General features: G+C 57.6%; 55 protein-coding genes and 1 riboswitch (2 of these 56 only partly in view). Of the genes, 26 read left to right on the top strand and 29 right to left on the bottom strand.

The window, feature by feature from the left end:
- The 4 genes from galT to modE form a co-directional block, all read right to left on the bottom strand.
- On the bottom strand, positions 1–922 hold the 5' portion of the coding sequence (gene galT, locus O1722_RS16105; protein WP_017384954.1) for a galactose-1-phosphate uridylyltransferase. 125 nt of this gene lie to the left of the window's left edge; 922 of the gene's 1,047 nt are visible here — the first part of the coding sequence; the start codon lies at positions 920–922; its stop codon lies beyond the left edge, outside the window.
- 9 nt (positions 923–931) lie between these two features.
- The gene (gene galE / locus O1722_RS16100; protein WP_003858554.1) at positions 932–1,948 is read right to left on the bottom strand and encodes a UDP-glucose 4-epimerase GalE; all 1,017 of its coding nucleotides are present in this window, start codon (positions 1,946–1,948) and stop codon (positions 932–934) included.
- Positions 1,949–2,149: 201 nt separating this feature from the next.
- Positions 2,150–3,622, bottom strand: coding sequence for a molybdate ABC transporter ATP-binding protein ModF (gene modF / locus O1722_RS16095; RefSeq protein WP_033486385.1), 1,473 nt, complete (start codon positions 3,620–3,622; stop codon positions 2,150–2,152).
- Positions 3,623–3,689: 67 nt separating this feature from the next.
- Positions 3,690–4,478, bottom strand: coding sequence for a molybdenum-dependent transcriptional regulator (modE, locus tag O1722_RS16090; protein WP_033486384.1), 789 nt, complete (start codon positions 4,476–4,478; stop codon positions 3,690–3,692).
- 127 nt (positions 4,479–4,605) lie between these two features.
- Here modE and O1722_RS16085 point away from each other — a divergent pair, with 127 nt between their 5' ends.
- From O1722_RS16085 to modC, 4 genes are all read left to right on the top strand, one after another.
- Entirely contained in the window at positions 4,606–4,758 is a 153-nt protein-coding gene (locus O1722_RS16085) for an AcrZ family multidrug efflux pump-associated protein (RefSeq protein ID WP_003858549.1), read from the top strand.
- 178 nt (positions 4,759–4,936) lie between these two features.
- Positions 4,937–5,713, top strand: coding sequence for a molybdate ABC transporter substrate-binding protein (gene modA, locus O1722_RS16080; protein ID WP_017384951.1), 777 nt, complete (start codon positions 4,937–4,939; stop codon positions 5,711–5,713).
- Positions 5,710–6,402, top strand: coding sequence for a molybdate ABC transporter permease subunit (gene modB / locus O1722_RS16075; RefSeq protein ID WP_003858545.1), 693 nt, complete (start codon positions 5,710–5,712; stop codon positions 6,400–6,402). The genes modA and modB overlap by 4 nt, the downstream gene beginning before the upstream one ends.
- A complete protein-coding gene (gene modC / locus O1722_RS16070) occupies positions 6,402–7,460 on the top strand; it encodes a molybdenum ABC transporter ATP-binding protein ModC (protein WP_017694124.1) in 1,059 nt (352 codons plus the stop codon). The genes modB and modC overlap by 1 nt, the downstream gene beginning before the upstream one ends.
- Here modC and O1722_RS16065 read toward each other — a convergent pair whose 3' ends face one another.
- On the bottom strand, positions 7,461–8,279 hold the full coding sequence (locus O1722_RS16065) for a pyridoxal phosphatase (protein ID WP_017384949.1): 819 nt from the start codon (positions 8,277–8,279) through the stop codon (positions 7,461–7,463). It abuts the gene before it with no gap.
- A gap of 119 nt (positions 8,280–8,398) precedes the next feature.
- On the opposite strand from O1722_RS16065, the gene pgl reads away from it, so the two are divergent.
- On the top strand, positions 8,399–9,394 hold the full coding sequence (pgl, locus tag O1722_RS16060; protein WP_033486383.1) for a 6-phosphogluconolactonase: 996 nt from the start codon (positions 8,399–8,401) through the stop codon (positions 9,392–9,394).
- A gap of 102 nt (positions 9,395–9,496) precedes the next feature.
- On the opposite strand, the gene O1722_RS16055 is transcribed toward pgl, so the two are convergent.
- Positions 9,497–10,780: a putative acyl-CoA thioester hydrolase gene (locus O1722_RS16055; protein ID WP_017384948.1), complete on the bottom strand. Its 1,284-nt coding sequence runs from the start codon at positions 10,778–10,780 to the stop codon at positions 9,497–9,499.
- Positions 10,781–11,003: 223 nt separating this feature from the next.
- Here O1722_RS16055 and hutI point away from each other — a divergent pair, with 223 nt between their 5' ends.
- The 5 genes from hutI (at position 11,004) to hutH (ending at position 17,249) form a co-directional block, all read left to right on the top strand.
- A complete protein-coding gene (gene hutI / locus O1722_RS16050; protein WP_033486381.1) occupies positions 11,004–12,227 on the top strand; it encodes an imidazolonepropionase in 1,224 nt (407 codons plus the stop codon).
- Complete coding sequence (gene hutG, locus O1722_RS16045) at positions 12,224–13,162, top strand: formimidoylglutamase (protein WP_015571092.1); 939 nt, start codon at positions 12,224–12,226, stop codon at positions 13,160–13,162. The genes hutI and hutG overlap by 4 nt, the downstream gene beginning before the upstream one ends.
- Before the next feature lie 19 nt (positions 13,163–13,181).
- Positions 13,182–13,916 carry a histidine utilization repressor gene (locus O1722_RS16040; RefSeq protein WP_017384945.1) on the top strand — a complete coding sequence of 245 codons (735 nt, stop codon included), beginning with the start codon at positions 13,182–13,184 and terminating at the stop codon, positions 13,914–13,916.
- Between the two features lie 127 nt (positions 13,917–14,043).
- On the top strand, positions 14,044–15,732 hold the full coding sequence (gene hutU, locus O1722_RS16035) for a urocanate hydratase (protein ID WP_003858533.1): 1,689 nt from the start codon (positions 14,044–14,046) through the stop codon (positions 15,730–15,732).
- Complete coding sequence (hutH, locus tag O1722_RS16030; protein ID WP_015571090.1) at positions 15,729–17,249, top strand: histidine ammonia-lyase; 1,521 nt, start codon at positions 15,729–15,731, stop codon at positions 17,247–17,249. Before hutU ends, hutH begins: the two co-directional genes overlap by 4 nt.
- Before the next feature lie 103 nt (positions 17,250–17,352).
- On the opposite strand, the gene O1722_RS16025 is transcribed toward hutH, so the two are convergent.
- Positions 17,353–17,829: a kinase inhibitor gene (locus O1722_RS16025; protein ID WP_003858531.1), complete on the bottom strand. Its 477-nt coding sequence runs from the start codon at positions 17,827–17,829 to the stop codon at positions 17,353–17,355.
- 47 nt (positions 17,830–17,876) lie between these two features.
- The gene (bioA, locus tag O1722_RS16020; protein WP_032670306.1) at positions 17,877–19,166 is read right to left on the bottom strand and encodes an adenosylmethionine--8-amino-7-oxononanoate transaminase; all 1,290 of its coding nucleotides are present in this window, start codon (positions 19,164–19,166) and stop codon (positions 17,877–17,879) included.
- Positions 19,167–19,252: 86 nt separating this feature from the next.
- On the opposite strand from bioA, the gene bioB reads away from it, so the two are divergent.
- From bioB to bioD, 4 genes are read left to right on the top strand one after another with little or no spacing between them, the layout of a single operon-like run.
- Positions 19,253–20,293, top strand: a complete 1,041-nt coding sequence (gene bioB, locus O1722_RS16015; protein WP_033486379.1) for a biotin synthase BioB — start codon at positions 19,253–19,255, stop codon at positions 20,291–20,293.
- Positions 20,290–21,447: an 8-amino-7-oxononanoate synthase gene (bioF, locus tag O1722_RS16010; RefSeq protein ID WP_033486378.1), complete on the top strand. Its 1,158-nt coding sequence runs from the start codon at positions 20,290–20,292 to the stop codon at positions 21,445–21,447. Before bioB ends, bioF begins: the two co-directional genes overlap by 4 nt.
- A complete protein-coding gene (gene bioC, locus O1722_RS16005; protein WP_032102638.1) occupies positions 21,431–22,186 on the top strand; it encodes a malonyl-ACP O-methyltransferase BioC in 756 nt (251 codons plus the stop codon). Before bioF ends, bioC begins: the two co-directional genes overlap by 17 nt.
- Complete coding sequence (gene bioD, locus O1722_RS16000) at positions 22,179–22,880, top strand: dethiobiotin synthase (RefSeq protein WP_033486439.1); 702 nt, start codon at positions 22,179–22,181, stop codon at positions 22,878–22,880. Before bioC ends, bioD begins: the two co-directional genes overlap by 8 nt.
- Here the strand turns inward: bioD and O1722_RS15995 are convergent.
- Positions 22,843–23,565, bottom strand: a complete 723-nt coding sequence (locus O1722_RS15995; RefSeq protein WP_015571086.1) for an ABC transporter ATP-binding protein — start codon at positions 23,563–23,565, stop codon at positions 22,843–22,845. The two genes, bioD and O1722_RS15995, sit on opposite strands and share 38 nt — an antisense overlap.
- A 748-nt stretch (positions 23,566–24,313) precedes the next feature.
- Between O1722_RS15995 and uvrB the strand changes: the two genes are divergently transcribed.
- A complete protein-coding gene (gene uvrB / locus O1722_RS15990; protein ID WP_023303330.1) occupies positions 24,314–26,329 on the top strand; it encodes an excinuclease ABC subunit UvrB in 2,016 nt (671 codons plus the stop codon).
- 78 nt (positions 26,330–26,407) lie between these two features.
- Here uvrB and yvcK read toward each other — a convergent pair whose 3' ends face one another.
- Complete coding sequence (gene yvcK, locus O1722_RS15985) at positions 26,408–27,316, bottom strand: uridine diphosphate-N-acetylglucosamine-binding protein YvcK (protein WP_017384936.1); 909 nt, start codon at positions 27,314–27,316, stop codon at positions 26,408–26,410.
- Positions 27,317–27,542: 226 nt separating this feature from the next.
- A riboswitch (molybdenum cofactor riboswitch) is annotated at positions 27,543–27,676 on the top strand.
- On the opposite strand from yvcK, the gene moaA reads away from it, so the two are divergent.
- From moaA to O1722_RS15955, 6 genes are all read left to right on the top strand, one after another.
- Complete coding sequence (gene moaA, locus O1722_RS15980; RefSeq protein ID WP_017384935.1) at positions 27,664–28,653, top strand: GTP 3',8-cyclase MoaA; 990 nt, start codon at positions 27,664–27,666, stop codon at positions 28,651–28,653. Its footprint overlaps the riboswitch before it by 13 nt.
- 24 nt (positions 28,654–28,677) lie before the next feature.
- The gene (moaB, locus tag O1722_RS15975; protein WP_033486376.1) at positions 28,678–29,190 is read left to right on the top strand and encodes a molybdenum cofactor biosynthesis protein B; all 513 of its coding nucleotides are present in this window, start codon (positions 28,678–28,680) and stop codon (positions 29,188–29,190) included.
- A 3-nt stretch (positions 29,191–29,193) separates the two neighbouring features.
- The gene (gene moaC / locus O1722_RS15970) at positions 29,194–29,679 is read left to right on the top strand and encodes a cyclic pyranopterin monophosphate synthase MoaC (RefSeq protein ID WP_006809528.1); all 486 of its coding nucleotides are present in this window, start codon (positions 29,194–29,196) and stop codon (positions 29,677–29,679) included.
- Complete coding sequence (gene moaD, locus O1722_RS15965; protein WP_033486375.1) at positions 29,672–29,917, top strand: molybdopterin synthase sulfur carrier subunit; 246 nt, start codon at positions 29,672–29,674, stop codon at positions 29,915–29,917. Before moaC ends, moaD begins: the two co-directional genes overlap by 8 nt.
- A 1-nt stretch (position 29,918) precedes the next feature.
- The gene (gene moaE, locus O1722_RS15960) at positions 29,919–30,371 is read left to right on the top strand and encodes a molybdopterin synthase catalytic subunit MoaE (protein ID WP_015571082.1); all 453 of its coding nucleotides are present in this window, start codon (positions 29,919–29,921) and stop codon (positions 30,369–30,371) included.
- Between the two features lie 58 nt (positions 30,372–30,429).
- Entirely contained in the window at positions 30,430–31,137 is a 708-nt protein-coding gene (locus O1722_RS15955) for a Bax inhibitor-1/YccA family protein (protein ID WP_015571081.1), read from the top strand.
- 126 nt (positions 31,138–31,263) lie between these two features.
- Here O1722_RS15955 and O1722_RS15950 read toward each other — a convergent pair whose 3' ends face one another.
- Genes O1722_RS15950 through O1722_RS15940 form a run of 3 tightly spaced genes read right to left on the bottom strand, consistent with a single transcriptional unit; the run spans position 31,264 to position 34,222 of the window.
- Entirely contained in the window at positions 31,264–32,226 is a 963-nt protein-coding gene (locus tag O1722_RS15950) for a lysylphosphatidylglycerol synthase domain-containing protein (RefSeq protein ID WP_015571080.1), read from the bottom strand.
- Entirely contained in the window at positions 32,226–33,464 is a 1,239-nt protein-coding gene (clsB, locus tag O1722_RS15945; protein WP_058686642.1) for a cardiolipin synthase ClsB, read from the bottom strand. The genes O1722_RS15950 and clsB overlap by 1 nt, the downstream gene beginning before the upstream one ends.
- Positions 33,461–34,222 carry an endonuclease/exonuclease/phosphatase family protein gene (locus O1722_RS15940; protein ID WP_017384933.1) on the bottom strand — a complete coding sequence of 254 codons (762 nt, stop codon included), beginning with the start codon at positions 34,220–34,222 and terminating at the stop codon, positions 33,461–33,463. The genes clsB and O1722_RS15940 overlap by 4 nt, the downstream gene beginning before the upstream one ends.
- A gap of 133 nt (positions 34,223–34,355) precedes the next feature.
- Between O1722_RS15940 and O1722_RS15935 the strand changes: the two genes are divergently transcribed.
- Entirely contained in the window at positions 34,356–34,766 is a 411-nt protein-coding gene (locus O1722_RS15935; protein ID WP_003858499.1) for a YbhQ family protein, read from the top strand.
- Here the strand turns inward: O1722_RS15935 and O1722_RS15930 are convergent.
- The 5 genes from O1722_RS15930 to cecR are packed head-to-tail and all read right to left on the bottom strand — an operon-like array spanning position 34,728 to position 40,416.
- On the bottom strand, positions 34,728–35,834 hold the full coding sequence (locus O1722_RS15930; RefSeq protein ID WP_017384932.1) for an ABC transporter permease: 1,107 nt from the start codon (positions 35,832–35,834) through the stop codon (positions 34,728–34,730). The genes O1722_RS15935 and O1722_RS15930 overlap by 39 nt on opposite strands.
- Before the next feature lie 57 nt (positions 35,835–35,891).
- A complete protein-coding gene (locus O1722_RS15925) occupies positions 35,892–37,025 on the bottom strand; it encodes an ABC transporter permease (RefSeq protein ID WP_033486372.1) in 1,134 nt (377 codons plus the stop codon).
- Complete coding sequence (locus tag O1722_RS15920; protein ID WP_032102648.1) at positions 37,015–38,754, bottom strand: ATP-binding cassette domain-containing protein; 1,740 nt, start codon at positions 38,752–38,754, stop codon at positions 37,015–37,017. Before O1722_RS15920 ends, O1722_RS15925 begins: the two co-directional genes overlap by 11 nt.
- Positions 38,747–39,742: a secretion protein HlyD gene (hlyD, locus tag O1722_RS15915; protein WP_023296152.1), complete on the bottom strand. Its 996-nt coding sequence runs from the start codon at positions 39,740–39,742 to the stop codon at positions 38,747–38,749. The genes O1722_RS15920 and hlyD overlap by 8 nt, the downstream gene beginning before the upstream one ends.
- The gene (cecR, locus tag O1722_RS15910) at positions 39,739–40,416 is read right to left on the bottom strand and encodes a transcriptional regulator CecR (protein ID WP_033486371.1); all 678 of its coding nucleotides are present in this window, start codon (positions 40,414–40,416) and stop codon (positions 39,739–39,741) included. Before cecR ends, hlyD begins: the two co-directional genes overlap by 4 nt.
- A gap of 204 nt (positions 40,417–40,620) precedes the next feature.
- Here cecR and rhlE point away from each other — a divergent pair, with 204 nt between their 5' ends.
- Both rhlE and dinG read left to right on the top strand, forming a co-directional pair.
- Entirely contained in the window at positions 40,621–41,982 is a 1,362-nt protein-coding gene (gene rhlE, locus O1722_RS15905; RefSeq protein WP_033486370.1) for an ATP-dependent RNA helicase RhlE, read from the top strand.
- A gap of 97 nt (positions 41,983–42,079) precedes the next feature.
- On the top strand, positions 42,080–44,257 hold the full coding sequence (gene dinG, locus O1722_RS15900; protein ID WP_015571073.1) for an ATP-dependent DNA helicase DinG: 2,178 nt from the start codon (positions 42,080–42,082) through the stop codon (positions 44,255–44,257).
- Here the strand turns inward: dinG and O1722_RS15895 are convergent.
- From O1722_RS15895 to O1722_RS15875, 5 genes are all read right to left on the bottom strand, one after another.
- Positions 44,244–44,747, bottom strand: a complete 504-nt coding sequence (locus O1722_RS15895; RefSeq protein WP_033486369.1) for a fimbrial protein — start codon at positions 44,745–44,747, stop codon at positions 44,244–44,246. The two genes, dinG and O1722_RS15895, sit on opposite strands and share 14 nt — an antisense overlap.
- A gap of 7 nt (positions 44,748–44,754) precedes the next feature.
- Complete coding sequence (locus O1722_RS15890; protein ID WP_033486368.1) at positions 44,755–45,741, bottom strand: fimbrial protein; 987 nt, start codon at positions 45,739–45,741, stop codon at positions 44,755–44,757.
- 21 nt (positions 45,742–45,762) lie between these two features.
- Positions 45,763–48,306 carry a fimbria/pilus outer membrane usher protein gene (locus O1722_RS15885; protein WP_137744942.1) on the bottom strand — a complete coding sequence of 848 codons (2,544 nt, stop codon included), beginning with the start codon at positions 48,304–48,306 and terminating at the stop codon, positions 45,763–45,765.
- A gap of 26 nt (positions 48,307–48,332) precedes the next feature.
- Positions 48,333–49,007, bottom strand: a complete 675-nt coding sequence (locus tag O1722_RS15880) for a fimbrial biogenesis chaperone (RefSeq protein ID WP_033486366.1) — start codon at positions 49,005–49,007, stop codon at positions 48,333–48,335.
- 69 nt (positions 49,008–49,076) lie between these two features.
- Positions 49,077–49,613 carry a fimbrial protein gene (locus tag O1722_RS15875; protein WP_033486364.1) on the bottom strand — a complete coding sequence of 179 codons (537 nt, stop codon included), beginning with the start codon at positions 49,611–49,613 and terminating at the stop codon, positions 49,077–49,079.
- 255 nt (positions 49,614–49,868) lie between these two features.
- Between O1722_RS15875 and ybiB the strand changes: the two genes are divergently transcribed.
- The gene (gene ybiB / locus O1722_RS15870) at positions 49,869–50,831 is read left to right on the top strand and encodes a DNA-binding protein YbiB (protein WP_017384921.1); all 963 of its coding nucleotides are present in this window, start codon (positions 49,869–49,871) and stop codon (positions 50,829–50,831) included.
- Positions 50,832–50,948: 117 nt separating this feature from the next.
- On the opposite strand, the gene ybiJ is transcribed toward ybiB, so the two are convergent.
- The 3 genes from ybiJ to mcbA all read right to left on the bottom strand — a co-directional run bounded on the left by ybiJ (position 50,949) and on the right by mcbA (position 52,148).
- Positions 50,949–51,209 carry a DUF1471 family protein YbiJ gene (gene ybiJ, locus O1722_RS15865; RefSeq protein WP_032670284.1) on the bottom strand — a complete coding sequence of 87 codons (261 nt, stop codon included), beginning with the start codon at positions 51,207–51,209 and terminating at the stop codon, positions 50,949–50,951.
- Between the two features lie 285 nt (positions 51,210–51,494).
- Complete coding sequence (locus tag O1722_RS15860; RefSeq protein ID WP_017693765.1) at positions 51,495–51,761, bottom strand: DksA/TraR family C4-type zinc finger protein; 267 nt, start codon at positions 51,759–51,761, stop codon at positions 51,495–51,497.
- 123 nt (positions 51,762–51,884) lie between these two features.
- Complete coding sequence (mcbA, locus tag O1722_RS15855) at positions 51,885–52,148, bottom strand: DUF1471 family periplasmic protein McbA (protein WP_003858470.1); 264 nt, start codon at positions 52,146–52,148, stop codon at positions 51,885–51,887.
- A gap of 242 nt (positions 52,149–52,390) precedes the next feature.
- Between mcbA and rlmF the strand changes: the two genes are divergently transcribed.
- Entirely contained in the window at positions 52,391–53,302 is a 912-nt protein-coding gene (rlmF, locus tag O1722_RS15850) for a 23S rRNA (adenine(1618)-N(6))-methyltransferase RlmF (RefSeq protein WP_033486363.1), read from the top strand.
- 45 nt (positions 53,303–53,347) lie between these two features.
- Here the strand turns inward: rlmF and ybiO are convergent, their stop codons facing one another.
- From ybiO to glnP, 3 genes are all read right to left on the bottom strand, one after another.
- Positions 53,348–55,558, bottom strand: a complete 2,211-nt coding sequence (ybiO, locus tag O1722_RS15845) for a mechanosensitive channel protein (RefSeq protein WP_033486361.1) — start codon at positions 55,556–55,558, stop codon at positions 53,348–53,350.
- 120 nt (positions 55,559–55,678) lie between these two features.
- Positions 55,679–56,401, bottom strand: a complete 723-nt coding sequence (gene glnQ / locus O1722_RS15840) for a glutamine ABC transporter ATP-binding protein GlnQ (protein WP_006809503.1) — start codon at positions 56,399–56,401, stop codon at positions 55,679–55,681.
- Positions 56,398–56,478 carry the 3' portion of a glutamine ABC transporter permease GlnP gene (gene glnP, locus O1722_RS15835; RefSeq protein ID WP_003858462.1) on the bottom strand. Its footprint extends 579 nt past the window's final position, so 81 of the gene's 660 nt are visible here — the last part of the coding sequence; its start codon lies off the right edge, out of view; it ends in the stop codon at positions 56,398–56,400. Before glnP ends, glnQ begins: the two co-directional genes overlap by 4 nt.

Here is a 56,478-nt window from a genome sequence, read left to right as displayed (position 1 = left end):
TCGCAGAACGCAGCAGCGGCGGGTAGAAGTGTGCATGTAACTGCCAGTGTTGATTCTCTTCGCCGTTAAACGGCGCGCCGTGCCAGCCCATGGAGTAGGGGAAGGAGCACTGGAAGAGGTTGTCGTAGCGGCTGGTCAGTTTTTTCAGCGCCAGCGCCAGGTCGTCACGCTGGGCGTCGCTGAGTTCGGTAATGCGCTGAACATGGGCTTTCGGCAGCAGCAGCGTCTCAAACGGCCACGCCGCCCAGTAAGGGACCACCGCAAGCCAGTGCTCGGTTTCCACTACGGTACGGCTGCCATCTGCCAGCTCACGCTGGGTGTAATCCACCAGCATCGGCGAACCGTTCTGGGCGAAATACGCTTTTTGCAGTCGGTCCTCACGCTCGGCTTCATTCGGCAGGAAGCTGTTCGCCCAGATCTGACCGTGCGGATGCGGGTTGGAGCAGCCCATCGCCGCGCCTTTGTTTTCGAACACCTGCACCCAGGGATAGCTCTGCCCCAGCTCTGCGGTTTGCGCCTGCCAGGTGCTGACCACCTCTTTCAGCGCCTCCACGCTCAGCTCCGGCAGCGTTTTGCTGTGATCGGGCGAGAAGCAGATCACGCGGCTGGTGCCGCGGGCGCTTTCGCAGCGCATCAGCGGGTCATGGCTTTCCGGCGCGTCCGGCGTATCGGTCATCAGCGCGGCAAAGTCGTTAGTAAACACGAAGGTGCCTTGGTAGTCCGGGTTTTTATCGCCCGTCACGCGCGTATTGCCCGGGCAGAGGAAACAGTCCGGATCATGCTGCGGCAGCGTCTGTTTAGCCGGCGTCTCTTGCGCCCCCTGCCAGGGGCGCTTGGCGCGATGCGGTGAAACTAATATCCATTGCCCGCTGAGCGGGTTAAAACGACGATGCGGGTGATCGACGGGATTGAATTGCGTCATGACAAATCCTTAATCTGGATAGCCTTGCGGATGGCGCGACTGCCAGTGCCAGGTATCCTGTGCCATTTCATCAAGCGTGCGGGTGACACGCCAGTTAAGCTCTTTATCCGCTTTGGTGGCATCGGCCCAGTAAGCCGGGAGGTCGCCATCCCGGCGGGGAGCGAAGTGATACTTCACCGGCTTGCCGCAGGCTTTACTGAAGGCATTCACCACGTCCAGCACGCTGCTGCCGATCCCGGCGCCGAGGTTGTAAATATGCACGCCCGGTTTATCCGCCAGCTGCTGCATCGCCGCCACGTGGCCGTCGGCCAGATCCATGACGTGAATGTAATCGCGCACGCCGGTGCCATCTTCGGTGGGATAATCGTTACCAAAAATCGCCAGGGAATCGCGGCGCCCTACGGCAACCTGCGCGATATACGGCATCAGGTTATTAGGAATGCCCTGCGGATCTTCGCCCATATCCCCTGACGGATGCGCGCCAACCGGGTTGAAGTAGCGCAGCAATGCGATGCTCCATTCAGGCTGGGCTTTTTGCAGGTCGGTCAGGATCTGCTCTACCATCAGCTTGCTTTTGCCATACGGGCTTTGCGGCGTACCGGTCGGGAAGCTTTCAACGTAAGGAATTTTTGGCTGATCGCCGTAGACGGTCGCGGAGGAGCTGAAGATAAAGTTTTTAACGTTGGCCGCACGCATGGCGGAGATCAGACGCAGGGTACCGTTGACGTTGTTGTCATAGTACTCAAGCGGTTTTGCCACCGATTCGCCAACCGCTTTCAGGCCAGCGAAGTGGATAACGGTTTCAATCGCGTGATCGTGAAGGATTTCAGTCATCAACGCTTCATTGCGGATGTCGCCTTCCACGAAAGTCGGCTGTTTGCCCGAAAGACGTTCAATGACCGGCAGCACGCTGCGCTTACTGTTGCACAGGTTATCAAGAATGACGACATCGTGGCCGCTTTGCAGCAGTTGCACACAGGTATGACTTCCTATGTAACCGCTACCACCTGTTACCAGAACTCGCATATTTCGCTCCATTAGGCTTATGGTATGAATTAACCATAGCATATCAGAGACGCGAAAAGTGTGACATGGGATAAAATAGTGGTATCGTTTACACTGGTTTTCACACGCGCTTTTTCACAGACTGAGTGCATTGTAGATCAAAGAGATAGAGATGTATTGTTGCAGGTTGTCTGAAAAGCGGAGGGCAGCGCCCTCCACGCGTTAATCGATTTTGCTCAGCAGGTAGCGGTATTGCTCGCGGTCAGGGACAAATTCCAGCCGATGGGTGATGCAGGACGGGGCATCTTCAGCATGGTGGGACACAAACAGCAGCTGGGTTTCACCTTCGCTAATCAGGACATCCACAAAGCGGCGGATCAGCTGACGGTTGAGCGGATCCAGCCCCTGCAACGGTTCGTCAAGAATCAGCAGCGTAGGGTGCTTGACCAGCGCGCGGACGATCAATGCCAGCCGCTGCTGCCCCCACGACAGGCTGTGGAATGGCGCATCGGCGACCCGGTTATCCATACCCAGAATATCCAGCCACTGCTGCGCCAGCTTGTGCTGCTTGTCGGATACCGCCTGATAAATACCAATGGAGTCGAAGAAGCCAGAGAGGATCACATTTCGCACCGTGGTGCTCACCCGGTAGTCCAGGTGCAGGCTGCTGCTGACATAGCCGATGTGCTTTTTGATATCCCAGATGGTTTCCCCGCTGCCGCGGCGACGGCCGAACAGGGTGAGATCGTTGCTGTATCCCTGCGGGTGATCCCCGGTGATCAGGCTCAGCAGCGTGGATTTACCCGCTCCGTTGGGGCCGACGATCTGCCAGTGCTCACCAGGATTAACCGTCCAGCTGAGGTGATTAAGAATAGGGCGATCGTCGTAAGCAACCACCCCATCGCGCAGCACAATGCGCGGCTGGTCAGGCTCCAGCCCGTGGCGTGCCGAAGGCGCATCCGGCTCCGGCAGGGCAATACCGTCCAGTTTCTCGCTGTGCGCCAGCTGCGCAATCAGCGCCTGCCGAAGCAGTACGGCTTTCTCGCCGGTTTCGGTCAGGCTACAGTCCGCCAGCACGCCCGCATACTGTACGAAATCCGGGATCTCATCAAAGCGGTTAAGAACCAGCACAAGCGTGTATCCCTGCTGGTTAAGCGACGCCAGCAACGCTGCCAGCTGCGCGCGGGACTGCACATCCAGTCCGTCAAACGGTTCATCCAGGATCAGGAGTTCCGGCTCGCTCATCAGCGCCTGACACAGCAGCGTTTTGCGCGTTTCACCGGTTGAAAGGTATTTAAAGCGGCGATTAAGCAGGGCGGTAATGCCAAATTGCTCCGCCAGCTGCTGACAGCGGGCAGGATCTTTTATCTCATCCTGGATAATTTCCGCCGTCGTGCGGCCGGTATCTTCTTCGCCGGGGCTGAGCAAATCGGTATTGTTACGCTGCCACTCATCGCTGACCAGCTTTTGCAGCTGTTCGAAGGAAAGGCGCGTCAGCCCGGTAAAGGTGCACCGACGTTCACCCTTCAGTTGGGTTAATTCGCCTGCCAGAGCGCGGGCCAGCGCGGATTTTCCGCTGCCATTCGTGCCCACAAACGCCCAGCTTTCTCCGGCGCGAAGGGTTAACTCTGGCAGCGATAAGGTACGGGTATCGCTAAGACGAAACGTGCCTTGCGAAATATGCAATGATGACATGTGTTATCCCATTTTTTGCAGCAAGAGATGTCAGGGATACTCAGTGTTAGCGGGGTTGTCAATGCGATTAGCACAATGTGGCGATAATTACCCGGTCTGCATTGAAATATGCGGTCACCACAGCACCTTCGTCTAATTCGGTCGCGTCGTTCACCGGAACGGTGGCGCAGAGCGACTGTCCATCCGGCAGAGTCATCAGCACTTCACACTGTTCTGCGCCGCGCTCGATGTGGCTGATACGCCCGCGTAGCTGGTTGTCGGCCTCTGCGGCCTGCTCAGGGTTGAGTGCGATGCTGATCCAGGGCGCTTTGAGTAATACCAGCACCTCCTGACCTTCGTTCAGCCCAAGGCGTTGACCACTTTGCGCGGTGATGGCGGCTTTCAGACGCGTCGTACCGTCCGCGAGCAGGATCTCTATATGCTCCTGCACCTGCGAATGATCGCGCCCCGTCACCGTACCAAACCACTGGTTGCGGGCGCTGGTCTGCAAAGAGAAACGGGAGATGGCGCCCAGCAGGCTGTCCAGCGGCAGGTTGTCGTCATCGCTCAGCACATCAAATGCTTTTTGCTGGATCTGCGCCAGTAAATCGTAGAGCTGGATCAGACGTTGCCCGTAACGCGTCAACACGGCGCCGCCGCCGCCTTTCCCGCCGGTGGCGCGCTCAACCAGCGTGTGTTCGCTCAGGGTGTTCATGTCGTTAATCGCATCCCAGGCGCTTTTATAGCTGATGCCGGCGTTTTTGGCTCCCTGGCTAATCGAGCCAGTTTGTTCTATTTGTTTTAACAGGGCGATGCGTCGCGGATCGGCGAAAAGCTTCTGCTGAAGTCGTAGGGTGAGGAGAATTTCGGCCTGCATAACAGTGTCCCGGTAAAAAGGCTATTGTGACCCAAATGCCCGGGGGCGGAAAGCGCACCGCACAAAAGGGGATGTTTTTCTTACTTTTCAGGGTAGAATAAGCCGTTCACAAGATCTGGAGAAAACCATGTTAGAGTTGTTGAAAAGTCTGGTATTCGCGGTAATCATGGTGCCAGTAGTGATGGCTATCATCCTCGGTGCCATCTACGGCCTGGGTGAAGTGTTCAACGTCTTTTCGAACATTGGTCATCGTCGTGACCAGCCTAAAAAGCAGCAATGATTTCCTCCAAAACGCCCGGCCAGCCCGGGCGTTTTGCTCTCAAGTTTATTCCTCTCCCGCCGATATCTTTTACAACGTTCCTTGAGTTTACGCATTAATGGGTACGATTTAGCGCTAGGAACGCCTGCGATATGTCGTTATATTTATTTGTATATAACGATACGCACAGGAGCTTCAAATGGCACGTTCATGGGTACGCCTTTTCGCAGGGGCAACGCTGACTCTCTCACTCACCGCCCACGCACTGGCGGATGAAGGAAAAATCACGGTCTTTGCGGCGGCGTCGCTGACTAACGCGATGCAGGATATTGCTGCGGTATACAAAAAAGAGAAAAACGTCGAGGTGGTCTCGTCGTTTGCCTCCTCGTCCACGCTGGCCCGCCAGATTGAAGCGGGGGCACCCGCGGATCTGTTCATCTCTGCCGATCAGAAATGGATGGATTACGCGGTGGAGAAAAAATCTGTTGATACGGCTACCCGCGAAACGCTGCTGGGAAATAGCCTGGTGGTGGTCGCGCCCACAAACAGCAAGCAGGACGACATCGCCATCAACAAACAGACGGACTGGACCCGTCTGCTCAACGGTGGCCGTCTGGCGGTAGGCGATCCGGAGCATGTTCCTGCCGGGATTTATGCGAAAGAAGCGCTACAAAAACTGGGTGCATGGGAGACCTTATCGCCGAAGCTGGCTCCCGCAGAAGATGTGCGTGGCGCGCTGGCGCTGGTGGAGCGTAACGAAGCACCACTCGGGATCGTTTACGGCTCCGATGCCGTCGCCAGTAAAGGTGTGAAGGTGGTGGGCACCTTCCCGGAAGACTCGCATAAGAAAGTAGAATATCCTGTTGCGATAGTTGATGGACATAAAAATGCGACCGTGACGGCCTTTGTTGACTACCTGAAGGGGCCGGAAGCGTCCGCGATCTTTAAACGTTACGGATTTACGACTCACGAATGATATTGACCGAACCTGAATGGCAGGCCGTGCTGCTGAGCCTGAAAGTCTCTTCCCTGGCGGTTGCGCTGAGTTTGCCCTTTGGGGTGTTCTTTGCCTGGTTACTGGTTCGCGTGAAGTTTCCAGGCAAAGCCCTGCTCGACAGTGTTCTCCATCTTCCGCTTGTCTTACCGCCTGTGGTGGTCGGATATCTGCTGCTGATCTCCATGGGGCGGCGCGGTTTTATTGGCGAATGGCTGTACGACTGGTTCGGACTGACCTTTGCTTTCAGCTGGCGCGGCGCGGTTCTGGCCGCGGCAGTAATGTCCTTCCCGCTGATGGTGCGCGCTATCCGCCTGGCGCTGGAAGGGGTAGATATCCGGTTAGAACAGGCCGCCCGCACGCTGGGCGCAGGCCGCTGGCGGGTATTCCTGACCATTACGCTTCCGCTCACGTTACCGGGCATTATCGTCGGTACGGTGTTAGCCTTCGCCCGCTCGTTGGGTGAGTTTGGCGCGACCATCACCTTTGTGTCGAACATTCCCGGCGAGACGCGGACCATCCCGTCGGCCATGTATACCCTGATTCAGACCCCGGGCGGCGAAGGTGCGGCGGCCCGGCTGTGTATTATTTCGATTGTGCTCGCTCTGGTCTCGCTGCTGGTGTCTGAGTGGCTGGCGCGCCTCAGCCGTGAACGGATGGGGAAATCGTGATGCTGGAACTCAACTTTACGCAAACCCTGGGCAGCCACACCCTGACGCTGAACGAAACGCTGCCTGCCAGCGGTATCACCGCCATTTTTGGCGTGTCCGGGGCGGGGAAAACGTCGCTGATTAATGCGATTAGCGGCCTGACGCGTCCCCAGTCTGGCCGTATTGTGCTAAATAACCGCGTCTTAAATGACGCGGAGAAGAAGGTCTGCCTGTCACCGGACAAACGCCGTATCGGCTATGTGTTTCAGGATGCGCGCCTGTTTCCGCACTACAGCGTTCGCGGGAACCTGCGTTACGGCATGGCAAAAAACATGGCCGGACAGTTCGATAAGCTAGTGGCGCTGCTGGGCATCGAACCGCTGCTGGATCGTCTGCCGTCGTCGCTGTCGGGTGGTGAAAAACAGCGCGTGGCGATTGGCCGCGCCCTGTTAACCGCGCCGGAACTGTTACTGCTGGATGAGCCGCTGGCCTCGCTGGATATTCCGCGCAAGCGCGAGCTGCTGCCGTATCTGCAACGTCTGGCGCGGGAAATCAATGTGCCAATGCTCTACGTCAGCCATTCGCTGGATGAGATTTTACATCTGGCCGATAAAGTGCTGGTGCTGGAAGCGGGCAGGGTGAAGGCATTCGGCAATCTGGAGGAGGTGTGGGGCAGCAGTGTTATGCATCCATGGCTGCCAAAGGAGCAGCAGAGCAGCATTCTGAAGGTGAGCGTGCTGGAGCACCATCCGCACTACGCGATGACCGCGCTGGCGCTGGGCGATCAGCATTTGTGGGTGAATAAAATCGATACGCCGATTCAGTCCACGTTACGGATCCGCATTCAGGCGTCGGATGTCTCCCTGGTCCTGCAACCGCCGCTGCAAACCAGTATCCGCAATATTTTGCGCGCAAAAGTGGCGCAGTGTTTTGATGATAACGGCCAGGTGGAAGTGCAGCTGGAAGTAGGCAACAGAACGCTGTGGGCGCGCATCAGCCCGTGGGCCAGGGATGAGCTGGGCATCAAGCCTGGCCTGTGGCTTTACGCGCAAATCAAGAGCGTTTCCATAACCGCCTGATTACAGCAGGTGGGTATAAATATATTGCGCGATGCTGTCGGTGGTGTTATCGCCAATCACCACGTCAGCGCGCGCTTTCACCGCGTCATCGGCATTACCCATCGCCACGCCCGTTCCGGACGCTTCCAGCATGCTGATGTCGTTATAGTTATCGCCGAAGGCAATTACGTCCTGCATTGATCCGCCCTGCGATTCGACGAACTGGGTCAGACGCTTTCCTTTGCTGTTGCCTTTGCGGGCGATATCCACCTGATCGTGCCAGGACCATTCACATTCCAGACCCAGCGTATGCTCGACATGTTTTGCGAAGGTATTCAGTTTGGCGGTGTCTTCATCGGTCAGGGCAAATTTCCAGATTGCGTCGACGTCTTCCGCCGCCTGGCGCAGGGAGGAAACCTGAGTGAACACCGGACGCTGCGCTTCCGGCAGAGACAGAGCCCAGTTGCTGGTGCGGATCACATGGCCGGTAGGGCGTTCATACACCATGGCGTTATCCACATACATCAGGCCGTGAATGGCGTGCTCATCCAGTAAATCAATCAATTGCAGCGCCTGCGTAACGGGAAGCGGATCGGAGGCTAAAACCTTTTTTGCCTGATAATCATACAAATAGGTGCCATTACAACAAATTGCAGGTGTATCTAAGCCCAGTGCCTGATAAAAAGGATGAATGGCTACGTGATGTCGACCCGTTACGATGAGAAGTTGATACCCCGCTTCCTGGGCTCGTTTGAGGGCCTCAAGAGAAGAGGGGAGCAGGGTTTTCTGAGGGGTAAGCAGTGTTCCGTCTAAATCCAGGGCAATCACTCGCGAGGTCATTTTTTCTTCCGGGTTAATGTTGAATTTAAGGTCTGTCGGGATGGTACACCGAGAGCGGAACCCTGCAAAATCCCGGACTACAATTCAGCATTCACCGTTAAAAATAATCAGGAGTATTCATGAAACAAACCGTTTATACCGCCAGTCCTGAAAGTCAGCAGATCCATGTCTGGCGTTTGAATACAGAAGGTTCGCTTACGCTGGTTCAGGTTGTTGATGTGCCAGGCCAGGTGCAGCCGATGGTCGTCAGCCCGGATAAACGTTTTCTTTATGTCGGCGTACGCCCGGAATTCCGCGTACTGGCATACCGTATCTCCCCGGATGACGGCGCGCTGACCTATACCGCAGAAGCCCCGCTGCCGGGCAGCCCGACCCATATTTCCACTGACCATAAAGGCAACTTTATCTTCAGCGGCTCCTACAATGCAGGCTGCGTGAGCGTCACCCGCCTGGAAGACGGTATTCCCGTTGAAACCGTCGACGTGGTAGAAGGGCTCGAAGGTTGCCACTCCGCTAACATTTCGCCGGATAACCGCACGCTGTGGGTGCCAGCGCTTAAGCAGGACCGCATCTGCCTGTTCACCCTGAGCGATGACGGCCATCTGGTCGCGCAGAGCCCGGCGGAAGTCACCACCGTGGAAGGCGCAGGCCCGCGCCACATGGTCTTCCATCCGAATCAGCAGTATGCCTATGTCGTTAACGAGCTGAACAGCTCGGTAGACGTGTGGGAACTGAATGATCCTAACGGGCAGATCGAGTGCGTACAGACGCTGGACATGATGCCATCTGATTTCTCCGACATACGCTGGGCGGCAGACATTCACATTACGCCGGATGGCCGTCACCTGTATGCCTGTGACCGTACCTCCAGTCTGATCACCATCTTCAGCGTCTCTGAAGACGGCAGCGTTCTGGCAGTTGAAGGCTTCCAGCCGACAGAAACCCAGCCGCGCGGCTTTAATGTCGATCACAGCGGCAAATACCTGATTGCGGCGGGGCAGAAATCCCACCACATTGCGCTCTATGAAATCCGGGGCGTGCAGGGTCTACTGGAAGAGAAAGGACGCTATGCGGTCGGACAAGGGCCGATGTGGGTTGTGATTAACGCTCATTGATCCGTAGACGAAAAAAACCTCGCAAATGCGAGGTTTTTTTATGCGCGGTTAATGCATGAGGTAGGCCGGGTAAGGCGCAGCCGCCACCCGGCAGCAGGCATTTTACTGCTTCGGCTCAGCAACCACTTTGCTACCCAGACCGCGGTTGTTGTATTCCCACATGCGGTTAAAGTTAGCGTCGTTCAGGTTACGCTGCACGTTGTCTTTATCATCCACCGTGCCGGTGTTGCCGGAGAAAGGACGTTTCGAGATCGCCGCATCCGCCCACGGTTTCGCCATGTTAAAGCCTTCGTTAATCACGCTGTCGCGGATCACGACCTGGCCGTTAGTGGCGGAGTCCACGTCCAGAGAGCGACCAAGCTGCGCCACGCCATCGCCAGCAGCAGTAAAGCGGCTATTCACGGCCAGGAAGCCATAGAACAGGTTAGACTGCGTGGCCGGGGCAAAGACGTAACCTTCCTGCTGCGTACGTGAATTCACCACGCGGAAGTCGGTGTTATCAAATACCACCGCGCCGCGGCCAGAGACCATATCCACGTCGCCTTCAATGTAGCTGTTGGTGACCAGAGTACGCGTCAGACGGTTGTTCTGAAGGGTATTCTGCACGCCGCTGTTGGTCACGAAGAAGGTGTTCTGGCGGCCCAGGATATTGACGTTGTTAATCTGTACCTTGTCGCCATCGCTACGCAGCGCCACGGCCTGATGATTACCTGCGTCAACGCTGTCGCCCAGGGTGTTCTGAATGGTCAGGTTCTGCAATTGCAGGCCATTGTTCTGTGACCAGAATACCGCCGAACACATCACGCCAATGGTGGCGGCACGCTTGCGCTGGCAGTTATCAAACATATACCACGCCGGTTTACCTGGCATGTATTTACCGGCCGGGTTCACCAGATGGCGCCAGGTGGTGCTGTCGATCTCTGAATCAATCGCCAGGCCAATTTTTACGTCGACCGCTTTTTCGCCCAGGCCGTAAAGCGTAATGCTTCCCGGTGCCGCCGGAACATAAACGGTTCCTTCGTATTCACCCGGCAGGATGGCAATGTACTGACGAGATGCGCTGTGTTTGGTGATTGCGGCATCAACGGCTGCCTGAATAGAGGTGTGTGTAACGCCCTCTGCCCCGGCCGGGCCGACAACGAAGTCTGGCTGTTTCGGCAGGTTAATAGAAGAAGGCGTCCACGGGGCTGCATTGGGATCCATCGCCGAGAAATAGTGCGCACGGGTGAAGTTCTTCGCTTCAGCCGCTGACAGGATCGGACGGGAAGCGGTGCCCGGAGCAACCTGCTCAGAAGGTTGCTGATCCGGTGGTGTTGAACTGCAAGCGGATAAAGTCACGCCAAAGGCGAGTGCCAACGCCAGACGGGAAATCCTGGAAATATTCAAGGTAATGCTCCTGGGTATGCAAGTCTTATCTGGATAGACGAAATAGCCTGCTTTTTTATACTAAGTTGAGCGAAACGGGAAGATAAAAACCGGAAAAGTTGCATTTTTGCCCGCAGGCGACGGGAAAGTCATCACAAATAAATAACATTTTCCCCCAATGCGGTTGACAGCAGGCGGCAGATGAAAATAAATGTCTATACAACCCATGACAAGTGGAAGGCACATGCAGCAGCTTCATCCCGATGATGTGATATGGCGAAATGCGCGACTGGCAACCCTGGCGACATGTGAGGCGGAGCCCTACGGCCTGAGAGAACAACATGCCCTCGTTGTGCGCGGCCAGACGATTCTGGCCATTATTCCTGAATCCGAGATCCCCTCCGGGCATCGTCAGTGTGTCGATCTCGACGGGCGTCTGGTTACCCCCGGCCTGATCGATTGCCACACCCATCTGGTGTTCGGCGGCGATCGCGCAGCGGAATGGGAGCAACGGCTTAACGGCGTGTCATATCAGACCATTAGCGCGCAGGGCGGCGGAATTAACGCCACGGTCACGGCCACCCGCAACAGTTCGCCGGAAACGCTCCTGACGGTGGCGCAGCAGCGACTCCAGCGGCTGATGAATGAAGGCGTAACGACCGTTGAAATCAAATCGGGATACGGACTGAATGCCGAAGCCGAAGAGAAAATGCTGCTGGTTGCCCGCCAGCTCAGCCTGAATAATCTGGTCGATATCAGCCCGACGCTGCTGGCCGCGCACGCCGTTCCTGCCGAGTACCGACAGGATCCGGATGCCTATCTGGCGCTGGTCTGTGAGCAGATCATGCCCACGCTGTGGCAAAAAGAGTTATTTGAAGCGGTGGACGTGTTTTGTGAAAACGTCGGCTTTACCCCGGCGCAAACCGAGCGCCTGTTCCGGGCCGCCGCCGCGCTCGGGATCCCGGTAAAAGGGCATGTAGAACAACTGTCGAATCTCGGCGGCGCGGCGCTGGTCAGCCAGTATAAAGGGCTGTCGGCCGATCATATTGAGTATCTCGATGATTCAGGTATTCAGGCGATGGCGCAAAGCGGCACGGTGGCGGTATTGCTCCCCGGCGCGTTCTATTTTCTTCAGGAGCGCCAGCGTCCACCGGTGGCGCAGTTGAGAGAGCAGGGCGTGCCGATGGCGGTGGCTACCGACTACAATCCGGGCACCAGCCCGTTTGCCAGCCTGCATCTGGCAATGAACATGGCCTGCGTCCAGTTTGGCCTCACGCCGGAAGAGGCCTGGGCTGGCGTGACGCGGCATGCGGCGCAGGCGCTAGGACGTGGTGCGACGCACGGGCAGTTAAAGCCAGGTTATGTGGCTGATTTCGTCGTCTGGGAGGCGAATCATCCGGTTGAGATGGTTTACGAGCCGGGGCGGAATCCTATGTATCAACGCGTGTTTCGGGGGCAGGTAGCATGAAACTGTGGCATCCCGTCTCTCCGCAGGTCTGGCAGGGTCGTGACGACAGCGCCGAGTCCAGCACCGCGAAACGTCTCTTCCAGACCATACAGCAGCGCGAACACTTTTCTCCCGCGCCGTCAGGCATCGCCCTGCTGGGCTTTGAATGTGATGAAGGGGTTAAGCGTAACCAGGGCAGGCCCGGTGCTGCACAGGCACCCGATGTGTTGCGTGGCGCGCTGGCGAATATGGCGAGCCATCAGGGGCATGCGCGCCTCGTGGATATGGGCGCTATTTATGTTGAAGGCCACGCGCTGGAGGCGGCACAGCAGGCGCTGAGCGAGGCCATAACCGCGTGCCAGCAATCCGGGATGCGTACTCTGGTTTTCGGTGGTGGACATGAAACCGCCTGGGCGCACGGGCGCGGCGTGCTGGACGCCTTTCCGAACGATCGCCTTGCGGTGATCAACCTGGATGCGCACCTCGATTTACGCAAGGCCGAACGGGCAACGTCCGGCACGCCGTTCCGCCAGCTGGCGCACTACTGCGCGTCTCAGTCGCGGGTGTTTCACTACGCCTGCCTGGGGGTAAGCCGTGCGGCGAATACTCAGGCGCTGTGGGAGGAAGCTGAGCGGTTGAACGTGACGCTGGTTGAAGATCTCGATTTTCGCCGGGATGCGCTATCCGCGCTGGATAGCGTGCTTGCGCAGGCAGACCGGGTTTATCTCACCGTTGACCTTGATGTGTTGCCTGCCGCAGAAATGCCCGCCGTGTCCGCCCCTGCGGCGTTGGGGATCCCGGCGCTGGATCTGTTCCCGGTGATTGAGCGTATCTGCCGAAGCGGTAAACTACAGGCGGCGGATCTGGTGGAATTCAATCCGCACTACGATCGGGACGGACAGGGCGCTAAGCTCGCCGCCCGACTGGCCTGGCAAATTGCTCACTGGTGGGCATAACAACATTCAAGGAGTCAAGATGTTTTCACGCTCGCCCCTGCCGCAGCCGAGCCCTCCCGCGCCTTTTTACGAAAAGGTGAAGCAGGCGATCAGCGAAAAAATCGCCGCCGGCGTCTGGCGCCCGCACGACCGCATTCCGTCCGAGGCCGAGCTGGTGGCGCAGTTTGGCTTTAGCCGAATGACCATCAACCGCGCACTGCGTGAACTGACCGATGAAGGGTTGCTGGTGCGTTTGCAGGGTGTCGGAACCTTTGTCGCCGAGCCAAAAGGACAGTCGGCGCTGTTTGAAATCCGCAGCATTGCCGATGAAATTGCCGCCCGCAACCATCAGCACCACTGCGAGGTGCTGGTGCTTGAAGAGACGCAGGCCAGCGCCGAACAGGCCATCGAGCTGAACGTTACCGAGGGCACCCGGATTTTCCATTCGGTGATGGTGCATTATGAGAACGACATTCCGGTCCAGATTGAAGACCGCTGCGTCAACGCGGAGCGGATACCGGACTACCTGAGCCAGGATTACACCCAAACCACACCGCATGCGTATCTCTCGCTCGTCGCCCCGCTGACGGAAGGGGAGCATATCGTGGAAGCCGTGCGCGCCACGCCGCAGGAGTGCGAGCTGTTGCGTATTAAAGAGCACGATCCCTGTCTGCTGATCCGCCGTCGTACCTGGTCGTCCTCGCAAATTGTGTCGCATGCGAAGCTGCTATTCCCGGGGAATCGCTACCGGTTGCAGGGCCACTTTATGTCATAAGTTTTATAAGCGTGATCGCTAACGCAATATAGCAAAATTGTATCTTTTTTGTTAAATCCGATCTTGTGTGTGCTTGTCTATACAAGTATATCTAAATGCATCACCTGTCCCTTATGAGGAACACACAATGTCGTCAGATAAATACCGCAAGCAGGATGTCCGCGCCGCGCGCGGCACCACGCTCACCGCAAAAAGCTGGCTCACCGAAGCACCGCTGCGCATGTTGATGAACAACCTTGATCCTGAGGTAGCAGAAAATCCCCACGAGCTGGTGGTCTACGGCGGCATTGGCCGCGCCGCGCGCAACTGGGCGTGCTATGACGCGATTGTTGAGTCTTTGACGAATCTCGAAAACGACGAAACGCTGCTGGTGCAATCCGGCAAACCGGTTGGCGTATTCAAAACCCATAAAAATGCGCCCCGCGTGCTGATTGCCAACTCCAACCTGGTGCCGCACTGGGCGACGTGGGAACACTTCAACGAGCTGGACGCAAAAGGGCTGGCCATGTACGGCCAGATGACCGCGGGTAGCTGGATCTACATCGGCAGCCAGGGGATTGTGCAGGGCACGTATGAAACCTTCGTGGAAGCGGGCCGTCAGCACTATAACGGATCACTGAAAGGCCGCTGGGTGCTCACCGCCGGACTGGGCGGCATGGGCGGCGCGCAGCCGCTGGCCGCGACGCTGGCGGGCGCGTGCTCCCTGAACATTGAGTGCCAGCAGAGCCGCATCGATTTCCGTCTGCGTACCCGCTATGTCGATGAACAGGCCGACAACCTCGATGACGCGCTGGCGCGCATCAAAAAGTACACCGCTGAAGGCAAAGCCGTGTCGGTTGCCCTGTGCGGCAACGCGGCGGATATTCTGCCGGAACTGGTGGCGCGCGGCGTGCGTCCGGATCTGGTCACCGACCAGACCAGCGCTCACGATCCGCTCCACGGCTATCTGCCAAAAGGCTGGACGTGGGAAGACTACCAGCAAAAAGCGGAAACCGATCCTGAGGGCACGGTACTGGCGGCCAAACGCGCCATGGCGGAACACGTCTCCGCGATGCTGGCCTTCAGTAAGATGGGTATTCCGACCTTTGATTACGGGAATAACATCCGCCAGATGGCGAAAGAAATGGGGGTGAATAACGCCTTTGACTTCCCCGGCTTCGTGCCCGCCTATATCCGTCCTCTGTTCTGCCGCGGCATCGGGCCGTTCCGCTGGGTTGCCCTGTCCGGCGACCCGGAGGATATCTACAAAACCGACGCCAGAGTGAAAGAGATTGTCGCCGATGACGAACACCTGCATCGCTGGCTGGATATGGCGCGCGAGCGCATTAACTTCCAGGGCCTGCCGGCGCGTATCTGCTGGGTCGGGCTGGAGTGGCGGCAAAAACTCGGCCTCGCCTTTAACGAAATGGTGCGCAGCGGCGAAGTCTCCGCGCCGATCGTCATTGGCCGCGACCACCTGGACTCCGGCTCTGTCGCCAGTCCGAACCGTGAAACCGAAGCCATGCGCGACGGCTCGGATGCGGTCTCCGACTGGCCGCTGCTGAATGCCCTGCTGAACACCGCCAGCGGCGCGACCTGGGTATCGCTGCACCACGGCGGCGGCGTCGGGATGGGCTTCTCCCAGCACTCCGGGATGGTCATCGTCTGTGACGGAACTGATGAAGCGGCCGCGCGTATCGCTCGCGTGCTGCACAACGACCCGGCAACCGGCGTGATGCGTCACGCGGATGCGGGTTACGAGATTGCCATTGATTGTGCCAAAGAGCAGGGCCTGAACCTGCCGATGATCCCCGCCACACAAGGAAAGCCTGCATGAACGCGTTAACACTTACTCCCGGCTCGCTGACGCTCAAACAGCTGCGTCACGTCTGGCGTCAGCCGGTGACACTCTCCCTTGATGAAAGCGCCCACCGTGCCATTAACGACAGCGTGGCCTGCGTGGAGGCGATTGTGGCGGAGGGGCGCACCGCCTACGGCATCAATACCGGGTTTGGCCTGCTGGCGCAGACCCGCATCGCCACGCACGATCTGGAGAATTTACAGCGTTCGCTGGTGCTGTCGCACGCGGCGGGGGTTGGCCAGCCGCTGGACGATGAGATCGTCCGCCTGATGATGGTGTTGAAAATCAACAGCCTGGCGCGTGGGTTTTCCGGCATTCGTCTGAGCGTGATCCAGGCGCTGATGGCGCTGGTCAATGCGGAAGTTTATCCGTGGATCCCGGCGAAGGGCTCCGTCGGCGCCTCCGGCGATCTGGCGCCGCTGGCGCATATGTCGCTGCTCCTGCTGGGTGAAGGCCAGGCGCGCTGGCAAGGGGAGTGGCTGCCTGCGAAAGAGGCGCTGAAAAAAGCTGGCTTAACGCCGATCACCCTCGCGGCAAAAGAGGGGCTGGCGCTGCTCAACGGCACGCAGGCGTCGACCGCTTTCGCGCTGCGCGGTCTGTTTGAAGCGGAAGATCTGTTCGCCTCGGCGGTGGTGTGCGGTGCACTGACCACTGAGGCGGTGCTCGGCTCGCGTCGTCCGTTCGATGCCCGCATCCACGAGGTGCGCGGCCAGCGCGGGCAGATTGATGCCGCTGCCATGTACCGCCACGTACTTACCGATACCAGCGACATTGCCGATTCGCATCACAACTGTGAGAAGGTGCAGGATCCGTATTCCCTGCGCTGCCAGCCGCAGGTGATGGGCGCATGCCTGACGCAGCTGCGCCAGGCGGCAGAAGTGCTGCTGGTCGAAGCCAATGCGGTGTCCGATAACCCACTGGTATTTGCTCAGGAAAACGAGGTGGTTTCTGGCGGTAACTTCCACGCCGAGCCGGTGGCGATGGCCGCAGATAATATCGCCCTGGCGATTGCCGAAATCGGGGCGCTGTCTGAGCGTCGAATCGCGCTGATGATGGATAAGCACATGTCCCAGCTGCCGCCATTCCTGGTGCGCAACGGCGGCGTGAACTCGGGCTTCATGATAGCCCAGGTCACCGCCGCGGCACTGGCAAGCGAGAACAAAGCCCTGTCGCATCCGCACAGCGTGGACAGCCTGCCAACCTCAGCCAACCAGGAAGATCACGTTTCGATGGCCCCGGCTGCCGGGCGTCGTCTGTGGGAGATGGCCTCTAACACCCGCGGCGTGCTGGCGGTGGAGTGGCTGGCGGCGTGTCAGGGTATTGATTTGCGCGAAGGGCTAAAATCCAGCCCGCTGCTGGAGCAGGCGCGCCAGGAACTGCGCGAGCACGTTACGCACTACGATGACGACCGCTTCTTTGCGCCGGATATTGATAAGGCGATGCAGCTTCTGGAGGAAGGACGGCTGGTGGGGCTGTTACCTTCGGTGCTGTGATTTTTACCCTCACCCTAACCCTCTCCCACAGGGAGAGGGAATTGTTAGGTTTTCTCCCTCTCCCTGTGGGAGAGGGCCGGGGTGAGGGCATCAGCCCGCACGATTACGAATACATCGCCGTAATCGACGCGCTGCCCAGCGAATGGAAATGCACGTTAAAGCCTACCATCGCGCCGCTCGCCCCTTCGTCGACCTCAATCTTGTCCACATCCAGCGCGTGCACGGTGAAGATATAGCGGTGCGTTTCCCCTTTTGGCGGCGCCGCGCCGCCGTAGCCCGCTTTGCCAAAGTCAGTGCGCGTCTGAATCGCACCGTCAGGCAGAGCGACCAGATCGGAACCGGAGCCCTGCGGCAGCACGCGCGTGTCGGCGGGCAGGTTTGCCACGATCCAGTGCCACCAGCCCGACCCGGTTGGCGCATCCGGATCGTAGCAGGTCACGACAAAACTTTTGGTTCCCGCTGGCACATCGTCCCACGCCAGATGGGGAGAGATATTATCCCCCTGATAACCCATCCCGTTAAACACGTGACGTTCCGGCAGCTTTTCGCCGTCGCGCAAATCTTTACTGATGATTTTCATCCGATTTCCCTCGTTACTCACTCATTCAGAAAGTGTAACGCATGGGGTTAAATCGCGAAATGCGCTGAAGTGTTAACGGCTTCAACCACTGCCCCGGTCAGCTTGCGGAGCTGATCCGCAGAAATGCTGTACGGCGGCATGAGGTAAATCAGCTTACCGAAAGGTCGCACCCACACGCCCTGGTCAACGAAGAAGCGCTGCAACGCGGCCATGTTCACCGGATGCGTTGTCTCGATTACCCCGATGGCGCCCAGTACGCGGACGTCCGCGACGTATTCCGCCTCCGCCGCCGCGCTTAACTGCTGCTTCAGCTGCGCCTCAATCGCCGCCACCTGCGTCTGCCATGCGCCGCTTTCCAGAATGGCGAGGCTTTCGCTTGCCACGGCGCAGGCCAGCGGATTGCCCATAAACGTCGGGCCGTGCATAAAGCAACCCGCGTCGCCGTCGCTGATGGTGTCGGCAACCTGGCCGGTGGTAAGCGTGGCGGAGAGCGTCATGGTGCCGCCGGTGAGCGCTTTCCCCAGGCACAGAATATCCGGCGCGATCCCCGCATGCTCGCAGGCGAACAATTTCCCGGTGCGGCCAAAGCCGGTGGCGATCTCATCGGCAATCAACAGGATCCCTTCGCGGTCGCACATCTTCCGAATGCGCTTCAGCCACTCGGGATGGTACATCCGCATTCCGCCCGCGCCCTGCACAATCGGTTCGAGAATAACGGCGGCAATCTCGTGGCGATGGGCCGCCATCAGCCGCGCGAAGCCCACCATGTCCATCTCGTTCCATTCGCCGTCGAAGCGGCTCTGCGGGGCTGGCGCAAACAGGTTTTCCGGCAGATAGCCTTTCCACAGGCTGTGCATGGAGTTGTCCGGATCACATACCGACATCGCGCCGAAAGTGTCGCCGTGATAGCCGTTGCGGAAGGTGAGGAACCGCTGGCGCGTTTCGCCCTTCGCATGCCAGTACTGCAACGCCATTTTCATCGCCACTTCCACGGCCACCGAGCCGGAGTCGGCCAGGAAAACGCACTCCAGCGATTCAGGCGTCATCGCTACCAGGCGACGGCATAAATCCACCGCGGGCTGATGCGTGATCCCGCCAAACATCACGTGTGACATCTGGTCAATCTGCGCTTTCATCGCCGCGTTCAGTCGCGGGTGGTTGTAGCCATGGATCGCCGCCCACCAGGAGGACATCCCGTCAACAAGCCGCTCGCCGCTGGCAAGATGCAGCTCGCAGCCGTGGGCCGAGGCTACCGGATAGACGGGAAGGGGGCGGGTCGTGGAGGTGTAAGGGTGCCAGATATGCTGCTTGTCGAAGGCGAGATCGTCCTGGGTCATAATCGACTTGTAAACCATTTTGAAAAGTTTTAGGTTTACAAGTATAAACCGAACCGACAATTAACAAAACCCTTTGGAGAAGCCCGATGGCTCACCACGCACGCTGGACGATGTCGCAAGTCACTGAATTATTCAACAAACCTTTCCTGGAGCTGATGTTTGAGGCGCAACAGGTGCACCGCCAGCACTTCGATCCGCGTCATGTTCAGGTCAGCACGCTGCTGTCGATCAAAACCGGGGCTTGCCCGGAAGACTGCAAATATTGCCCGCAAAGCGTGCGCTATAAAACCGGTCTCGAATCCGAGCGCCTGATGGAAGTCGAGCAAGTGCTCGACTCCGCGCGCAAGGCCAAAAACGCTGGCTCGACCCGCTTCTGCATGGGCGCGGCGTGGAAAAATCCGCATGACCGCGACATGCCCTATCTGGAGCAGATGGTGAAGGGGGTGAAGGCGATGGGGCTTGAAGCCTGCATGACCCTTGGTACGCTGAACGAAGAGCAGGCGCAGCGTCTCTCGGCGGCGGGGCTGGATTACTACAACCACAACCTCGATACTTCGCCGGAGTTCTACGGCAACATCATCACCACGCGCACCTATCAGGAGCGTCTGGACACGCTGGATAAAGTGCGTGATGCGGGGATCAAGGTCTGTTCCGGCGGGATCGTGGGACTGGGAGAGACGGTAAAAGATCGTGCCGGCCTGCTGTTACAGCTGGCAAACCTGCCGACCCCGCCGGAAAGCGTGCCCATCAACATGCTGGTGAAGGTAAAAGGCACGCCGCTGGCGGATAACGAGGACGTGGATGCCTTCGATTTCATCCGCACCATCGCGGTGGCGCGCATTATGATGCCGACCTCTTACGTTCGCCTCTCTGCCGGTCGCGAGCAGATGAGCGAGCAGACCCAGGCGATGTGCTTCATGGCCGGGGCCAACTCCATCTTCTACGGCTGCAAACTGCTGACCACGCCAAACCCGGAAGAGGACAAAGATGTCCAGCTGTTCCGCAAGCTGGGGCTGAACCCACACCAGACCGAGGTACAGGCGGGGGATAACGAGCAACAGCAGCAGCTGGAGCAGCAGATTTTTAACGCCGACACCGACCAGTTCTACAACGCGGCAGCCGTATGACCTGGCAGGCACGTATCAGGACCGCGCTCGACGAGCGGCGGGCGGCGGATGCGTTTCGGGTGCGCAGGGTAGTGGAAAACGGTGCAGGCCGTTTTCTCTCCCGGGAAGGAGAGCGGTTCTGTAATTTCTCCAGCAACGATTATCTGGGCCTGAGCCAGCACCCGCAGATCGTTCGCGCCTGGCAGCAGGGCGCGGATCGTTACGGCGTGGGCAGCGGTGGCTCCGGGCACGTCAGCGGCTACACCACGGCGCATCAGGCGCTGGAGGAAGAGCTGGCCGACTGGCTGGGCTACCCGCGGGCGCTGCTGTTTATCTCCGGTTTTGCCGCGAATCAGGCGGTGATTGCCGCCCTGATGGGCAAAGACGACCGCATCATCGCGGACCGCCTGAGCCACGCGTCCCTGCTTGAAGCGGCCAGTCTCAGCCCGGCGCAGCTGCGGCGTTTTGCCCATAACGATGCCTCTCAGCTGAACGTCCTGCTGGGTAAACCCTGTTCAGGGCTTCAGCTGGCGGTGACGGAAGGGGTATTCAGCATGGACGGCGACAGCGCGCCCCTTGCCACCTTGCATGACGTCGCAAAACAGCAGAACGCCTGGCTGCTGGTCGACGATGCCCACGGTATTGGCGTCACCGGCGAGGAGGGGCGCGGAAGCGCGCACCAGCAACGCGTCAGGCCGGAACTGCTGGTGGTCACTTTCGGCAAAGGCTTCGGCGTCAGCGGCGCCGCGGTGTTGTGCAGCGAGCCGGTGGCCGATTACCTGGTGCAGTTCGCCCGGCACCTGATCTACAGCACCAGCATGCCCCCGGCGCAGGCCGTGGCGCTCTCTGCGTCGCTTGCGGTGATCCGCGGCGAAGACGGCGCTGAACGCCGGGCGCGCCTGGCCGACCATATTCAGCGTTTTCGCCGGGGGGTAAGCGCACTGCCTTACCGGCTTACCGACTCGCACAGCGCCATTCAGCCCGTGATTGTGGGTGAAAACCCTCGGGCGCTGATGCTGGCACAGGCGCTACGAGAGCGGGGGCAGTGGGTCACGGCGATCCGCCCACCCACCGTGCCGCCAGGCACCGCGCGCTTGCGTCTGACGCTCACGGCAGCGCACGAGCCGCAGGATATCGATACGCTTCTGGAGGCACTGTATGTCTCCTGTCAATAAACAGGCCGTTGCCGCCGCGTTTGGCCGGGCAGCGCAAAGCTATTCACAGCACGATGAGCTGCAACGCCTGAGCGCCCGCGGGCTGCTGGCCGCGCTCGGTGAGGGGCGTTTTGCGCAGGTGCTCGACGCTGGCTGCGGGCCTGGCGGCAATAGCCGCTACTGGCGCGCAACGGGTAGCCACGTCACGGCGCTGGATTTATCCGCGCAGATGCTGGATGAGGCCCGCCAGCAGCAGTCAGCAGACCGTTATCTGGTGGCCGATATCGAGGCCATCCCGCTGGAGGATGCGCTGTTTGACCTTGTCTGGAGCCATCTGGCGGTGCAGTGGTGCGCCAGCCTGCCGCAGGCCCTACGCGAGCTTTACCGTGTGGCACGGCCCGGCGGAGCGGTGGCCTTTACCACCCTGCTGGAAAGTTCGTTGCCAGAGCTGAATCAGGCGTGGAGGGCAGTGGATGCGCAGCCGCACGCCAACCGGTTTCTCTCGCACCAACAGGTCACTCAGGCGCTGGCAGGCTGGCGCTATCGCTGCATGGTCCAGACCGTCACCCTCGAATTTAGCGATGCGTTAAGCGCCATGCGATCGCTTAAGGGCATAGGCGCGACGCACCTGCACGCCGGACGGGAGAAGAAACCCCTTACCCGCGGCCAACTCCAGCGTCTCGAGCTGGCCTGGCCGCAGGAGCGGGGCCGGTTCCCGCTCTCTTATCATCTTTTTCATGGGATTATTGAACGTGACTGAACGTTATTTTGTTACCGGCACGGACACTGAAGTCGGTAAAACGGTTGCCAGCGCCGCGCTGTTACAGGCGGCGCGTCTGCTGGGGAAAACAACGGCCGGGTATAAGCCCGTAGCCTCCGGCAGCGAGATGACGCCGGAAGGCTTACGTAATACCGATGCGCTGGCGCTACAGCGTAACAGCAGCCTTACGCTGGCCTATTCTGCGGTGAACCCCTATACCTTTGCTGAACCCACCTCGCCGCACATCGTCAGCGTCGATGAAGATCGTCCGATTGATTTTTCGGTGCTCTCTTCCGGGTTACGCGTCCTGGAAACGCAGGCCGACTGGGTGCTGGTGGAGGGGGCTGGCGGCTGGTTTACCCCGCTGTCCGACGAGCAGACATTTGCTGACTGGGTGCAGGCCGAGCAGCTTCCGGTCATTCTGGTGGTTGGCGTGAAGCTTGGCTGTATCAATCACGCCATGCTGACCGCCCAGGCCGTGCAGCAGGCCGGGTTGCGTCTGGCAGGGTGGATTGCCAATGACGTGGTAGCGCCGGGTAAACGTCATGCTGAGTATCTGGCGACGCTGAAGCGGGTGCTGCCTGCGCCGTGCCTCGGCGAGATCCCGTGGCTTGCCGACGGCGCAGAGCAGGCGGAAACCGGACGCTATCTCGACCTCAGCGCCTTATGTCCCGCGCCATCCAGTGCGCAATAAGGTCGTCATCCAGCTCGTTAACGTGGCCCTGTGCCACGTTACGTCCGCGATAGAGCATGCAGAAACGATCCGCTACCCGGCGGATAAACGACAGCTGTTGCTCCGCTAACAGCACCGTCATTCCCAGCTCCCGATTCAACCGCACCAGCAACTGCCCCAGCCTGCGCGCGAAACCGTGCCCTGCGCCATGCATGGGCTCATCCAGAATCAACACGCGCGGACGATTAACCAGCGCACTGGCGAGGGCCAGCTGATACTGGTCGTCAGGGGACAGCGCAGAGGCACGGCTCTGTCGCAGCGGATAGAGCTCCGGAAACAGGGCATACACGTCACTTTTTGATGCCGGGTCGGGTTTCCCCGTCGCCCGCATAGCGATATGCAGATTTTCATCGACGGTGAGCTGGGAAAATATTCGCCGATCCTGCGGGACGTAGCCTATCGTCGGCGGCGCCGGGAATGCGGACGCAGGGTTGAGCAAGTTATGCGGCGGCGCGCCAGCCTCATGCCAGATGATGGTGCCGCTCTCGACGGGCACCTTTCCGGTAATGCAGTTCATAAGCGTGGATTTGCCCATGCCAGGCAGGCCAACAATGCCCGTACAGATGCCTTGCGGGAAATCGATATTCACGTTCCATAGCGTATGTTGGCTTCCGTAAAACTGATTTACAGCACGCAGACTCAACATCTTTCTCTCCTTAAAAATGTGTGGGGTGATGCACAGAGTGATGTCTGCAAAACGCCTGCCAGGAACTTCATAATGATTAAAAAAAGGCCATTTTTAGGAATAACTCACTATCAAAAGCTGAACGTTTATACGAATTGCACACTCCCGGTGCTGCGTATGTCGAATTGTGGTGCAGGAGAAATGACAGAATTGTGATTAAGATCTCGCCAGTCGCTTATGAAAAAATGAACGTTTTCCAGGCAAAAAAGAGTGATAAAAATTTTTTACTGCCGCTTCGTGGGAAAAACCGGGAATTTGCTGGAGTGCATGCTGTACGGGCTGGAGGCAGTTATCCACTATTCCTGTGGATAACCTTGTGCATTAGAGTTAGAAAACCCGCGATAAGCGAGAGAATACGCGGGTTACAACCAAATTGATGCGAAACGCGGCTTAATAAATTAGTCTTTATTTTTTAACGAATTAGATAAAAGCAATTCCCTCAACGCCAGCGAGACCTGTTGCCATAAAACTTTCATAACCGCCCTTGACAAATGTTAAAAAAGTAATAGTTCTGGGGATAACCCCCTGAGGCTGGTGTTTTATTTTGTCACAGTCGAAATTTGGCTCGCGAACGCACTAATCCTCTCTGCGCTACGCTAAATATCCTGACACGCTACTGGTTTTTCATCCAGTGTTTTTTACTGGCAATCCTGGCCACAACGAGTAAAATTACTCACCTGCCGCTTATTCTGTCATCAGGTCGTCGCCCATGAGTAAACCGTTTAAACTGAATTCTGCTTTCCGTCCTTCCGGGGATCAGCCCGAGGCTATTCGTCGCCTGGAAGAGGGGCTGGAGGACGGGCTGGCGCACCAGACCCTGCTGGGGGTTACCGGTTCGGGCAAAACCTTCACCATTGCCAACGTCATTGCCGATCTCCAGCGTCCGACGATGGTTCTCGCGCCGAACAAAACGCTGGCGGCGCAGCTGTATGGTGAGATGAAAGAGTTCTTCCCGGAAAACGCGGTGGAGTATTTCGTCTCCTACTACGACTACTACCAGCCGGAAGCCTACGTTCCCAGCTCCGACACGTTTATCGAGAAAGATGCCTCGGTGAACGAACATATCGAGCAGATGCGTTTGTCGGCGACCAAGGCGCTGCTGGAGCGTCGTGATGTGGTGGTGGTGGCCTCGGTGTCGGCGATCTACGGCCTGGGCGATCCGGATCTCTATCTCAAGATGATGCTGCACCTGACGCAGGGGATGATCATCGATCAGCGTGCGATTTTGCGCCGTCTGGCGGAGTTGCAGTACACCCGTAACGATCAGGCGTTCCAGCGCGGGACCTTCCGCGTGCGCGGCGAGGTGATTGATATCTTCCCGGCGGAGTCGGACGATATGGCGCTGCGCGTGGAGCTGTTCGACGAAGAGGTTGAACGCCTGTCGCTGTTCGATCCGTTGACCGGTCACGTCGAGTCGGTGATCCAGCGCTTCACCATCTACCCGAAAACGCACTATGTAACACCGCGCGAGCGTATTGTGCAGGCGATGGAAGAGATCAAAACCGAGCTGGCGGACCGCCGCAAGGTGCTGCTGGCGAACAATAAGCTGCTGGAAGAGCAGCGCCTGAGCCAGCGTACCCAGTTCGATCTGGAGATGATGAACGAGCTGGGCTACTGCTCCGGCATCGAAAACTACTCGCGCTACCTCTCCGGGCGCGGGCCGGGCGAAGCGCCGCCGACGCTGTTTGACTACCTTCCGGCGGACGGCTTGCTGGTGATCGACGAATCCCACGTTACGATCCCCCAGATCGGCGGGATGTACCGCGGTGACCGCGCGCGTAAAGAGACGCTGGTGGAGTACGGGTTCCGACTGCCGTCAGCGCTGGACAACCGTCCGATGAAGTTTGAAGAATTTGAGGCGCTTGCTCCGCAGACCATCTACGTATCGGCCACGCCGGGCAACTACGAGCTGGAAAAATCCGGTGATGACGTGGTGGACCAGGTGGTGCGTCCGACCGGGCTGCTGGATCCGATTATCGAGGTGCGTCCGGTGGCGACGCAGGTGGACGATCTGCTCTCGGAAATACGTGCCCGTTCCGCCATCAACGAGCGCGTGCTGGTTACCACGCTCACCAAACGTATGGCGGAAGATTTGACGGAGTATCTGGAAGAACACGGTGAGAAGGTGCGGTATCTGCACTCGGATATCGATACCGTGGAGCGTATGGAGATCATCCGCGATCTGCGTCTGGGCGAGTTCGACGTGCTGGTCGGTATTAACCTTCTGCGAGAAGGGCTGGATATGCCTGAGGTGTCGCTGGTGGCGATTCTGGACGCGGACAAAGAGGGCTTCCTGCGTTCCGAGCGCTCGCTGATCCAGACCATTGGCCGCGCCGCGCGTAACGTCAACGGGAAGGCGATCCTGTACGGGGATAAAATCACCCCGTCGATGGCCAAAGCGATTGGCGAAACGGAACGTCGTCGCGAGAAGCAGCAGCGCTACAACGAAGAGCACGGCATCACGCCGCAGGGGCTGAACAAGAAGGTGGTGGATATCCTGGCGCTGGGTCAGAACATTGCGAAGACCAAAGCGAAAGGCCGCAGCAAGGCCCGTTCAGTGGTGGAAGAGGATACCGTCGCGCTGACGCCGAAAGCGTTGCAGCAAAAGATCCACGAGCTGGAAGGGCAGATGATGCAGCATGCGCAGAACCTGGAGTTCGAAGAGGCCGCGCAAATCCGCGATCAGCTGCATCAGCTGCGGGATCTGTTTATTGCGGCATCGTAGTTTTTTGCCCGGTGGCGTTTTCGCCCTCTCCCTGTGGGAGAGGGCCGGGGTGAGGGCATCAGGCCGCACAAAACGAACCTAACCTAATGCCTGAATCGCCTTCTCCAGCGCCTCGCGCAGCAAATGGCGGTCGTGGCGATATTTAATATCGCTGGCTTCCAGCGGCTCCTGCACCACCACGCGATCGCCAATCCCCGATACATCCACTTTCGGCCCGACCACGACACCATCGATAATTTTCTTACCAACGTACTGTTCCATCAGGTCCAGCTTATCCGCCAGCGACAGGCTTGCCGCCGCCGGGCTGAGTTCGCGGCCTAAATTACCGATATAGACCATGGGCGCAGGCGTTCTGCGCAGCGCCTGCGCCAGCTCTTTCACCAGCAGGATCGGCATCAGGCTGGTGTAAAAACTTCCCGGCCCAATCAGGATCAGATCGGCCTCGGCAATCGCTTCTACCGCTTCACGCGTTGCGGGTACGCTGGGGTAGGTCATCAGCTCTTTTGGCGGAAGAAGAAGCTGGTCGATATTCACTTCACCATACACTTCGTGATCGTCGGCATCGATCGCCATTAAATCCACCGGCTGTTCAGACATCGGGATCAGGAATGCATCCACCTTTAACAGGTTACGAATTAAATTGATCGCTTCCAGAGGGCGCACGCTCAGGTGATCCAGCGCCTTTAACATCAGATTTCCAAGGTTATGGCCTGAAAGTTCACCATTTCCGCCAAAACGGTACTCAAACATCGCCGAGGCCACGCTTGGCTCCGTGATAAGCTGGTTGAGGCAATTGCGCATGTCACCCCAGGCAATCCCGCCTTCAGCACGTCGGATCCGCCCGGTTGAGCCGCCGTTGTCCGTTGTTGTCACGATGCCCGTCAGGCGCGAGCCCAGTGACGATAACGACGACATCACGCGTCCCAGACCGTGACCTCCGCCAAGAGCGACCACACGGTCCAGATCCGCAAAAGTGCGATTGCGCATACCTATTCCTTATCCTGTTAAGCTTGCGTCACAGTAACGCAACTACTCCTAAAAGACGATGCCTCTCACAAACCATAATGACGTATATCAATGCGAAAGCGCTGTTTTTGCGTATTCTGTAGTGAAAATGCACGATAACATCGTTATATATAAATTTATATAGCGAAAAGCGACAATGGCGAAGTGGCGATTTCCACGCTACTATCGCCATAACCACGTTTTCAAAACTGAAAACATACACTCTAGCCCTGGCGCCTGTGTCGAGAGATATGGCGCCCTGGCCGTGGCGGATTTGCCACCAGGGTACAGAAAGAAATGACTGTGCCTCCCGATCTGGAAAGGTGTACATGGCTTCACAACTTACTGATGCTTTCGCGCGTAAGTTTTTCTACTTACGTTTGTCGATTACCGACGTGTGTAACTTCCGTTGCACCTACTGCCTGCCCGATGGCTACAAGCCGGGCAGCGTCACCAATAATGGCTTTCTCTCCGTGGATGAAGTACGCCGCGTCACGCGCGCGTTCTCTGAACTTGGCACGGAAAAAGTGCGTCTTACCGGGGGAGAGCCCTCCCTGCGCCGTGATTTCCCTGACATCATTGCCGCCGTGCGTGAAAACGAACGTATCCGCCAGATCGCGGTGACCACCAACGGTTACCGCATGGCGCGTGACGTGGCGAACTGGCGCGATGCGGGGCTGACGGCGATCAACGTCAGCGTCGATAGCCTGGACGCCCGTCAGTTCCACGCCATTACCGGCCAGGATAAGTTCCAGCAGGTGATGGACGGCATCGATGCCGCGTTCACCGCCGGTTTCGACAAGGTCAAAGTCAATACCGTGTTGATGCGTGATGTGAACCACCATCAGCTGGACACTTTCCTGGCGTGGATCAAACCGCGCCGGATTCAACTGCGTTTTATTGAGCTGATGGAGACCGGGGAGGGCAGCGAGCTGTTCCGTCGCCATCATATCTCCGGCATGGTTCTGCGCGACGAACTGCTGAAACGCGGCTGGATCCACCAGATCCGCCAGCGCAGCGATGGCCCGGCGCAGGTCTTTTGTCATCCGGATTATGAGGGCGAAATCGGCCTGATCATGCCCTATGAAAAAGACTTCTGTGCCAGCTGCAACCGCCTGCGCGTCTCCTCCGTCGGCAAGCTCCATCTTTGCCTGTTCGGGGATGGCGGCGTCGATCTACGCGATTTGCTGGAAGATGACGCCCAGCAGGACGCGCTTGAAGCACGTATTTCCGAGGCGCTGACGCACAAAAAGCAGACCCATTTCCTGCATCAGGGCAACACCGGCATTACTCAGAACCTGTCCTATATCGGCGGGTAATCAGGCTTTAGAAGGAACCAGAAGATGAGTCAGGTAAGCGCGGAATTTATCCCGACACGCATTGCTATTCTTACCGTTTCCGAACGTCGTGGTGAAGAGGATGATACCTCTGGCCACTGGCTGCGCGAGGCGGCACACGAAGCCGGACACCAGATTGTTGATAAAGCGATCGTCAAAGAAAACCGTTACGCCATTCGCGCTCAGGTCTCACAGTGGATTGCGGGTGATGACGTCCAGGTTGTGCTGATCACTGGCGGCACCGGCTTTACCGCAGGCGACCAGGCGCCGGAAGCGCTGCTCCCGCTGTTCGATCGCGAAGTGGAAGGCTTCGGCGAAGTGTTCCGCATGCTCTCCTTTGAAGAGATTGGCACCTCTACGCTTCAGTCCCGTGCCCTCGCGGGGGTGGCGAATAAGACGCTGATCTTCGCCATGCCGGGGTCGACCAAAGCCTGCCGCACCGCGTGGGAAAACATTATTGCCCCGCAGTTGGATGCCCGTACCCGTCCATGTAATTTCCATCCCCATTTAAAGAAATAAGCTATGTCACAACTGACCCACATTAACGCCGCTGGCGAAGCGCATATGGTGGATGTCTCCGCCAAAGCCGAAACGGTGCGCGAGGCGCGTGCTGAAGCGTTCGTCACCATGCTGCCGGAGACGCTGGCGATGATTATCGACGGTAGCCATCACAAGGGTGATGTGTTTGCCACCGCCCGCATCGCCGGTATTCAGGCCGCTAAACGTACCTGGGACCTCATCCCGCTCTGCCATCCGCTGATGCTCAGCAAAGTGGAGGTAAATTTGCAGGCGCAGCCGGAGCATAACCGCGTGCGTATCGAGTCCCTGTGCCGCTTGACCGGGAAAACCGGCGTGGAGATGGAGGCGTTGACGGCGGCCTCCGTGGCGGCGCTGACCATCTACGACATGTGTAAAGCGGTGCAGAAAGATATGGTGATTGGCCCGGTGCGTCTGCTGGCAAAAAGCGGCGGCAAATCCGGTGATTTTAAGGTGGAAAGCCATGATTAAGGTGCTCTTTTTTGCCCAGGTCCGTGAGCTGGTCAAAACCGACAGCCTGACGCTGGACGGCTCTTTCGAAAATGTCGACGCCCTGCGTGCGCATCTGGCGGCGCAAGGCGACCGCTGGGCGCTGGCGCTGGACGAAGGGAAACTGCTGGCCGCCGTGAACCAGACGCTGGTGGAGTTGACCCACCCGCTGGCCGATGGGGACGAAGTGGCCTTCTTCCCGCCGGTCACAGGGGGTTAAGATGACGGAAACCCGAATTCTGGTCGGCCATGAGCGTTTTAACGTGGGCACGGAATATGACTGGCTGGCCGGGCGCGACGAAGACGGCGCGGTCGTGACGTTTACCGGGAAAGTGCGTAATCATAATCTCGGGGACAGCGTAAAAGCGCTGACGCTGGAGCACTATCCGGGAATGACCGAAAAATCGCTGGCGGCCATTGTGGAAGAGGCGCGAGGCCGCTGGCCACTAGGGCGCGTTACGGTTATCCATCGCATCGGCGAAATGTGGCCCGGCGAAGAGATTGTGTTTGTCGGCGTCACCAGCGCCCATCGCGGGAGTGCTTTTGCGGCGGGGGAGTTCATCATGGATTACCTTAAAACCAAAGCGCCGTTCTGGAAGCGTGAAGCGACGCCGGAAGGTGAGCGCTGGGTAGAATCACGCGACAGCGATAAGCATGCCGCCAGCCGTTGGTAGTTGGTTTACGCGGATGTGTTACTCTTAACGTGTGTGTTTACTTAATCAGGAGTGAATCATGGACCGATTTCCGCGTTCCGATTCGATAGTTCAGCAGACCCGTAGCGGGCTGCAAACCTACATGGCTCAGGTGTATGGCTGGATGACGGTTGGCCTGCTGCTTACCGCGTTTATCGCGTGGTATGCGGCAAACACGCCTGAACTGATGATGTTTATCTTCTCAAGCAAAATCACCTTCTTTGGGCTGATTATTGCGCAACTGGCGCTGGTGTTCGTGCTCTCCGGGCTGGTGCACAAGCTCAGTGCGGGTATGGCGACCACGCTGTTTATGCTCTATTCGGCGCTGACCGGGCTGACGCTTTCCAGTATTTTCATCGTTTACACCTACTCTTCCATCGCCAGCACGTTTGTGGTGACCGGCGGGATGTTCGGTGTGATGAGCCTGTACGGTTACACCACCAAACGTGACCTGAGCGGCTTCGGCAACATGCTGTTTATGGGGCTGATTGGGATTGTGCTGGCGTCGCTGGTGAACCTGTGGCTGAAGAGTGACGCGCTGATGTGGGCGGTGACCTATATCGGGGTGGTGATCTTCGTGGGCTTAACCGCTTACGACACCCAGAAGCTGAAAAACATCGGTGAACAAATTGATGTTCGCGACAGTTCAAACCTGCGCAAATACTCGATTCTGGGCGCGCTGACGCTTTATCTGGACTTCATCAACCTGTTCCTGATGCTGCTGCGTATCTTCGGCAACCGTCGCTAGTTATTTCCCCCTCACCCTAACCCTCTCCCTCAGGGAGAGGGGATTGCACGGTGCGGGCTTTTCTCCCTCTCCCCGTGGGAGAGGGCCGGGGTGAGGGCATCAGACCGCAGCGCTACCCGACACAACTCACTTCGCCAACATCCTCTCGTTCTTCGCGCGCAGCTTCTTCGCCCGACTCTCCAGCACCAGATAACAGACCGTTGCCAGCGCCAGCGGCAGGAAGTAGTAGATCATGCGGTACGCGAGCAGGGCGGCGATAATCGTCCCGTGAGACACATGCTCCCCCGCAAGCAGCGCGATAAACACCGCCTCCAGTACGCCAATACCCGCCGGAATATGCACAATCACCCCGGCAATACTGCTTACCAGCAGCACGCCCAGCACGAAGAAGTAGTTCACATCTTCGCCAATCAACAGCCAGATAATGGCCCCCATCGCCATCCAGTTAGCGCTGGAAACCACCATTTGCAGGACGGCAAACTTCCATGACGGCAGCACCAGCTTCTGGCCTTTAATGGTCATGTGACGACGTTTGGCAAAGGCGCAGGCCCACAGGTAGGCGGCGATGATCAGCAGCAGTACGATGCCCAGGATGCGCAGGGTAGCCTCATCGATGTACCAGTGCGCAGGCAGCTGCACCACGCCGATGGTGAAAATCACCCCGCCCAGCAGGATATACCCCAGCCAGTTGGTGGTGATGCTTAAGGAGAAAATACGCGTGATGGTGCCGCCCGGTAAGCCAAGGCGGGAGTACAGGCGATAGCGCATACCAATCCCGCCCACCCAGGTGCTCAGCGTCAGGTTAAAGGCGTAGCAGATGAATGACACCAGCATAACCTGCCGTTTGGCAAGCTTATGTCCGCAGTAGGCACGTCCCAGCAGGTCATAGCAGCCGTACATCAGGTAGCTCACAATCACCAGCCCAACGGCCCCCAGCAGGACTGTCCGGTTGTAGTTGCGAATAACTTTCCACACCTCTTCCCAGTCCACCTTTTGGGCATACACCACCAGCAGGACCGCGACGGCAATGAAGAACAGCCAGGTCAGGATTTTTTTCGCCAGCCGCCAGCGAGGATGAGATTTCGACATCAGGTTTTCCCTCCATCTTCCGCCTCTACGCGGTCCTGGGTTTCCATTTCGGGTTGCACAGGCGGATCCACCAGCGCCAGTTTCGGCGTATGCGCGGGCAGCCAGCCCACCATGGCCGGGAAGTGGCGCAGGAAGTGGAACACCACCACGCCGATGCCCACGTTCCACCAGCTCCGTTTCGGCACCATGGACTCATCCACACGCACGCAGTCTTTATTGATAAGACCCTGAAGGTTATCGCGCAGGGTCTGATTAAACTGGCGATCGTGGATGATCAGGTTCGCTTCCAGATTGAGCGATAAGCTCAGCGGATCGAGGTTGCTGGAGCCAACGGTCGCCCAGTGGTCATCCATCACGGCGACTTTGCCGTGCAGCGGGCGGCGGCGATATTCATAGATCTGCACGCCGCTTTTGACCAGATAGCGATAGAGCAGACGCGCGCCCACCTTCACAATCGGCATATCGGGCTCACCCTGCACGATAAGCTTCACGCTCACGCCGCGTCGGGCCGCGTTGCGCATGGCGTGCAAAATCCGGTAACCGGGGAAGAAATAGGCGTTGGCGATAATCACCTCGCGCTTCGCGTTCGCCAGCATCTTCAGGTAATGACGCTCGATATCGTCCCGGTGCTCCTCGTTATCCCGCCAGACGAACAGCGCCTGCGCCTCGCCGGGCTTGCGGTTCTCTTCCGGGCGATGGCGGCGTCGCCACCAGCGGCGTGCGGCCTCTTTGCCGGGTAAGTTTTCCAGCACGAACAACTGGATGTCCTGAACCACCGGTCCTTCGATACGGATCGCGTAGTCCTGTTTAGCTTCGGGACCGTAATCCGACATATGCTCGGCGGAGTAGTTAATGCCGCCAACGAAGGCCACCGTTTCATCCACCACCACAATTTTGCGGTGCATTCGGCGGAACAGGTTGGTGCGCATGCCGAACAGACGCGGGCCGGGATCGTAATAGCGGAACACCACCCCTGCGGCGGTGAGCTCGTTAACAAATTCGTCGCTGAGATCCGGCGAACCATATCCGTCGAGCAGAACCTCGATTTTTACACCGCGACGGGCGGCATGCAGCAGTGCGCTGTGCAACTGCCTGCCCACGTCGTCTTCAAACCAGATAAACGTTTCGAGAAAGACTTTCTGCTGTGCGTGGCTAATCGCCTCAAAAACCGCCGGATAAAAGTTATCGCCATTTTCCAGCAGCGTAATACGGTTACCTTCCTGCCATGAGCATTTCATAAGTGGATCTCCGCGCTGAGTGGGGCATGGTCGGAGAGATGTCGCCAGTTGAGTAAAGCCAGCGCCGTCGGGCTGCTGGCGTGGGCATTTTTTACGTAGATGCGGTCAAGGCGCAGCAGGGGGAAGCGCACCGGAAACGTCCGCGCGGGACGACCGCGTGAGCGGGTAAAGATCTCCTCCAGCCCCGCCTTCACCTTCAGCGGATGGTTGGCCCGCTGTCGCCAGTCGTTGAAATCACCGGCCACCACTACGGGCTCGCCCTCCGGCAGCGCATTGGTCCAGTCTGCCAGCATCTGTAGCTGGGCCTGACGGTGGGCTTCACGCAGGCCAAGATGAACACAGCCCACATGAATGGGAAAATCGAGCGCCGGGGGGGTGATACGACAGTATAACAGCCCGCGTTTTTCGCTCTCGCCAACGGAGACGTCGCGGTTCTCATAATGCTCGATAGGAAAACGCGACAGCACCGCGTTACCGTGATGCCCCTCCGGGTAGACCGCATTGCGCCCGTAGGCGTAATCGCTCCACATGGTATCCGCCAGAAATTCGTAATGGGGCGTGTCGGGCCAGTTTTCGAAATGCATCGGGTGCACTTCGTGCGCGCCCATGACCTCCTGGAGGCAGACAATATCGGCGCTGACGGTGCGTACCGCGTCGCGCAGCTCCGGTAAAATGAAGCGGCGGTTAAATGCTGTGAAGCCCTTATGAATGTTTATCGTCAGCACCTTAAGCGAGAAATGCTGCGTTTTTTTGCTCATAAACACCTTCCTGGGTGACTATCCCGATGAAAATAAAGTGTAGTAGGCGTCACAAAAAGATGCGGCGTTACGGAATTTTCCGTAAAGTGCGGTAGTCTGAATTAGCAGAGAAAAATCCTTCAGGAGAGAAGCCATGAAGTGGCAACAACGCGTTCGTGTCGCAACCGGTTTGAGTTGCTGGCAGATAATGTTGCATTTACTGGTCGTGGCCGTACTGGTGATGGGCTGGATGAGCGGCACGCTGGTGCGTGTCGGCTTAGGGTTATGCGTGGTTTACGGCGTGACCGTGCTGTCGATGCTGTTTTTACAGCGTCACCACGACGCGCGCTGGCGTGAAGTGGGTGATGTGCTCGAAGAGCTCACCACCACCTGGTATTTTGGTGCGGCAATGATCGTCCTGTGGCTGTTGTCACGCGTGCTGCAAAACAACCTGCTGCTGGCCCTGGCGGGTCTGGCTATCCTCGCAGGGCCTGCGGTGGTGTCGTTGCTCACCAAAGAGAAAAAGCTACGCGATGTTTCGTCTAAACATCGCATAGGCCACTGAGCCCGTTGTGGCCGCGATGACCAGTAGCGGCCACAAACTTCCCCACACAATATCCAGACTCGCATCCTTCAGATAGATTTGCTTGGTGATATCCGTGAAGTGACGAATTGGGTTTATCCACGTCAAATCCTGTAACCACACCGGCATGTTCTCCACTGGCGAAACGTACCCTGAAAGCAAGATCGCCGGCATCATAAAGACAAACACCCCGATAAACGCCTGCTGCTGCGTTGAGCAGAGCGCGGAAATCAGCAGCCCAAACCCCACCAGCGACAGGCCGTAAATCACCATCGTGAAGTAAAACAGCGCCAGCGATCCGGCAAACGGGATCTGGTACGCCCATATTCCCACCCCCAGCACGATGGTGGCCTGGAACGTCGCGACAATCAGTGCCGGCACCGCCTTGCCGACAAATATCTGCCAGGTGGCGAGCGGTGAGACCAGCAGCTGATCCAGCGTACCTTGCTCACGTTCGCGCGCCACGGACAGCGAGGTGACAATCATCACGCCAATGGTGGTGATCATGGCGATTAATGACGGCACCACAAACCATTTATAGTCCAGGTTCGGGTTGTACCAGTTGCGCACCACCAGCTCGCTGTTGTTGGGTTTGGGTTTGCCTGCCATCAGCTCCTGCTGGTAATCCTTCACCACCTGTTGCAAATAGTTCGCCGCAATCTGGGCGCTGTTGGAGTTACGTCCGTCGAGGATCAGCTGCATCGGCGCGGTCTGGAATGTGTCCAGGTTGCGGGAGAAGTCCGCCGGGAAGCGTACCAGCAATAATGCTTTTTGCGTGTCGATGGTGGGCTGGATCGCCTGCGGGCTTTCCAGAAGCAGGACATGGGTAAAGGCTTTGGCGCGGGCGAAACGCTGCGTCAACTCGACGGAATGCTTGCCGTTGTCTTCGTTGTAAATGGCGATGGTGGCGTTGGTGACCTCGAGTGTGGCGGCAAACGGAAACAGTACAACCTGAAGCAGCACCGGCAGCACCAGAATGGCGCGGGTCTGCGGCTCGCGCAGCAAGGATTGCAGCTCTTTGCGGATCAATGTCCATAAACGGTGAAACATCGCGTCGTCCTCCTGTCGGGTGGCGCTTGCGCTTACCCGACCTACAAAATCCGATGGCTAATCTAATCTTCTTTTCGTTTTCATCCACGTCAGCCCGATAAACATCACCGCCGACGCCAGCAAAAACAGGGTGTTGATAATCAGCACCACCGGAATATTTCCCGCCAGGAACAGGCTTTGCAGGGTGCTCACAAAGTAGCGCGCCGGAATGATGTACGTCACGGCGCGGATCACCGCCGGCATACTGTCTATCTGGAAGATAAAGCCGGAGAGCATAATCGACGGCAGGAAGGCGGCATTAAGCGCCACCTGCGCGGCGTTAAACTGGTTGCGGGTGATGGTAGAAATTAACAGTCCCATCCCCAGCGTGCTGAGCAAAAACAGGCTGGTAATAAAGAACAGCAGCACCAGCGAGCCGCGGTACGGCACGCTAAGAATAAATACCGAGACCAGCATACACAGCAGCATCGCCAGCATGCCGAGGAAGTAGTAGGGGATCAGCTTGCAGAGCAGCAGCTCGACGCGCGTCACTTCGGTCGAGAGCAGCGCCTCCATGGTGCCGCGCTCCCATTCGCGGGCGATCACCAGCGAGGTGAGGATCGCGCCAATCACCGTCATGATAATCGTCACCGCGCCCGGAATAATAAAATGCTGGCTGATGGCGGCGGGGTTAAACCAGTAGCGCGTCTGCACATCAATCAGCGGTTCAAACTTCTCCCCCCGGTCTTCGGCGCGCTGCATCTGCCAGAGCTGCCAGATCCCCTCCGCATAGCCCTGCACGAAGTTCGCGGTGTTCGGCTCGCTGCCGTCGGTGATCACCTGAATTGGCGCATCGGCGCCCGGGCGTGCCATATTGGCGGCAAAATCGACCGGAATGACGATCAGACCGCGAATTTTTCCGGCCTGCATTTTCTGGATCAGTTCCTGCCGGTTGTCGCTGATGGTGGCATCGATGTAGGGCGAGCCGGTCATGGCGTGGGTGAAGTCCAGCGCCTCTTCGCTCTGCTGCTCCAGCAAAATCCCGACCCGCAGCTTGCTGGAGTCGAGGTTAATCCCGTAGCCGAAAATAAACAGCAGCAGCAGGGGGATCACCACCGCAATCAGCCAGCTGCTGGGGTCACGCACAATCTGCCGCGTCTCTTTGACGCACAGGGCGCGCACCCGGCGCCAGGAAAGGGCGTTACTGCGCATGAGTATTCTCCTTATCCCAGTCGTGGATGAGGGTGATAAACGCCTGCTCCATGGTCGGGTCTGGCTGCGCGTCGTCGGCGGCCTGCGCTTTCAGGTCATCCGGGGTGCCGTGGGCAATCAGCTTGCCGCGATAGACCAGCCCGATGCGGTCGCAATACTCTGCCTCGTCCATAAAGTGGGTGGTGACCATCACGGTCACGCCTTTTTCCACCATGCTATTGATATGCAGCCAGAATTCGCGGCGGGTGAGGGGGTCCACGCCTGAAGTCGGTTCATCAAGAAACAGGATATCCGGCTCGTGCATCAGTGAGCAGGCCAGCGCCAGCCGCTGTTTGAAGCCAAGCGGCAGAGCGTCGGTAGCGTGTGAGGCGATATCGGTCAGGCCGAAGGCGTCGCACATGCGGCCGATCTTCTCATTCTGTGCCCGTCCCCGCAGGCCATAGACGCCGGAGAAAAATCGCAGATTTTGCTCCACCGTCAGGTTGCCGTAGAGCGAAAACTTCTGCGCCATATAGCCCAGGTGCTGGCGCGCCTTGCCGGAGCTGACTTTGAGATCCATGTTCAGCACCAGCGCTTTGCCGGAGGTTGGTACCAGCAGGCCGCACATCATTTTAAAGGTGGTGGATTTCCCCGCGCCGTTCGGCCCGAGCAGGCCAAATATCTCGCCGCGCTTCACGGCAAAATTGACGTTATCGGTGGCGGCGAAATCGCCGAATTTTTTGGTGAGCGATTTCGCTTCAATGACCGTTTCGCCCGGCGTGCCTTCCACCGTGTGCAGGATGGCGCCAAGCGGTGATTCTGAGGTTCCCGCCCCGCCCAGCAGATCGATAAACGCATCTTCAAAGCGCGGCGCGGTCTCTGTCATGTCGATCTCAGGCATACCCTGCGCACGGCGGATATCGTCGGCGGTAGTCTCTTTTTTGAGGATCACGCGCACCGAACGGCCCTGAATCATCCCGTCGCTCACCTGCGGCAGCTTCAGTACCCGTTGCAGCAGCTTGCGGTTGGACTCCTGCGCGCTGTGCAGCAGAAAACTGCGCCCGGCCATGGTTTGCGTCAGCTCGGTGGGTTCGCCCTGATAGAGCAGTTCGCCTTCATTCATCAGCAGCACGTCGCGGCACTGCTCTGCTTCATCAAGGTAAGAGGTACTCCAGAGGATCAGCATGCCGTCACCCGCCAGCTCGTGCACCATCTGCCACAGCTCGCGGCGGGAAATCGGGTCCACGCCCACGCCGGGTTCATCCAGCAAGAGCACCTTCGGTTCGCCCACCAGCGTGCAGGCCAGCCCCAGCTTCTGCTTCATCCCGCCGGAAAGTTTGCCCGCCAGCCGGTCGGTGAACGGGCCGAGGGAGGTAAACGCCAGCAGACGCTGGAAGGTTTTCTGCCGGGTTTCGCCGGTAACGCTGCGCAGATCGGCATACAGGTTGAGGTTTTCCATTACCGTCAGATCTTCGTACAGACCAAACTTCTGCGGCATATAGCCGAGCATGCCGTGGAGCGCCGCGTCGTCTTTGATCGGATCGAGGCCAAGCACGCTGGCACTGCCTTCATCCGGCTTCAGCAATCCCGCCAGCATCCGCATCAGCGTGGTTTTACCCGCGCCGTCCGGCCCCACCAGCCCGGTCACATAGCCTTTCTGAATCGTACAATTCAGCGGCGCGACCGCCGGTTTGGCCATTCCCGGGAAGCGTTTGACCAGATTGTTGAGCTGGATAACCGCATCATTCATGTCGTTCCCCGTCGTTTAAGGTCACGGTAACAGGCATGCCCTGACGCAGCGCGTCGTCCGCATCGGTGACGATGATGCGCAGGCGGTACACCAGGTCGGTACGCAGGTCCGGGGTTTCAACGGTTTTTGGTGTGAACTCGGCGGTAGGGGAGACGAAGCCCACTTTGCCGTGATACGGCTTGTCCGGGCGACCGTCGGTATAGAGCAGTAGTTCGCGGCCCGGCTGCATCTGACCAAGATTTGGCTCATCAATGTAAGCGCGCACCCACACCGGACGGGTTAAGGAGAGCGTTAACACGGTGCTGCCCGCGCTGAGCATGCTGCCCGGCTCCACGGCGCGGGTCATCAGCGTGCCGTCAGACGGGGCGACTAACGTGGTGTCGTGCAGATCCAGCTCCGCCTGGGCTAACTGCGCCTGCGCCTGCTCAAGGCTGGCCTTCGCCTGGGCAATGTCCTGCGCACGGTTACCGGTGCGGTACTGGCTTAACTTATCCTGGGCAGATTTCAGCGTCGCCTGTGCCTGGTCGCGGGATGAGCGCGCGTTTTCCAGGTCGTTGGCGGAAATAGTACGGCTTTTCCATAAGCCTTGCTGACGGTTATAGAAATTCTGCGCATAGTCATAGGCGGCTTTTGCCTGCTTAACGGCAGCGGCCGCCTGGGAGATCTCTTCGTCACGGTAGCCCGCCAGCATCAGGTCGTATTGCGCCTGTGCGACGGAGACGCCTGCTTTTGCCTGCATCAGCGCGTTCTCAAACGGGGCTTTGTCCAGCATTCCCAGCGTCTGCCCGGCTTTGATGGCATCGCCTTCGTCAACGTTCAGCGAGGCCAGCCGTCCGCCGACGCGGAAGCTCATGTTCACGGTGCGGATATCCACGTTGCCGTACAGCGTCAGGCCACGATCCTGCTGGCTCTGATACCACAGCCAGCCACCGATTCCCGCAGCAAGTAACACAACAACCACCAGAATGATGGCGACAGGTTTTTTCATGACTTCTGGCTCCTTTGCGTTAAGCCTTGCAGGATCAGATCAACGTGACGGGTAATGACCTGGCTAATTTGCGCGGCTTTATCCTCATCGAATTGTGTCCAGCCCGTACGTAACAGGATGGTCTCACGCCCCAGACGGAAGGCGAGCACTTCGCCCAGCAGGGCGTGGGTATGCAAAATGGTGTCGGTATCGCTGGCGTCCCGTCCGGTATAGGCGGCGATCAGTCGGGTCAGATGGCTGTGCATCGGGGCGATCACCTGATCGTGCACCAGCTGGTACGCGGCAGTGGGGGAGAGCTGCTCGCGGGAGATAAATTTGCTCAGGTTCAGCGTATCGTCGTGCGTCAGCAAGCGGATCATGTTGTGACAGGCGTTAAGGATCAGCTGGCGGATGGCAGCCCGGTCAGGCTCTGGCTGGCTGAACAGCGCGGTGGCTTCTTCCACGTGCGGGCGAAAGCTGGTGCCGATAAAATCCGCGATCCACTGGGCGCAGGCGAGGTATAAATCCTCTTTTGAGCCAAAATAGTAGGTGATGGCCGCAATATTCTGCCCGGCCTGAGCGGCGATATCCCGCGTGGTGGCATGCAGACCATACTCGCCAAACTGCGCCAGCGCGGCGGCGATAAGCTGACTTTTCGCCTGTTCGCCTTTGGTTGTCGTTGGGGTTGTATTCATAGCAGCATTAAAAATTAATCAATCGATTGATTAAGATTATGCCTGATTTGCGCAAACGTCGAGTCATGGCCGGGGATATTTTATGCGCCACGTCACAAAAGCTGCTACACTCCGCTCCTTCGCGACATTGTGGTTTTTGTCCTTCTATTCGTTATATCTCCCTGAAAACTACACCTGTGATGGTCGGGGCGGTTCGGAGTTTTTATGTCTTTTGATTCCCTTGGTCTGAACCCGGAAATTCTGCGCGCCATCGCAGAGCAGGGCTACGTTGAGCCAACCCCTATCCAGCAGCAGGCCATTCCGGCCGTTTTGCAGGGCCGTGACCTGATGGCAAGCGCGCAGACCGGTACCGGTAAGACCGCGGGCTTTACCCTGCCGCTGCTGGAGCTGTTGGTAAAAAACCAGCCGCACGCCAAAGGCCGTCGTCCGGTGCGTGCGCTGATCCTCACCCCAACCCGCGAACTGGCGGCCCAGATTGGCGAGAACGTGCGTGAATACAGCCGCTACCTCAACATTCGTTCGCTGGTGGTTTTCGGCGGGGTAAGCATTAACCCGCAGATGATGAAGCTGCGCGGCGGCGTGGACGTGCTGGTGGCAACGCCGGGGCGTCTGCTGGATCTGGAACACCAGAACGCGGTGAAGCTCGATAACATCGAAATTCTGGTGCTGGACGAAGCCGACCGTATGCTGGATATGGGCTTCATCCACGATATTCGCCGCGTGCTGGCGAAGCTGCCGACGCGTCGTCAGAACCTGCTCTTCTCGGCAACCTTCTCCGACGAGATCAAGGCACTGGCGGAAAAGCTGCTGCATAACCCGCTGGAAGTGGAAGTCGCGCGCCGCAATACCGCCTCCGAGCAGGTGACGCAGCACGTGCACTTTGTGGATAAGAAGCGCAAGCGGGAACTGCTCTCCCAGATGATCGGCCAGGGCAACTGGCAGCAGGTACTGGTCTTTACCCGCACCAAGCACGGCGCTAACCACCTGGCGGAACAGCTCAATAAAGACGGTATTCGCAGCGCGGCGATCCACGGCAACAAGAGTCAAGGTGCGCGTACCCGCGCGCTGGCTGATTTTAAATCCGGCGACATACGTGTGCTGGTGGCAACCGACATCGCCGCCCGTGGCCTGGACATTGAAGAGCTGCCGCACGTGGTGAACTACGAGCTGCCAAACGTGCCGGAAGACTACGTGCACCGTATCGGCCGTACCGGCCGTGCGGCGGCAACCGGGGAAGCGCTCTCTCTGGTCTGCGTGGATGAACACAAGCTGCTGCGCGACATCGAACGCCTGCTGAAGAAAGAGATCCCGCGCATTGAGACCCCGGGTTATGAAGTGGACCCGTCGATCAAAGCTGAGCCAATTCAGAACGGTCGTCAGGGCGGCGGTCGCGGTCAGCAGCCGCGTCGTGCCGAAGGTGGCGCGCCGAAATCTTCGGGCAAACCGCCGCGTAGTAATAACGACAGCAAACCAGCCGGTGAAAACCCGTGGCGTAGCGGCGAAGGGAAACCGGCAGGCGAGGGGCAGCGCCGACGCCGCCCGCGTAAACCTGCTAACCCGCAGTAATCTGGAAGCCCGGTCGTAAAGCCGGGCTTTTCTTTTTGCGGCAGCGGAGAGAAAGTGCCACAATAGTGGCTGTTTATACAGTATTTCAGGTTTTCCGATGGCTTTAACCGCTGCGCTCAAGGCGCAAATTGGCGCATGGTATAAGGCGCTACAACAGCAGATCCCCGACTTTATCCCCCGAGCCCCGCAGCGGCAGATGATTGCCGACGTGGCAAAAACGCTCGCCGGGGACGACGGACGACATCTGGCGATTGAAGCCCCGACCGGCGTCGGGAAAACCCTGTCGTATCTCATTCCCGGCATTGCCATCGCGCGGGAAGAAGACAAAACGCTGGTGGTCAGTACCGCTAACGTGGCCTTGCAGGATCAGATCTTCAGCAAAGATTTGCCGCTGCTGCGCAAAATTATCCCCGATTTACGGTTCACCGCCGCCTTTGGTCGCGGGCGCTACGTCTGCCCGCGCAATCTGGCGGCGCTGGCCAGCAGTGAACCCTCCCAGCAGGATCTGCTCGCGTTTCTTGATGACGAGCTGACGCCAAACAACAAGGCGGAGCAGGAGCAGTGTGCAAAGCTAAAGGCCGATCTCGACGGCTACAGGTGGGACGGCCTGCGGGATCACACCAGCCAGGCGATCGGCGACGACCTGTGGCGCAGGCTCAGCACCGATAAAGCGAGCTGCCTGAACCGCAACTGTCACTACTATCGCGAGTGCCCGTTCTTTGTCGCCCGGCGTGAGATTCAGGAAGCGGAGGTGGTTGTCGCCAACCATGCGCTGGTGATGGCTGCCCTGGAGAGTGAAGCGGTCCTGCCGGAGCCCAAAAACCTGCTGCTGGTGCTGGATGAAGGTCATCATCTGCCCGACGTGGCGCGGGATGCGCTGGAGATGAGTGCAGAAATTACCGCCCCGTGGTTTCGCCTGCAACTGGATCTGTTCTGCAAGCTGGTGGCAACCTGCATGGAGCAGTTCCGCCCGAAAACCACGCCGCCGCTGGCGGTCCCGGAGCGGTTGAGCGAGCACTGTGAAGAGGTGTACGGCCTCATCGCCTCGCTGAATAACATTCTCAACCTGTATCTCCCCGCCACCCAGGAAGCGGAACACCGCTTTGCGATGGGTGAGTTGCCACAGGAAGTGATGGAGATTTGCCAGCAGCTGGCGAAGCACCTTGAAAAGCTGCGCGGGCTGGCGGAGATGTTCTTAAACGATCTCAGCGAGAAAACCGGTACCCATGACGTGGTGCGCTTGCACCGCATTCTGCTGCAAATGAACCGCGCGCTGGGCATGTTTGAGGCGCAGAGCAAACTCTGGCGGCTGGCCTCGATGGCGCAGGCGTCCGGGGCGCCAGTGACAAAGTGGGCCACCCGCGAAGTGCGAGACGGGCAGGTACATCTGTTCTTCCACTGCGTGGGCATCCGCGTGGCCGATCAGCTGGAAAAGCTGATCTGGCGCAGCGTGCCGCACGTGGTAGTGACGTCGGCGACCCTGCGTTCACTGAACAGCTTCTCAAGGTTGCAGGAAATGAGCGGCCTGAAAGAGAAAGCGGGGGACCGTTTTGTGGCCCTGGACTCGCCGTTCAACCACTGTGAGCAGGGCAAGCTGGTGATCCCGCGCATGAACTATGAGCCGCTTATCGATAACGAAGAGCAGCATATTGCGGAAATGGCGGCCTACTTCCGCGAGCAGGTTGAGAGTAAAAAATACCCCGGTATGCTGGTGCTGTTTGCCAGCGGCCGCGCGATGCAACGCTTTCTGGAGCACGTCACCGATCTGCGCTTACTCCTGCTGGTGCAGGGCGATCAGCCGCGCTATCGGCTGGTGGAAACCCACCGTAAACGCATTGATAACGGCGAGCGTAGCGTGCTGGTGGGGCTACAGTCCTTTGCGGAAGGGCTGGATTTAAAAGGCGACTACCTGACGCAGGTGCATATCCATAAAATTGCCTTCCCGCCCATCGACAGCCCGGTGGTGATCACCGAAGGCGAATGGCTGAAAAGCCTTAACCGTTATCCGTTTGAAGTGCAAAGCCTGCCTGCGGCGTCGTTTAACCTGATCCAGCAGGTCGGGCGCTTGATCCGTAGCCACGGCTGCTGGGGCGAGGTGGTGATTTATGACAAACGTCTGCTCACCAAAAACTATGGCCAGCGGCTGCTGAATGCGCTGCCGATCTTCCCGATTGAGCAGCCAGAGGTGCCGGAGGTAAAAAAACGCCCGGCGAAACCCTCTGCCGGGCGTACAAAAAGCATCCGTGCAAAGAGGCGCGGTCCTACTGGTAAATAAACGTGACCTGAACAACGCTGCTGAACGTGCCGGCGGTAACGGGCAGGGCGGTGGCGTAATAGCGGGCAGAAAGCGGGAAATCGGCGGTATGATCGTCCTGATTCACCAGAACGCTGAAGCTTGCCTGCGGGGCGATGAGCATCTTATCCGGACGATCGGCCAGCTCCAGCGCCAGCCCACCGGCCGTACCGATATTAGCGAATTTGCTCGGGTGCGCGCCGTCGGCCTGGCCGAGAAATGTCGCCGTCGCCAGGGTCGTCGTTGAGGGACATTTTGAGAGCGTTAAATCAAACGCTATCCACTTGCCGGTATCCCCTACATCCTTAAAATTACCCGCGACGGCCTGACCCAGATTAACCGTCAGGTTCTGGCTGGCGCTATCCACCGTGCAGGTATTGGCGTAAATGTTGCCGGTCATTTCTATCTGAATATCCTCCGCATAAGCGTTAGCCAACAGGCCGAGGGTCAGGAAAATCAAATAACTTTTCATTGTGAACCTACTTATACGCAACGGTAATGGTCGCGACGGTGTTGGCCGGCCCGGGCGTGACGATGTCGTTTATCTGCTCGTAGCGTACCTTGAAGGGGATGTTTAAGGTTTCATTTGCGTTCGCGGGGCTTGAGGTGGTGAAGTACTCATCGAAGGCGGGAACCTTGCCATCGGTGACCATAAATACACCTACCCCTGTTGCCACACCGCTCTCGGGTGTGAGCTTAATAACCCCGCCGAAGCCCGGTACGTAGCCGTTCGTACTGCTGATCTTCAGTTCCGGCTGAACGGTTGTATTGCAGGTGATGCTGACGTTGAAGTCTTTTTCATCGGTAAGCAGGCCGGTTGTGAAAAACTGGCTCACGGGAAAATCGCCCAACACAACGGTCAGACTTTTTGGCGAGACGGAACAGGTTACTTCCTGGAGAATGATATTCCCTGCATAGGAGATTAAGTTGGGATCACCGATGCCCTCGTGGTGATAAAGACCAATACCAAAACGGGTCTGATTTTGATCCAGTGTGCCCGATGCCACCGCAGTGCTGGTTTTGACCAGCTCCAGCGTAACGTCGAAATCAAAAGTGCGTTTACCGTCACTGGAGACGTAACCGACCGGCGTTCCCGTAGAGATACAGTTAACCCCTCCGCCTCCGCTGATGCGTTGGCCCCGATCGTTCATCAATGCCACACCAATACCGGGTACGCCAGAAGCGTAGACGCCTTTCAGGCCTGAAATTTCCGCGCCCGTGCCGTAATAGCAAGAGACAATTTCCAGCCCGCTGTCTATCGACTGGTCGCAACTCCCGGCGACATGGGTGACTTGTTCAGTACCCGGGATGGTCTCGCCAACGGTCAGCGTCGTGGGGACTGAGATGGAGGCCACGTTAATCATTTTGGGCAGATCCGGCGTGGTGCAGGTCGCCTTCGCATGCGGCATAAATAACGCGGTGGTTCCCAGAACCAGTAATAAAAAGCACTGTTTAATCATTTGCATAATCGTTAGCCTGAATGGTAATCAATGGCACTGCGCGGCAGCGTTTATGATGCTTGTTTTTTCTTTCTCATCCGTTAGCGCATAGTCAGCAACGCAGTGCTCGCTCGCCTCCTGTCCCCAGGAAACGTTGAGATGCCCTTGCTGCGGCAGACCCGAGAGGTAAGTCTGGCCGTCATTTCCGACAATAAATTCGCTGTCCTTATCCCCGGTGGTCACCGTTGCGCCGAAGGGCAGCGGTTTACCATTTTGTGTAAGCGTTATCAGGACGCGGTTACCCACGCGGGTAGTAAAGCTGGCGCGCACCACGGCCCCGCGGGTTGGCGTCACAATTTGCGCCGCGTGGGTGACGTCGGCATCCTCCGGCAGCGTTTCGGTATCCAGCGCGATGGTATTGTGACGATAAGCGGTCACGAACGGCACGACGGTATAGCCGCGGAAGTCAGTCTCCACGCCTGTCTGGTTGGTGATATGGGTGCCGTGCGTACCTGGCGCTTTCACCAGCGCGATGGTTTCACCGAGCGGCTGGCTCAGGGTTATCCCGTTAGAGTGGGCCACCACGCCGCCCTGCAAACCGACGTTCAGGGTCTGCTGATACTTATCCTGACTGACGCCTGCGCTCACTTCGCCGTAGGTCGCTTTGTAATCGGCGTTGATGCTGGTGGAGTTACCGCTGCCGGTGCTGCTCAGCCCTTCCTGGATATTCCAGTTCAGGTTGTCTTCTTTCAGCGCCGTACCGTTAAGACCGATGTTCTGCGTGGTGCCGTCTTTGGTGTTGTTCAGGTTGTACGTAGCCCAGGTATTATGCATCCAGCGATCCAGCGGAACCGAAACGCTCAGCGAGAATTGGTTGTCGTTTGTTACCTCATTACCGTCTTCATCGCTGTCGTGAGTGTTTTTGTTCATGCTGTAGCTGAGGCTGTAGCTCACGCCGTGCCAGCTGTTGTTGTAGCTGACGCTCAGGGAGGTCATGTTCTGGCTCTGGCTCCAGTAAGTTTCCTTCACCATGCTCAGCGTCACCGACCCCCAACCTTCTGGCAGCGTCTGGTCAATGGTGGCTTCTGTACGGGCGCGGCGCTGCTGGGGAGCAGACCAGTCGTCGGCGCGGGTATACGACTCCATGGTGTCGTCCAGGGTGTAAAACCCCTTGCTGTTATAGCGATAGCCCGCAAGCGAAAAGTTGGTGCCTGAACCGGCGAAATCTTTGCTGTAGCGTACGCGCCACGACTGGCCCTTGCTGGACTGCTGTTTTTTCAGCAGGGCTCTGGCGCGGGTCACGTCAATGGAGAACGCCCCGAGATCGCCCATGTTTTTCCCGGCGCCGAGCGCCTGGGACTGATAATGGCTGCTCTGCTGCACGCCGCCGTAGGCCGTGAAGCCGTGAGGTAAACCGTAGATGGCGCTTCCCTGGGCAAACGGGGTCTTTTCAACGTCTTTGTCATAAGAGCGATAACGCCCGGCGGTTACGCTGTAGCGCAGGTTTTTTTCACGCTGCAATACCGGCACGGAGGCAAACGGCACCACGAAATGGCTCTCGCTGCCGTCTGTTTCTTTCACCGTAACCTGGAGGTCACCGCTGCTGCCGGTGGGGTAGAGGTCGTTAATTTCGAATGCGCCCGGCGCGACCGTGTTCTGATAAATCACGTACCCGTTCTGGCGGACCATCACCAGCGCGTTGCTGTGGGCGGTGCCGCGAATAATAGGGGCATAGCCTTTTTCACTGTCCGGCAGCATGTCGCTGTCGGATTTCAGCTCCACGCCGGTGTAGGGGACGCTGTCAAAAACGTCGGAAGGTGAGGTGCTTTGCCCCACCGTCACGTCACTTTTCATCGCCACAATATCGCGTTGCGCATAGGTATAAACGGAGGTGAATTTCTGTTCCTCCTCGTGGCCCGTGGTGCTGCGATTCCAGGTGGAGTAGTTACGAACGCGCCATGCCCCGAGGTTGAAGCCGGGACGCAGGTTAACGTACTGGCTGCTGCTATCCTCCTCACCCTGCTGGCGCGCATGGCTCTGGCTGGCGTTGACGCTGTAATTAAGCAGGCCCGCGTTGATCCCTTCGTCAAACTCTTTCGGGTCGATGTAACCGCGTGGCACCTGTCCGAGCGCCTTTTGCGGAATGCTCAGCAGCAGCTGCTGATTGCGCACGCGAAAGGTCGCGGATGCCGAAGGGATGGCGTGTAGATCGGCGCACTGACCTTCAGCCCTCAGCTGCGGATATTTTTGCGTTTTGATCCCGAGGCTCTTTAATTCGTCCAGTGTAAAACAGGGCTGAAGCGTGCTGGTGCCCTGCGGATTTTTAACTATGTTAAAGGTCACGTCACGGGTATCAATTTTATTGTTATTGATAAATACCGCGACCTGATATTTACCTGGCGCCTGACCGGGACCTTTTTCATAGACAGACAGATCGGTCTTTTCCTGCTGTGGGTTATCAATGTCCAACAGGGCAGGGTTAAAATAATCATCAGCCAAAACCTGCTGCGCAAAGATCGCCATTGCCAGGCAACAAAAAGTCATCAGCAATGACGAAAATCGGCAGGTGAACGGCTTTTTATGGCTGTACATGATGATTTTATTACCGGGCAATATTACTAATGAACGGGTTTAGACCATGTCTGGCTGATGCTGCCGTAATCCGTAATAATGGAATACACGACGGTCGAGCCTCCGACATTGCCAGGTAAAGCAAAATGCGTTTCAGTTTTCGGCAAAGCCCAGGTGGCTTTCGTGATTTTCTGACCATTCAGGGTGACGGCCTGAAAATTCATATAGAAAGGCGTGGGATTATTCACCACTAAATCATTCCCTTCGCGATGCCATTCAAGTTTATCGGCCATATCTTCTGGTTTGCCTTTTACCGCTGACGGGCGATAGAGCAATTTAATTCGGGTGTTAATGGCAATTTGCAGCGTATTTACACCCTCAACATGCTTTGAGGAAGGGATCGCTTTAATATTCAGCCAGTACAGAGATTCCCTGTCTTGCGGTAAATTTCCTCCCGTACGCACCACGCGTAGTACGTTATCCTCTTTCGCATCCAGTCGGAAAAGCGGCGGGGTGATCAGGAACGGTGCTTTGGCCGGGTTTTTACCGCCGGAATCGACCCAGGACTGCACCAGATAATCCGTGGTATCTGGGTTTGAAAGACCAAGAGATGATTCCTTTTTATCTCCCTGATAGACCAGACGGGTGCCATTGATCACGACACCCGCCTGTGCCGAGGCTGCTACCAGTAAAAGAGTGCTCAGTAAATAACCATGGCGCATAAAGATTTCTCATTAAAAAGATGAGATATTAATGCCCGCAAGAGCATTAATATCTCAGGATTGATAAGATCAGTTATAAATAACGGTGAAGGTCGATACAGAGTTAGCAGGGCCCGCAGTGACTGCCGTCTGAGTTTGAATATAACGCGCACCAAACTCCAGGTCGTTAACCTCCGTACCGGAGACTAAAGGATATTGCATCGAAGGGGTATACAGGGTGACAGGCTGCCCGGAAGCATCCATTAGCTGAATCGCCACACCAGTAGCTGCACCGGTATCGGGCGTTAATGCCAGCGTGGCATTATTATTCGCATCCGGGGTACCACCGAAGTTAATCGCAGCCGAGGTTACGGTTTCCGGACAATTGGTTAACTTAATATCAAACTTCGTGAGTGTGCTGGTAGAGCCTGCGCCGGTAAATACCGTTTTAGATACTTTTCCTAACTGAACATCTAATGGATTACTTAATCCATTCACGACCTGGCAAGCAGAATCGATAATTTCTCCGGTGAAATTAATCTGCCCTTCACCGTTGATTGCCGCAAATGCGGATGCAGAACATCCCACCGCTGCGGCGATAAACAACCCTAATGCAACCTTGTTCATAGTAAATCCCGATGTGTTTCTGGCAAAAACGTTGCCTGGACGTTTTTACCGTTGACCCTTAATAACTTTCAGATGTTTATTTAATCAAAAAAAGGGCAGGTACGAATCTTTAGTTCCAATCACAAATAATGCAAATAGTGCTTGAGTTTATTTTTTCACCTGAAAACAGCAGGTTGATAATGATCACAAAACACTATCGGGTGCGTGTTCATCGGGCTATATTGTTAACAAGATGATGCTGTCAGGAGAAATGTCTTGGATTACCGCAAAATTATCAAAGAGGTAGGGCGTGGGAAAAACCATGCTCGCGATCTGGATCAGGAAACGGCCCGTGCGTTGTACACGCATATGCTCAATGGCGACGTGCCGGATCTGGAAATGGGCGGCATTCTGATTGCGCTGCGCATCAAAGGGGAAGGTGAGGCGGAGATGCGCGGTTTTTATGAGGCCATGCAGTCGCAGACGATGCGTTTAACCCCGCCCGTCACGAAGCCGATGCCCATTGTGATCCCGACCTACAATGGCGCGCGTAAGCAGGCAAACCTCACGCCGCTGCTGGCTATTCTGTTGCAGAAACTCGGTTTCCCGGTGGTGGTGCATGGCGTGAGCGAAGATCCGACGCGCGTGCTGACAGAAACCATTCTGGAATTATTAGGCATCGAACCCACTCTCCATGCTGGCCAGGCGCAGGCAAAGCTGGAGGGGAACCAGCCGGTCTATATTCCCGTGCGCGCGCTCTGCCCGCCGCTGGAAAAGCAGCTGGACATGCGCTGGCGCATGGGGGTACGTAACAGCGCCCACACCCTGGCGAAGCTGGCGACGCCGTTTGCCGAAGACGCCGCGCTGCGTCTTTCCAGTGTCTCCCATCCGGAGTACGTGACGCGGGTCGGTCAATTCTTTGCCGAAATCGGCGGGCGAGCGCTGCTGATGCATGGAACTGAAGGGGAGGTTTACGCCAACCCGCAGCGTTGTCCACAGCTGATGCTGATTGAGCCTGCCGGGACGCGGGTCGTGCTGGAACGTGGGGAAGAGAACAGCGATGTGATCCTGCCTGAGTCGAAAGATCCGCAAGTCACCGCGCACTGGATCGTACAGTGTCTGGCCGGAAAGGTGCCGGTTCCGCAGTCTATCAAGCTGCAAATGGCCTGCTGTCTGCTGGCGGCAGGGGAAGTGGCGTCCGTGGACGCCGGGTTGCAGCGCGTGGCGCAGTCGTTTTAAGCAAAAAAAAAGCCCGTCCAGTGGCGGACGGGCAAACAAGGGTAACAACAACAGGGTCAATGAGGGTTGGAGCATCTCACCAGAGGGGAGGGTGAGGGTGGAGCATAATTTGTTCGATTACTTGTAGATAACCGCGGTACCGCTCAGTTTGTTATTACCGTTAGTGGAGGTGATGGTGTATCCACTTGCGCCGGCAGCGGCAGCTTTTTCCGCCAGTTTGGCTTCCAGACCGTCCAGCGTGGTCGCGCCTTCAGCACTCACCACCCCGATTTTGTTCAGATCCTGTGACTGAGTAGAGGAGACTGGCTCTACGGCGAAAGCGCCGAAAGACAGAGCGGACAGGGCAACAGCGGCAACAGCATATTTGATGGTTTTCATAGGTCAATTCTCGCAGGCTATTCTGTTAAGGGGACGATGTTCCGTCGATGTGATAAGTATCACGGTTTTTAGTGGAAGATAAAATCGAAGAGAATTGACGTGGTTACTCAAAAAAATTGAATGACAAATAACTTATTGATTATTAATAAATTCAGAAGCGCAATTGACATTTCTTGGGGATGCGCTTTACAGAAGCCATCGGAAGGGCACGTTTTGCTACGCGTTTCGCTAAAAGTCGTGAGCGTAAAGTAAACGGCTGGCGCGGTTAACTTCGGTAAAGGAAAGTCAACGTAACTGGCTGTCTTTCGATCCTCTACGATTATATCCTGAATGTGCCGCATTTTTTGAATCTTTCTCCTGCTGACAGGCAATGCATAGCCGTACGCCAGGAATGGCTTTACGCCGTGCTTCAGGAATCGGATCCCCGCACTCTTCGCATTCCGTCAAACTTTCGCCGCGCGGAATTTCACCGCGAGCACGCGCGACCGCATCTTCAATGGTACTGTTGATCTGTTCGTTAACGGCGTCGTCATTCGCCCAGCCGGAAGCCATCATGTTCTCCTGATCTGTTTAAGCCATTCATCTTAATATGGGGTTAAAAAACGCACAGTCAAGGCGAAGGAAGGAAATGAGAACTGCATCTGCCTTGCAGATGCAGTGTGGGAAAAGAGGGCGTTATTTATAGATAGTCGCGGTGCCGTACATATGGTTATCACCACCGGCGGCGTTCACCACGAAGCCTTTAGCCCCTTCCTGACGCGCTTTTTCGGCCAGCTTGTCCTGAAGGTCATCAAGGTTGCTTGCCCGGCTGACAGAGACCGTCCCGGCCGCACGTAGCTGGCTGGTGTCGTTGCTGTCGGTCAGAGGTTGAACGGACCAGGCTGAGAACGATGCGCCTGCCAGCGCACCCGCAATAATAAAGGTCAGATACTTTTTCATAATCACATCCTCAGGGGAAACAACAGGTGATTCCTTTTAAGTTTAGAAGCCTGACGCGCGTGATTTAGCGCAAAAATTTGATGATGATCTGCTTATTTTTTGAACGATAAATTCTGACAATTTGCTGACAGATCATAGACATACAGGTTGCTGATTTTCGTCGGTTTTTTGTGCAGCGCAGACAGATATTTACCCCCGCGCCGTCACAGGGTATCTTACGCGGCTGTCTAAAGGAGAATGCCATGACTTCCCAAAAGCCGGGATTGCACCCGCGTAACCGCCACCGTAGCCGCTACGACATGAAAGCCCTGTGTCTGAGCTGCCCGGAATTGCAGGATTTTATTGTTCAGACACCAGCCGGTGAACCGTCGGTAAACTTTGCCGATCCGCTGGCGGTTAAGACGCTGAACAAAGCGCTGCTGGCCCATTTTTATGGCGTTACGCACTGGGACATCCCGGATGGCTTTCTCTGCCCACCGGTGCCAGGACGTGCGGATTATGTCCATCATCTTGCCGATCTGCTGGCAGATGATAATGGCGGCGTGGTGCCGAAACAGGCCACCGTGCTTGATATCGGTACGGGCGCGAACCTGATCTACCCCCTGATAGGCGCACATGAGTACCAGTGGCGGTTTACCGGCAGCGAGATCGGCGCCGAGGCCTTTGCCAGCGCACAGGCCATTATCAACGCTAACCCAGGGTTAAGCCGGGCCGTTCGTTTGCGTCGTCAAAAGGATCCCGCTGCTATTTTCAACGGCATTATTCACAAGAACGAACAATATGATGCCACCCTGTGCAACCCGCCCTTCCACGACTCCGCCGCCTCCGCACGTGCGGGAAGTGAACGCAAGCGGCGTAACCTGGGCCAGGCTGAAGACGGCGCGCTGAACTTTGGCGGCCAGCAGCAGGAGCTATGGTGCGAGGGCGGGGAAGTGGCATTTATTCTGCGCATGATTGCCGAGAGTAAGGGCTTCGGTCGTCAGGTGAAATGGTTTACCACGCTGGTCTCCCGCGGCGATAACCTGCCGCCGCTTTACCGCGCGCTGACTGACGTCGGCGCGTTGAAGGTAGTCAAAAAAGAGATGGCGCAGGGCCAGAAGCAGAGCCGCTTTATCGCCTGGACCTTTATGGACGATAACAAACGCCGCAAATAGCCCCCCATCGCAGGCCGGGTAAGGCGAAGCCGCCACCCGGCTCGGTTACAGCGTCGGCTCCTGCGGAGGCAGCGGCGAAGCGGGCGGCGACAATACCTGATACGTCTGCACCGGCGCTCTCACGTTCGCCAGATCGAAGTGTTTTTTCACCATGCTGTCGAGGGCGAAGCGCACCGTCCACTGCTTAAGGGGCTGGGTGGTGAACGACACGCGCAGGGTAAAGGCAGTGTTCGTCAGCCCGACGATGCCCGCGAACGACGGTTCACCAATCACCAGCCCGCGAATATCCTCCATCTCCATCAGTTCGGTCACCGCATCCCGCAGCGCCTGCTTCGCCTTATCTGCATCCTCATGACGATCGACATCATAATTCGCCACCACCGAACCAATGCCGCGCACAAAGTTGGCAAAGGTGGTGATCGATGACCACGGAATAATGTGGTACGCGCCGGTATCCTGACGTACGCCGACGGAGCGAATGGACATCCTCTCCACCGTGCCGGTGAGCGGTCCGATGGTCACCAGATCCCCGGTGTTCATCCCGTTCTCGAACTGGATAAAAACGCCGGTGATAATATCCTTCACCAGCGTCTGCGAACCAAAGGAGATCGCCAGCCCAAGCGCACCGGCACCCGCCAGCAGCGGGGCGATATTCACGCCGATTTCCGACAGCACAATCATGATGGTGATGGTGCTGATGATCACCGCCAGCGCGTTGCGGCACAGAGTCAGCAGCGTGCGGGCGCGGGCGCTCGGCAGCGGCCTGCCGTGGACATCCGACACCAGACGGTTTTCGATAAGGCTTGCCAGCAGCGTCCAGCCGACGGCGGAGAAGAACAGGATCAGCGCGATACGAATAAGAATATCAACGGTCTTTTCCCCCGCGCCGTTATGCAGCCAGTTCCAGAAATCAAACAGCCCCCACGCGTTCAGCAGCAGCATAATTGCCACGCAGACCGTCAGAATACGCGCCACCTTCAGGGATACCGTCATCCAGCCATTTACCCGCTTTTGCAGTTCCGGGTAGTTACGCTGAACCTGCGGCGACAGGGTGATCGTTTTCGACAGCCAGCGGGAGAGCAGGCCAGAGACAAAGGCCGCAATGCCGATAATCGCCAGGCTTTTGAACGTCGCCCCCATCATAAATTTCAGGCTATTGCCCGGATCGAACAGGGAGAAGAAACAGAGCACAATAAAATAGGCGCTGGCCAGCCAGTGCCACACCAGCGCAAAGGCGCGAATAAAGAGGCTGAAAAAGGAGAGGGAGCGATCGGCCAGGTGCAGCAGGCTGTCGGTGATCGCTTTTTTATTGTGGAAGATGAGGTACAGCGCCCAGACGGTAATGCACAGCATGATCAGCACGTTCGCCAGCGCCCCGAACTGCACGTTAACCTGGTTGGAAATAATCGGCACGGCAACCAGCAGGCCATAACCGATCAACCCGCTCAGCACGCTGAGCCGCACCGCCCAGTATTTGGCGCTCTGATCCGAAATGGCGAAGGGGCGAAGGTCCGGCACGCGCGGGCAGAAGATCAACCGCAGGAGGGCTTTAAAGAACTCAATCAGGGCAAAGGCATTGAGGAACAGTCCCTGCTGAAACGCGATGGTTTTGTTTCCGGTATTAAGTCGGTCGGCCAGCATCTGGCCGACAAACAGCGTCAGGGCCAGCAGCAGCAAATCGATGACAAACGCCCCGGTAATCATTGCCGGAAGATGCAGCCAGCTGCTTTTATGCTGATTCTTTTTGCGTCCCCACTGGCCCATTTTCCGGTAAAGCGGCCAGACAGACAGGCGCAACAGCCAGTAAAAAATGAAGACGGCGCCGGCCAGAATAGCAAACTGGGTGGCGGCTGCGGAAAAGGTGTGAGGATTAAAAGGCTTATGTGAGGTGCCAACCAGGTTGCGATAGAGCTGGGCAAAACGCGACGACAGGGCTTCCCCGTAGCGGCGACTGATGTCGGTGACGTTTTCCAGCACCGTTTTTTCTTCTTCGGCTTCCGGCGGCGCAATAGCAGGAACCGGATCCTGAGGCGGCGTGGCGGCCACTTTCCTCAGCTGATCGATCAACTCCTGTCGGGACGTGTCGTTCTCAAGCACGTCGGCCAGCGCGCCGTAGGCGGCTTTTTTCTTTTCAGCGTCTGGCTCTGGCGGCGCATTTTGCTGGGTGGCGGTGGCTCCGGTGGTAACGCCGGGAAGGGTTACAGCAAGTGATGGCGCGCTAAACAGGCTAAACAGTAGCAACAGGATCCACGGCACGGCGTCCTCCGACAAAAATATCGTGCAAAATGATAAGTATAGAGCGCGGGGAGCGGAGGGGAGTTTTTGGGAACAATCCGGCGTAAAAAAGCCGGGCATGCCCGGCTCTGGGTGTGGCTATCAGGAGACGTGTTGCAGGAACTCCTGGAGGCGCTGGCTTGGTGGGTTCGCAATCAGCGCCTGCGGATTCCCGTCCTCCGCGATACGGCCCTTATCAATGAAGATCAGACGGGACGCCACCTTTTCGGCAAAGCCGATTTCGTGGGTAACGATCACCATCGTCATGCCTTCTTCCGCCAGATCCTGCATAACTTTCAGCACTTCGTGACGCAGCTCCGGGTCGAGTGCCGACGTTGGCTCATCGAACAGCATCATCTTTGGCTTCACCGCCAGCGCACGGGCAATGGCCACGCGCTGCTGCTGGCCGCCTGACAGCTCGGAAGGATAGTGGTGGGCACGCTCCGCCAGACCAACCTTCGCCAGCAGATCTTTTGCCAGCGCTTCCGCTGCCGCTTTGCTGGCCCCGCGCACGCGCAGAGGACCGAACATCACGTTTTCCAGCGCCGTGAGGTGCGGGAACAGGTAGAACTGCTGGAACACCATGCCCGCTTCCTGGCGGATCAGGCGCTCGTCCACTTTCGGATCGTTAACCTTCAGACCATCGACGATCAAATCGCCGCTGGTGATCTCCTCAAGCTTGTTAATGCAGCGCAGCAGGGTGGATTTACCGGAACCTGACGGCCCGATGATCACCACCACTTCGCCCTGCCTGATGTTCAAATCGATATTGTGCAGCACCTGGGTTGGACCAAAGTGCTTGGAAACGTTTTTAAATTCAATCACAGGATTTTCATCCTTCTTTCAAGACGACGCAGAACAAAGCTCAGGACAAGCGTGATAATCAGATAGACAACGGCGAC

The organism is Enterobacter cloacae complex sp. HYC003_NIDB (assembly GCF_056673375.1).
Note: the sequence above shows the minus strand (reverse complement) of the source record. Positions and strands in the feature narration are given on the sequence as shown.

Bases quoted from the DNA above. Each gene is read 5' to 3' on its own strand.
- galE (WP_003858554.1), bottom strand. From the start codon at position 1,948: ATGCGAGTTCTGGTAACAGGTGGTAGCGGTTACATAGGAAGTCATACC.
- modF (WP_033486385.1), bottom strand. From the start codon at position 3,622: ATGTCATCATTGCATATTTCGCAAGGCACGTTTCGTCTTAGCGATACC.
- modE (WP_033486384.1), bottom strand. From the start codon at position 4,478: ATGCAGGCCGAAATTCTCCTCACCCTACGACTTCAGCAGAAGCTTTTC.
- O1722_RS16085 (WP_003858549.1), top strand. From the start codon at position 4,606: ATGTTAGAGTTGTTGAAAAGTCTGGTATTCGCGGTAATCATGGTGCCA.
- modA (WP_017384951.1), top strand. From the start codon at position 4,937: ATGGCACGTTCATGGGTACGCCTTTTCGCAGGGGCAACGCTGACTCTC.
- modB (WP_003858545.1), top strand. From the start codon at position 5,710: ATGATATTGACCGAACCTGAATGGCAGGCCGTGCTGCTGAGCCTGAAA.
- modC (WP_017694124.1), top strand. From the start codon at position 6,402: ATGCTGGAACTCAACTTTACGCAAACCCTGGGCAGCCACACCCTGACG.
- O1722_RS16065 (WP_017384949.1), bottom strand. From the start codon at position 8,279: ATGACCTCGCGAGTGATTGCCCTGGATTTAGACGGAACACTGCTTACC.
- pgl (WP_033486383.1), top strand. From the start codon at position 8,399: ATGAAACAAACCGTTTATACCGCCAGTCCTGAAAGTCAGCAGATCCAT.
- hutI (WP_033486381.1), top strand. From the start codon at position 11,004: ATGCAGCAGCTTCATCCCGATGATGTGATATGGCGAAATGCGCGACTG.
- hutG (WP_015571092.1), top strand. From the start codon at position 12,224: ATGAAACTGTGGCATCCCGTCTCTCCGCAGGTCTGGCAGGGTCGTGAC.
- O1722_RS16040 (WP_017384945.1), top strand. From the start codon at position 13,182: ATGTTTTCACGCTCGCCCCTGCCGCAGCCGAGCCCTCCCGCGCCTTTT.
- hutU (WP_003858533.1), top strand. From the start codon at position 14,044: ATGTCGTCAGATAAATACCGCAAGCAGGATGTCCGCGCCGCGCGCGGC.
- hutH (WP_015571090.1), top strand. From the start codon at position 15,729: ATGAACGCGTTAACACTTACTCCCGGCTCGCTGACGCTCAAACAGCTG.
- O1722_RS16025 (WP_003858531.1), bottom strand. From the start codon at position 17,829: ATGAAAATCATCAGTAAAGATTTGCGCGACGGCGAAAAGCTGCCGGAA.
- bioA (WP_032670306.1), bottom strand. From the start codon at position 19,166: ATGACCCAGGACGATCTCGCCTTCGACAAGCAGCATATCTGGCACCCT.
- bioB (WP_033486379.1), top strand. From the start codon at position 19,253: ATGGCTCACCACGCACGCTGGACGATGTCGCAAGTCACTGAATTATTC.
- bioF (WP_033486378.1), top strand. From the start codon at position 20,290: ATGACCTGGCAGGCACGTATCAGGACCGCGCTCGACGAGCGGCGGGCG.
- bioC (WP_032102638.1), top strand. From the start codon at position 21,431: ATGTCTCCTGTCAATAAACAGGCCGTTGCCGCCGCGTTTGGCCGGGCA.
- O1722_RS15995 (WP_015571086.1), bottom strand. From the start codon at position 23,565: ATGTTGAGTCTGCGTGCTGTAAATCAGTTTTACGGAAGCCAACATACG.
- uvrB (WP_023303330.1), top strand. From the start codon at position 24,314: ATGAGTAAACCGTTTAAACTGAATTCTGCTTTCCGTCCTTCCGGGGAT.
- yvcK (WP_017384936.1), bottom strand. From the start codon at position 27,316: ATGCGCAATCGCACTTTTGCGGATCTGGACCGTGTGGTCGCTCTTGGC.
- moaA (WP_017384935.1), top strand. From the start codon at position 27,664: ATGGCTTCACAACTTACTGATGCTTTCGCGCGTAAGTTTTTCTACTTA.
- moaB (WP_033486376.1), top strand. From the start codon at position 28,678: ATGAGTCAGGTAAGCGCGGAATTTATCCCGACACGCATTGCTATTCTT.
- moaC (WP_006809528.1), top strand. From the start codon at position 29,194: ATGTCACAACTGACCCACATTAACGCCGCTGGCGAAGCGCATATGGTG.
- moaD (WP_033486375.1), top strand. From the start codon at position 29,672: ATGATTAAGGTGCTCTTTTTTGCCCAGGTCCGTGAGCTGGTCAAAACC.
- moaE (WP_015571082.1), top strand. From the start codon at position 29,919: ATGACGGAAACCCGAATTCTGGTCGGCCATGAGCGTTTTAACGTGGGC.
- O1722_RS15955 (WP_015571081.1), top strand. From the start codon at position 30,430: ATGGACCGATTTCCGCGTTCCGATTCGATAGTTCAGCAGACCCGTAGC.
- O1722_RS15950 (WP_015571080.1), bottom strand. From the start codon at position 32,226: ATGTCGAAATCTCATCCTCGCTGGCGGCTGGCGAAAAAAATCCTGACC.
- clsB (WP_058686642.1), bottom strand. From the start codon at position 33,464: ATGAAATGCTCATGGCAGGAAGGTAACCGTATTACGCTGCTGGAAAAT.
- O1722_RS15940 (WP_017384933.1), bottom strand. From the start codon at position 34,222: ATGAGCAAAAAAACGCAGCATTTCTCGCTTAAGGTGCTGACGATAAAC.
- O1722_RS15935 (WP_003858499.1), top strand. From the start codon at position 34,356: ATGAAGTGGCAACAACGCGTTCGTGTCGCAACCGGTTTGAGTTGCTGG.
- O1722_RS15930 (WP_017384932.1), bottom strand. From the start codon at position 35,834: ATGTTTCACCGTTTATGGACATTGATCCGCAAAGAGCTGCAATCCTTG.
- O1722_RS15925 (WP_033486372.1), bottom strand. From the start codon at position 37,025: ATGCGCAGTAACGCCCTTTCCTGGCGCCGGGTGCGCGCCCTGTGCGTC.
- O1722_RS15920 (WP_032102648.1), bottom strand. From the start codon at position 38,754: ATGAATGATGCGGTTATCCAGCTCAACAATCTGGTCAAACGCTTCCCG.
- hlyD (WP_023296152.1), bottom strand. From the start codon at position 39,742: ATGAAAAAACCTGTCGCCATCATTCTGGTGGTTGTTGTGTTACTTGCT.
- cecR (WP_033486371.1), bottom strand. From the start codon at position 40,416: ATGAATACAACCCCAACGACAACCAAAGGCGAACAGGCGAAAAGTCAG.
- rhlE (WP_033486370.1), top strand. From the start codon at position 40,621: ATGTCTTTTGATTCCCTTGGTCTGAACCCGGAAATTCTGCGCGCCATC.
- dinG (WP_015571073.1), top strand. From the start codon at position 42,080: ATGGCTTTAACCGCTGCGCTCAAGGCGCAAATTGGCGCATGGTATAAG.
- O1722_RS15895 (WP_033486369.1), bottom strand. From the start codon at position 44,747: ATGAAAAGTTATTTGATTTTCCTGACCCTCGGCCTGTTGGCTAACGCT.
- O1722_RS15890 (WP_033486368.1), bottom strand. From the start codon at position 45,741: ATGCAAATGATTAAACAGTGCTTTTTATTACTGGTTCTGGGAACCACC.
- O1722_RS15885 (WP_137744942.1), bottom strand. From the start codon at position 48,306: ATGTACAGCCATAAAAAGCCGTTCACCTGCCGATTTTCGTCATTGCTG.
- O1722_RS15880 (WP_033486366.1), bottom strand. From the start codon at position 49,007: ATGCGCCATGGTTATTTACTGAGCACTCTTTTACTGGTAGCAGCCTCG.
- O1722_RS15875 (WP_033486364.1), bottom strand. From the start codon at position 49,613: ATGAACAAGGTTGCATTAGGGTTGTTTATCGCCGCAGCGGTGGGATGT.
- ybiJ (WP_032670284.1), bottom strand. From the start codon at position 51,209: ATGAAAACCATCAAATATGCTGTTGCCGCTGTTGCCCTGTCCGCTCTG.
- O1722_RS15860 (WP_017693765.1), bottom strand. From the start codon at position 51,761: ATGGCTTCCGGCTGGGCGAATGACGACGCCGTTAACGAACAGATCAAC.
- mcbA (WP_003858470.1), bottom strand. From the start codon at position 52,148: ATGAAAAAGTATCTGACCTTTATTATTGCGGGTGCGCTGGCAGGCGCA.
- rlmF (WP_033486363.1), top strand. From the start codon at position 52,391: ATGACTTCCCAAAAGCCGGGATTGCACCCGCGTAACCGCCACCGTAGC.